The 57,671-nt window shown below is 55.2% G+C and carries 50 protein-coding genes, 1 pseudogene and 1 other annotated feature (2 of these 52 only partly in view); of the genes and pseudogenes, 40 read left to right on the top strand and 11 right to left on the bottom strand.

Annotated elements, in window-relative coordinates; all coding sequences use genetic code 11:
• On the top strand, positions 1-1,680 hold the 3' portion of the coding sequence (acsA, locus tag GHH_RS14210; RefSeq protein ID WP_011232280.1) for an acetate--CoA ligase. The gene continues 36 nt to the left of window position 1, outside the view; 1,680 of the gene's 1,716 nt are visible here — the last part of the coding sequence; its start codon lies off the left edge, out of view; its stop codon occupies positions 1,678-1,680.
• Between the two features lie 355 nt (positions 1,681-2,035).
• Here the strand turns inward: acsA and GHH_RS14205 are convergent, their stop codons facing one another.
• Positions 2,036-4,786 carry a transglycosylase domain-containing protein gene (locus GHH_RS14205; protein WP_015375639.1) on the bottom strand — a complete coding sequence of 917 codons (2,751 nt, stop codon included), beginning with the start codon at positions 4,784-4,786 and terminating at the stop codon, positions 2,036-2,038.
• A 155-nt stretch (positions 4,787-4,941) separates the two neighbouring features.
• Positions 4,942-5,166 (top strand) — a binding site (T-box leader).
• Between the two features lie 50 nt (positions 5,167-5,216).
• On the opposite strand from GHH_RS14205, the gene tyrS reads away from it, so the two are divergent.
• The gene (gene tyrS / locus GHH_RS14200) at positions 5,217-6,476 is read left to right on the top strand and encodes a tyrosine--tRNA ligase (RefSeq protein WP_015375638.1); all 1,260 of its coding nucleotides are present in this window, start codon (positions 5,217-5,219) and stop codon (positions 6,474-6,476) included.
• A gap of 46 nt (positions 6,477-6,522) precedes the next feature.
• On the opposite strand, the gene rpsD is transcribed toward tyrS, so the two are convergent.
• Positions 6,523-7,125 carry a 30S ribosomal protein S4 gene (rpsD, locus tag GHH_RS14195; RefSeq protein ID WP_011232276.1) on the bottom strand — a complete coding sequence of 201 codons (603 nt, stop codon included), beginning with the start codon at positions 7,123-7,125 and terminating at the stop codon, positions 6,523-6,525.
• A gap of 310 nt (positions 7,126-7,435) precedes the next feature.
• On the opposite strand from rpsD, the gene GHH_RS14190 reads away from it, so the two are divergent.
• Positions 7,436-9,295, top strand: coding sequence for a sensor domain-containing diguanylate cyclase (locus GHH_RS14190; RefSeq protein ID WP_015375637.1), 1,860 nt, complete (start codon positions 7,436-7,438; stop codon positions 9,293-9,295).
• A 55-nt stretch (positions 9,296-9,350) separates the two neighbouring features.
• Here GHH_RS14190 and GHH_RS14185 read toward each other — a convergent pair whose 3' ends face one another.
• Together GHH_RS14185 and hisJ are read right to left on the bottom strand one after the other, a co-directional pair.
• Positions 9,351-9,827 carry a GAF domain-containing protein gene (locus tag GHH_RS14185; RefSeq protein ID WP_015375636.1) on the bottom strand — a complete coding sequence of 159 codons (477 nt, stop codon included), beginning with the start codon at positions 9,825-9,827 and terminating at the stop codon, positions 9,351-9,353.
• Between the two features lie 92 nt (positions 9,828-9,919).
• Complete coding sequence (gene hisJ, locus GHH_RS14180; protein WP_015375635.1) at positions 9,920-10,744, bottom strand: histidinol-phosphatase HisJ; 825 nt, start codon at positions 10,742-10,744, stop codon at positions 9,920-9,922.
• A 195-nt stretch (positions 10,745-10,939) separates the two neighbouring features.
• Between hisJ and ezrA the strand changes: the two genes are divergently transcribed.
• From ezrA to mbcS, 5 genes are all read left to right on the top strand, one after another.
• Positions 10,940-12,643: a septation ring formation regulator EzrA gene (ezrA, locus tag GHH_RS14175; protein ID WP_015375634.1), complete on the top strand. Its 1,704-nt coding sequence runs from the start codon at positions 10,940-10,942 to the stop codon at positions 12,641-12,643.
• Positions 12,644-13,006: 363 nt separating this feature from the next.
• On the top strand, positions 13,007-14,152 hold the full coding sequence (locus GHH_RS14170) for a cysteine desulfurase family protein (protein ID WP_015375633.1): 1,146 nt from the start codon (positions 13,007-13,009) through the stop codon (positions 14,150-14,152).
• A gap of 4 nt (positions 14,153-14,156) precedes the next feature.
• Complete coding sequence (gene thiI / locus GHH_RS14165) at positions 14,157-15,362, top strand: tRNA uracil 4-sulfurtransferase ThiI (protein ID WP_041470738.1); 1,206 nt, start codon at positions 14,157-14,159, stop codon at positions 15,360-15,362.
• 81 nt (positions 15,363-15,443) lie between these two features.
• Positions 15,444-15,647: an alpha/beta-type small acid-soluble spore protein gene (locus tag GHH_RS14160; RefSeq protein ID WP_011232268.1), complete on the top strand. Its 204-nt coding sequence runs from the start codon at positions 15,444-15,446 to the stop codon at positions 15,645-15,647.
• A 137-nt stretch (positions 15,648-15,784) separates the two neighbouring features.
• Positions 15,785-17,377, top strand: coding sequence for an acyl-CoA synthetase MbcS (mbcS, locus tag GHH_RS14155; RefSeq protein ID WP_013144468.1), 1,593 nt, complete (start codon positions 15,785-15,787; stop codon positions 17,375-17,377).
• 167 nt (positions 17,378-17,544) lie between these two features.
• On the opposite strand, the gene GHH_RS14150 is transcribed toward mbcS, so the two are convergent.
• A complete protein-coding gene (locus tag GHH_RS14150; RefSeq protein ID WP_011232266.1) occupies positions 17,545-18,348 on the bottom strand; it encodes an NAD kinase in 804 nt (267 codons plus the stop codon).
• Positions 18,349-18,455: 107 nt separating this feature from the next.
• On the opposite strand from GHH_RS14150, the gene sppA reads away from it, so the two are divergent.
• The 24 genes from sppA (at position 18,456) to GHH_RS14025 (ending at position 42,861) form a co-directional block, all read left to right on the top strand.
• Positions 18,456-19,463, top strand: a complete 1,008-nt coding sequence (gene sppA, locus GHH_RS14145) for a signal peptide peptidase SppA (protein WP_015375631.1) — start codon at positions 18,456-18,458, stop codon at positions 19,461-19,463.
• A 12-nt stretch (positions 19,464-19,475) separates the two neighbouring features.
• Positions 19,476-19,946: an RDD family protein gene (locus tag GHH_RS14140; protein ID WP_013524344.1), complete on the top strand. Its 471-nt coding sequence runs from the start codon at positions 19,476-19,478 to the stop codon at positions 19,944-19,946.
• A gap of 109 nt (positions 19,947-20,055) precedes the next feature.
• Complete coding sequence (locus GHH_RS14135) at positions 20,056-20,745, top strand: DUF2953 domain-containing protein (protein WP_015375630.1); 690 nt, start codon at positions 20,056-20,058, stop codon at positions 20,743-20,745.
• Positions 20,746-20,756: 11 nt separating this feature from the next.
• Positions 20,757-21,221, top strand: coding sequence for a GerW family sporulation protein (gene ytfJ / locus GHH_RS14130; protein WP_015375629.1), 465 nt, complete (start codon positions 20,757-20,759; stop codon positions 21,219-21,221).
• Between the two features lie 124 nt (positions 21,222-21,345).
• The gene (tpx, locus tag GHH_RS14125; protein WP_015375628.1) at positions 21,346-21,846 is read left to right on the top strand and encodes a thiol peroxidase; all 501 of its coding nucleotides are present in this window, start codon (positions 21,346-21,348) and stop codon (positions 21,844-21,846) included.
• A 120-nt stretch (positions 21,847-21,966) separates the two neighbouring features.
• Positions 21,967-22,956 (top strand): class I SAM-dependent methyltransferase, encoded by a 990-nt coding sequence (locus tag GHH_RS14120; RefSeq protein WP_015375627.1) that lies wholly within the window; start codon positions 21,967-21,969, stop codon positions 22,954-22,956.
• A gap of 377 nt (positions 22,957-23,333) precedes the next feature.
• Entirely contained in the window at positions 23,334-24,524 is a 1,191-nt protein-coding gene (locus GHH_RS14115) for an acetate kinase (RefSeq protein ID WP_015375626.1), read from the top strand.
• A gap of 392 nt (positions 24,525-24,916) precedes the next feature.
• Complete coding sequence (locus GHH_RS14110; protein WP_015375625.1) at positions 24,917-25,423, top strand: hypothetical protein; 507 nt, start codon at positions 24,917-24,919, stop codon at positions 25,421-25,423.
• Positions 25,424-25,647: 224 nt separating this feature from the next.
• Positions 25,648-25,995 (top strand): SCP2 sterol-binding domain-containing protein, encoded by a 348-nt coding sequence (locus GHH_RS14105; RefSeq protein WP_015375624.1) that lies wholly within the window; start codon positions 25,648-25,650, stop codon positions 25,993-25,995.
• A 66-nt stretch (positions 25,996-26,061) separates the two neighbouring features.
• Positions 26,062-27,597, top strand: a complete 1,536-nt coding sequence (locus tag GHH_RS14100) for a class I adenylate-forming enzyme family protein (protein ID WP_015375623.1) — start codon at positions 26,062-26,064, stop codon at positions 27,595-27,597.
• A gap of 20 nt (positions 27,598-27,617) precedes the next feature.
• On the top strand, positions 27,618-28,760 hold the full coding sequence (locus GHH_RS14095; protein WP_015375622.1) for an acyl-CoA dehydrogenase family protein: 1,143 nt from the start codon (positions 27,618-27,620) through the stop codon (positions 28,758-28,760).
• A complete protein-coding gene (locus tag GHH_RS14090) occupies positions 28,757-29,971 on the top strand; it encodes an acyl-CoA dehydrogenase family protein (protein WP_015375621.1) in 1,215 nt (404 codons plus the stop codon). Before GHH_RS14095 ends, GHH_RS14090 begins: the two co-directional genes overlap by 4 nt.
• Positions 29,972-30,067: 96 nt before the next feature.
• A complete protein-coding gene (locus GHH_RS14085) occupies positions 30,068-30,859 on the top strand; it encodes an enoyl-CoA hydratase/isomerase family protein (protein WP_015375620.1) in 792 nt (263 codons plus the stop codon).
• Between the two features lie 15 nt (positions 30,860-30,874).
• Entirely contained in the window at positions 30,875-31,717 is an 843-nt protein-coding gene (locus tag GHH_RS14080) for an SDR family NAD(P)-dependent oxidoreductase (protein WP_011232252.1), read from the top strand.
• A gap of 69 nt (positions 31,718-31,786) precedes the next feature.
• On the top strand, positions 31,787-32,929 hold the full coding sequence (locus GHH_RS14075; protein ID WP_015375619.1) for a thiolase family protein: 1,143 nt from the start codon (positions 31,787-31,789) through the stop codon (positions 32,927-32,929).
• A gap of 21 nt (positions 32,930-32,950) precedes the next feature.
• Positions 32,951-34,696: an AarF/ABC1/UbiB kinase family protein gene (locus GHH_RS14070; protein ID WP_015375618.1), complete on the top strand. Its 1,746-nt coding sequence runs from the start codon at positions 32,951-32,953 to the stop codon at positions 34,694-34,696.
• A gap of 16 nt (positions 34,697-34,712) precedes the next feature.
• Positions 34,713-35,039: a hypothetical protein gene (locus tag GHH_RS14065; RefSeq protein ID WP_015375617.1), complete on the top strand. Its 327-nt coding sequence runs from the start codon at positions 34,713-34,715 to the stop codon at positions 35,037-35,039.
• Positions 35,040-35,066: 27 nt separating this feature from the next.
• Entirely contained in the window at positions 35,067-36,173 is a 1,107-nt protein-coding gene (locus GHH_RS14060; protein WP_015375616.1) for a Zn-dependent alcohol dehydrogenase, read from the top strand.
• Positions 36,174-36,344: 171 nt separating this feature from the next.
• Complete coding sequence (locus GHH_RS14055; RefSeq protein ID WP_015375615.1) at positions 36,345-36,773, top strand: hypothetical protein; 429 nt, start codon at positions 36,345-36,347, stop codon at positions 36,771-36,773.
• Between the two features lie 117 nt (positions 36,774-36,890).
• Positions 36,891-38,381 carry an aldehyde dehydrogenase gene (locus GHH_RS14050; protein ID WP_015375614.1) on the top strand — a complete coding sequence of 497 codons (1,491 nt, stop codon included), beginning with the start codon at positions 36,891-36,893 and terminating at the stop codon, positions 38,379-38,381.
• Positions 38,382-38,477: 96 nt separating this feature from the next.
• Positions 38,478-39,386, top strand: a complete 909-nt coding sequence (locus GHH_RS14045; RefSeq protein WP_015375613.1) for a R2-like ligand-binding oxidase — start codon at positions 38,478-38,480, stop codon at positions 39,384-39,386.
• Between the two features lie 355 nt (positions 39,387-39,741).
• Entirely contained in the window at positions 39,742-40,347 is a 606-nt protein-coding gene (locus tag GHH_RS14035; protein WP_015375612.1) for a DUF6230 family protein, read from the top strand.
• A 210-nt stretch (positions 40,348-40,557) separates the two neighbouring features.
• Positions 40,558-41,700, top strand: coding sequence for a DUF6114 domain-containing protein (locus tag GHH_RS14030; protein ID WP_015375611.1), 1,143 nt, complete (start codon positions 40,558-40,560; stop codon positions 41,698-41,700).
• Positions 41,701-41,712: 12 nt separating this feature from the next.
• Positions 41,713-42,861 carry a hypothetical protein gene (locus GHH_RS14025; protein WP_015375610.1) on the top strand — a complete coding sequence of 383 codons (1,149 nt, stop codon included), beginning with the start codon at positions 41,713-41,715 and terminating at the stop codon, positions 42,859-42,861.
• A 427-nt stretch (positions 42,862-43,288) separates the two neighbouring features.
• On the opposite strand, the gene GHH_RS14020 is transcribed toward GHH_RS14025, so the two are convergent.
• Entirely contained in the window at positions 43,289-44,791 is a 1,503-nt protein-coding gene (locus tag GHH_RS14020; protein WP_015375609.1) for a response regulator transcription factor, read from the bottom strand.
• A gap of 307 nt (positions 44,792-45,098) precedes the next feature.
• On the opposite strand from GHH_RS14020, the gene GHH_RS14015 reads away from it, so the two are divergent.
• The gene (locus GHH_RS14015; RefSeq protein ID WP_015375608.1) at positions 45,099-45,620 is read left to right on the top strand and encodes a molybdenum cofactor biosynthesis protein B; all 522 of its coding nucleotides are present in this window, start codon (positions 45,099-45,101) and stop codon (positions 45,618-45,620) included.
• 58 nt (positions 45,621-45,678) lie between these two features.
• Here GHH_RS14015 and GHH_RS14010 read toward each other — a convergent pair.
• Together GHH_RS14010 and GHH_RS14000 are read right to left on the bottom strand one after the other, a co-directional pair.
• Positions 45,679-47,337: pseudogene (locus GHH_RS14010) on the bottom strand (acyl-CoA synthetase).
• A gap of 317 nt (positions 47,338-47,654) precedes the next feature.
• A complete protein-coding gene (locus tag GHH_RS14000; RefSeq protein ID WP_015375605.1) occupies positions 47,655-47,987 on the bottom strand; it encodes a hypothetical protein in 333 nt (110 codons plus the stop codon).
• A 181-nt stretch (positions 47,988-48,168) separates the two neighbouring features.
• Here GHH_RS14000 and GHH_RS13995 point away from each other — a divergent pair, with 181 nt between their 5' ends.
• Entirely contained in the window at positions 48,169-49,389 is a 1,221-nt protein-coding gene (locus tag GHH_RS13995) for an argininosuccinate synthase (RefSeq protein ID WP_015375604.1), read from the top strand.
• A gap of 62 nt (positions 49,390-49,451) precedes the next feature.
• Positions 49,452-50,831 (top strand): argininosuccinate lyase, encoded by a 1,380-nt coding sequence (gene argH / locus GHH_RS13990; RefSeq protein WP_033006568.1) that lies wholly within the window; start codon positions 49,452-49,454, stop codon positions 50,829-50,831.
• A gap of 69 nt (positions 50,832-50,900) precedes the next feature.
• On the opposite strand, the gene GHH_RS13985 is transcribed toward argH, so the two are convergent.
• A complete protein-coding gene (locus GHH_RS13985; RefSeq protein WP_015375602.1) occupies positions 50,901-51,347 on the bottom strand; it encodes a universal stress protein in 447 nt (148 codons plus the stop codon).
• Between the two features lie 110 nt (positions 51,348-51,457).
• On the opposite strand from GHH_RS13985, the gene GHH_RS19225 reads away from it, so the two are divergent.
• The 3 genes from GHH_RS19225 (at position 51,458) to ald (ending at position 53,666) form a co-directional block, all read left to right on the top strand.
• Positions 51,458-51,598, top strand: coding sequence for a hypothetical protein (locus GHH_RS19225; RefSeq protein WP_015375601.1), 141 nt, complete (start codon positions 51,458-51,460; stop codon positions 51,596-51,598).
• A 96-nt stretch (positions 51,599-51,694) separates the two neighbouring features.
• Positions 51,695-52,459 carry an SDR family oxidoreductase gene (locus GHH_RS13980; RefSeq protein ID WP_015375600.1) on the top strand — a complete coding sequence of 255 codons (765 nt, stop codon included), beginning with the start codon at positions 51,695-51,697 and terminating at the stop codon, positions 52,457-52,459.
• An 88-nt stretch (positions 52,460-52,547) separates the two neighbouring features.
• Entirely contained in the window at positions 52,548-53,666 is a 1,119-nt protein-coding gene (ald, locus tag GHH_RS13975) for an alanine dehydrogenase (RefSeq protein WP_015375599.1), read from the top strand.
• A gap of 325 nt (positions 53,667-53,991) precedes the next feature.
• On the opposite strand, the gene GHH_RS13965 is transcribed toward ald, so the two are convergent.
• Positions 53,992-55,086: a Xaa-Pro peptidase family protein gene (locus tag GHH_RS13965; RefSeq protein WP_015375597.1), complete on the bottom strand. Its 1,095-nt coding sequence runs from the start codon at positions 55,084-55,086 to the stop codon at positions 53,992-53,994.
• A 138-nt stretch (positions 55,087-55,224) separates the two neighbouring features.
• Between GHH_RS13965 and GHH_RS13960 the strand changes: the two genes are divergently transcribed.
• Positions 55,225-55,905, top strand: coding sequence for a metal-dependent hydrolase (locus GHH_RS13960; protein WP_015375596.1), 681 nt, complete (start codon positions 55,225-55,227; stop codon positions 55,903-55,905).
• A 115-nt stretch (positions 55,906-56,020) separates the two neighbouring features.
• On the top strand, positions 56,021-57,328 hold the full coding sequence (locus GHH_RS13955) for a CBS domain-containing protein (protein WP_015375595.1): 1,308 nt from the start codon (positions 56,021-56,023) through the stop codon (positions 57,326-57,328).
• Between the two features lie 84 nt (positions 57,329-57,412).
• Here the strand turns inward: GHH_RS13955 and GHH_RS13950 are convergent, their stop codons facing one another.
• Positions 57,413-57,671, bottom strand: the 3' portion of a protein-coding gene (locus GHH_RS13950) for a YtpI family protein (protein WP_013144507.1). It continues 50 nt past the right edge of the window; the window shows 259 of its 309 coding nt (coding positions 51-309); its start codon lies beyond the right edge, outside the window; its stop codon occupies positions 57,413-57,415.

The following is a 57,671-nucleotide window of genomic DNA, read 5'->3' as shown; positions in this document are numbered from 1 at the left end:
TACAATTTGAAAAACTACGAAGAAACATATAAACAGTTTCAATGGTCGGAAGTGGAGAAAGAGTTTTCTTGGCATGAAACGGGCCGAGTCAACATGGCGTATGAGGCGATCGACCGCCATGCTGAGTCGTTCCGTAAAAATAAAGTGGCGCTCTATTACCGCGACGCGGTGCGGAACGAGAAATATACGTTCAAAGAAATGAAAGAGATGTCCAATAAGGTGGCGAACGTCTTAAAACAGGCGGCGGACATTCAGAAGGGCGACCGTGTGTTCGTGTTCATGCCGCGTTCTCCGGAACTGTACTTTGCGGTGCTTGGGATCATTAAAACCGGCGCCATCGTCGGGCCGTTGTTTGAGGCGTTCATGGAAGGAGCGGTGCGCGACCGTCTTGAAGACAGCGGGGCGAAGGCGATCATTACGACGCCGGAGCTTCTGCCGCGCGTGCCGGTCGGCGATTTGCCGGAGTTGAAGTACGTCTTTTTGGTCGGCGACGGCATTGTCGAGGAAGGGCCGTACATCGATTTGAAAAAGCGGATGAATGAGGCAAGCAAGCATTTCGACATCGAATGGGTCGACCGCCAAGACGGCTTGATTTTGCATTACACATCCGGTTCGACCGGCAAGCCGAAAGGCGTTTTGCACGTCCATAACGCGATGATTCAGCACTATCAAACGGCGAAATGGGTGCTCGACTTAAAAGAAGACGACATTTACTGGTGCACGGCTGACCCGGGGTGGGTGACCGGGACGTCGTACGGCATCTTCGGCCCGTGGCTGTGCGGAGCGTCAAGCGTCATCGTCGGCGGCCGCTTCAGCCCGGATGCTTGGTATCAAACGATCCAAGATTTCGGCGTCACCGTCTGGTACAGCGCGCCGACGGCGTTCCGCATGCTGATGGGCGCCGGCGATGAAGTCGTGAAAAAATATGATTTAAGCTCGCTCCGCCACATTTTGAGCGTCGGCGAGCCGCTCAACCCGGAAGTCATCCGCTGGGGGATGAAAGTGTTCGGCCGCCGCATCCATGATACGTGGTGGATGACGGAAACAGGCGGGCATCTCATTTGCAACTACCCGTGCATGGAAATCAAGCCGGGATCGATGGGGAAACCGATTCCGGGCGTTGAGGCGGCGATCATTGATGACCAAGGAAACGTCTTGCCGCCGTACCGGATGGGCAACTTGGCCATCAAAAAAGGCTGGCCGTCGATGATGAAAACGATTTGGAACAACCCGCAAAAATATGAATCATACTTTATCGGCGACTGGTACGTATCCGGCGATTCGGCCTACATGGATGAAGACGGCTACTTCTGGTTCCAAGGCCGTGTTGACGATGTCATCAACACATCCGGCGAACGCGTTGGGCCGTTTGAAGTCGAAAGCAAGCTCGTCGAGCATCCGGCCGTTGCCGAAGCCGGCGTCATCGGAAAGCCGGATCCGGTGCGCGGGGAAATCATCAAAGCGTTCATCGCGCTTCGCGAAGGGTACGAGCCGTCCGAGGAGCTGAAAGAAGACATCCGCCAATTTGTGAAAAAAGGGCTTGCCGCTCATGCCGCGCCGCGTGAGATCGAGTTCCGCGACAAACTGCCGAAAACGCGGAGCGGGAAAATCATGCGCCGCGTCCTAAAGGCGTGGGAGCTCAACTTGCCGACCGGCGATTTGTCGACGATGGAAGACTGATGAGCGAAAAGCGTCTGGAACATCCGCTGTTCCAGGCGCTGTTGTTCTTTTCAGGCTGGGGCCGAAGCGGGGCGGCTGCAAAGACGGTGATGGAACGGAAAACGCGGCCAACAGCGTGATTTCTCCATTTGAAAAACTTGATACATGCCCGTTTCCTCTTCGCTTAAGAACCATCCATTTGGCGAAAATCGTTGTGCTTTCCCCATCTTCACCAAACAAGAAGGGGTGTCCCAACAAGGATCGGGACACCCTCTTTTCGATCACCATATATACGCGCCAACTCTTTATTCAAAACGAATGGCATCTTCTAAAGAAAGCCAATCAAAGAAAGACAATCTTTTGGGTCAGCTCCTTGTCACTCTACGTCACCCGACGGCGGGGGAGAAGACGGCTCGCCGCTCTTTTGACGACCGGAATTGGGCGGCGAGGCGGACGGCAGCGAAACGAGGTTCGACGGCGCCGATTCCTGTCCGGCGATGTCCACAGCAGTGACGCAGTACGCGGCGCCCGGCTGCAGCGGCGAAAACGAGGCTGCCTCGTCCGCTTTAACAGCGGCGGCGAGGCGTCGTTCCCCCGTTTCGTTCACTAGATAGACGCGGTAGCCGATGACATCCGGCTCGTTATGGCGATTCCAGACGAGCTTGCCCCCTGCAAGCCGAGCGGCGGGTGGAGCCGGTGGACGGCCGTTTTCCTTTAATGTGGAGACGAGCGATGCATCGCCCGCCTGCCCTTCGCCGTTGATCCCCCAATCGGCGAGAAGCTTCGGATTCACGATCACTTCGCGAGTGACAAACTCTTCCGGCGTCGTCTCAAGCGCCACATAGCGGCGTCCGCCGATGACGACGACCCGGCTTTCCATCACTTCCTCGCCGCTTCCTTCCCGCGGTGCAAACTTCGTATTGTACAGATCGTAGCGGACGAGCCCGGCTTTTTCGCACGCGGCCGACGGGCTGAAGCCGCTCGCGGCGCAGTAAGCGCGGCGGACGATGCCGCCTGGCATGAGAAACCGCTTCGGCGGAGCGATGAGCTTCGGGTTTTCTTGATAGGCAGCATTGATCAACCGCGCCCATAACAGCTGGGTGCGCTGGCTGTAGGAAAGCCCTTTGTAGCGGGACTCAAGCGGCGCCGGCCGGTCATAGCCGATCCAAACGCCGAACGTGACGTTCGGATTGACGGCGATAAACCACGAATCGCGCTTGTCTTGCGATGTGCCGGTTTTTCCCGCCCAATCGGCGGAAAAGGTCAAGTAGCGCGGCACCGACGAGGCCGTTCCGCCGTGAAGCACATCGCGCATCATATCGATCATCAAGTACGACGTTTGCGGCGAAAACACCGGGACGGGTTTGCTTTGATGTTTGTAAACGATCTTTCCGTTTTTGTCCACAATCTTCTCAATCATGTAAGCGTCCACGAACGATCCGTAATTGGCGAACGTCGCATAGGCGTTGACGTTTTCCTCGACCGTGACGCCAATGTGCGTCCCGCCGATCGCCAAAGCTGGATTGGCCTCTTCTTGTTTGGCGACGCTCGTGACCCCCATTTTATGCAAATAGTCGATCGGATGGCGGGATCGAATTCTCATATACGTCCGAACAGCCGGAATGTTGAACGATTGCTGCAAGGCATAGCGCGCCGTGACGAGCCCGTGCGTTTTTCCGTCCGCGTTTTTCGGTGTATACGAACCGATCGAAAGCGGCAAGTCGGGAATGATCGTCGCCGGCTGGATGACGCCCATCTCCATCGCCGGCGCGTATACTAAGAGCGGTTTCATCGTTGACCCGTTGGACCGGTGCGCCTGGGTGGCGTGGTTCAACTGCTCGCGCCCATAATCGCGGCCGCCGACGAAGCTGATGATTTTTCCCGTTTTGTTTTCGATGAGCATCGCCCCGACTTCGACCGGTTGGCGATGGGGGATCATTTTTCCTGTTTTCTTGTCTTTGGTGTAATACACATTGTCGCTTCCGTAATACGGGTAGCGGGCGGCGATGCGCTGCATTTGTTCATAAATCTTTTTGTCGATCGTCGTATAAATCCGATATCCGCCTTGGCGCAACGCTTTTTCCGCCTCGCCGAGGTAGCGGCGGAAACGAGCGGGGTCGCGCTTCACCTCTTCCGGCTTATAGCCGTCGCGCTTGGCGAACGTCTCGGCGAGCACCTCTTTCGCCCGCCGCTCAATCTCCATCGTCAAAAACGGATATTGTTCAAACGGCGACGGCTTCGGGGCGGCCAAATGCTTCGCCACATCATAGGAAAGCGCTTCCTTATACTGTTTTTCCGAGATGTAGCCGGCCCGTTTCATCCGGTACAGCACCGTTTTCATCCGTTTCAATCCCGCCGAGAGATCCGATTTGACGCTGCCGTCAGCGGCAAACGGGGTGTAGACGAACGGGTTTTGCGGCAGTCCGGCCAAAAACGCCGCTTGAGCGAGATTCAACTCTTTGGCGTTGACGCCAAAGACGCCTTGGGCCGCGGCTTGGATGCCGGCGATGTTGCGCCCTGAAGAATTGCGGCCGAACGGAACGACGTTTAAATACGCCTCTAAAATGTCTTCTTTGGAAAAAAATTTCTCCAGACGAAGTGAAAGCAGCATTTCTTTCGCCTTCCGCTCAAACGACACCTCGTTCGTCAACATCTGGTTTTTGACGAGCTGCTGCGTAAGCGTGCTCCCGCCGCTTTTGACCGGCGAGTTGGTCAGCTCTTGAAACACGGCGCGGATGACGGCCTTCGGAACGACGCCGTCGTGTTCATAAAAATGTTCGTCTTCGGTCGCGATGATCGCCTGCACGACGTATGGCGACACCTCGGAAAGAGGCACCGCCTCGCGGTCAAGGTCGGACCGGAACCGGCCTAAATATACGCCGTTGGCAAAGTACATGTGGCTCGTTTCGCCGTAATGGTAAATCTCCTTTTTCATCTCGTCGGGCGAGGGAACGGGCATATCTTTGACCAAAAAGGCAAAATAGCCGGCGCCGGCGCCGATGGCAAAGCAGACAAGGCAGAGTGCGGCGACGAGCAAAATGAAGATGACGTTCCAAACCACATCGTATGTAAGGGAAAAATAATGCCACGCTTTTTCAAGAGAAATGGAAAGTTGGTTTCGCTTCATGCCAGCCCCCCTATGCGGCAAGTCATTATATATCAGTATACCATAGGAAGGGGAGGCATTGTGGAATTTTGCTGATTTTTCGCCGTTTGTGCGAAAAGCGTTAGGGTTGACAGCGAGCGCATCGCTATGGTAATAAGAATGTATATATTTCATATGAGAAAGCGATGATGGGAACAAGTAGCGGCTGCCTCCCTGGTGCAGAGAGCTGGCGGACGGTGCGAGCCAGTCCACAGGCAGGCGTGAATTACCTCCCTGAGCAGCGATGGCGAACGTTTTTGGCACCTAGTAGCCATCCGCCGGCCGGCGCCGTTATCCAAATGAGTGAGAAAGCACCATGCTTTCTAAGTAGGGTGGTACCGCGACGAACACTCGCCCCTTCATCACGGGCGGGTGTTTTCTTTTGCATGACATTTATAGAGAGGTGAAGGACATGGATTTGCTTGCGGAATTGCAATGGCGCGGGCTCGTCAACCAAACGACGGATGAAGACGGGTTGCGCAAGCTGTTGAATGAGGAGCGGGTGACGCTCTACTGCGGGTTTGACCCGACGGCGGACAGTTTGCATATCGGCAACTTGGCCGCCATTTTGACGCTGCGCCGCTTCCAGCAGGCGGGGCACCGGCCGATCGCCCTAGTCGGCGGAGCGACGGGGTTGATCGGTGACCCGAGCGGGAAAAAAAGCGAGCGCACGCTCAATGCGAAAGAAACCGTCGAGGCATGGAGCGCGCGTATTAAAGAACAGCTCGGCCGTTTTTTAGATTTTGAAGCGGACGGCAATCCGGCGAAAATCAAAAACAACTACGACTGGATCGGGCCGCTGGATGTCATTACGTTTTTGCGCGATGTGGGCAAGCATTTCAGCGTCAACTACATGATGGCGAAAGAGTCGGTGCAATCGCGCATCGAGACGGGCATTTCATTTACCGAGTTCAGCTATATGATGCTGCAGGCATACGATTTTCTCCGCCTGTACGAGACGGAAGGCTGCCGCCTGCAAATCGGCGGGAGCGACCAATGGGGCAACATCACGGCAGGGCTTGAGCTTATTCGCAAAACGAAAGGCGAGGCGCGGGCGTTTGGCTTGACGATCCCGCTTGTGACGAAAGCGGACGGCACGAAATTCGGGAAAACGGAAAGCGGCACGATTTGGCTCGATAAAGAGAAAACATCGCCGTACGAGTTTTACCAGTTTTGGATCAACACCGACGACCGCGATGTGATCCGCTACTTGAAGTACTTTACGTTCCTGTCAAAAGAGGAAATCGAAGCGCTTGAACAAGAGCTTCGTGAAGCCCCAGAGAAGCGGGCGGCCCAAAAGGCGCTTGCTGAGGAAGTGACAAAGCTCGTGCACGGCGAAGAGGCGCTCAGGCAAGCGATTCGCATTTCTGAAGCGCTCTTTAGCGGCGACATTGCCAATTTGACAGCGGCGGAAATTGAGCAAGGGTTCAAAGATGTGCCGTCATTCGTTCATGAAGGAGGCGACGTTCCGCTTGTCGAGCTGCTCGTTTCTGCCGGCATTTCGCCATCGAAGCGGCAAGCGCGCGAAGACATCCAAAACGGCGCCATTTACGTCAACGGCGAGCGCCTTCAAGACGTCGGAGCCATATTAACGGCTGAACACCGCCTTGAGGGGCGGTTTACGGTCATCCGCCGCGGGAAGAAAAAGTATTATTTGATTCGCTACGCCTAAGAAAAAAGATCCGAAATGCATCGGCATTTCGGATCTTTTTTGCGCCTTAACGCGAGTAGAACTCGACGATGAGCGCTTCGTTGATTTCCGCCGGCAGTTCGGAACGCTCCGGCAAGCGGGTGTACGTCCCTTCCATTTTTTCCGGATTGAACGTCAAGTAATCCGGAATGTAGTTGTTCGCTTCGAGCGCTTCTTTAATCACTTGCAAGTTGCGCGATTTTTCGCGAACGGCGATCGTTTGTCCCGGTTTGACGCGGTACGACGGGATGTTGACACGGCTGCCGTCGACCAAAATGTGGCCGTGCGTCACGAGCTGGCGGGCTTGACGGCGCGTGCGGGCCAACCCTAAGCGATAGACGAGGTTGTCTAGGCGCGATTCTAACAAAATCATGAAGTTTTCGCCGTGTTTGCCCGGCATTTTGCCTGCTTCTTCAAACGTTTTGCGGAATTGGCGTTCGTTCACGCCGTACATATGGCGCAGCTTTTGTTTTTCTTGCAGCTGCAAGCCATATTCCGACAATTTCCGCCGTTGCCCCGGACCATGTTGGCCAGGCGGATACGGACGTTTTTGCAATTCTTTCCCCGTGCCGCTCAACGAGATGCCAAGGCGGCGGGAAATTTTCCACATTGGGCCAGTATAACGAGCCATTCGTTGCTCCTCCTTACGCTTTTATTCCCGTAAAATAAAAGCAGATGTGCGCCAACAATTACGGCCATTTTGTTTTCATGCATCCTCGCTCTCGCAGCTAAGAGTTACACGATGCACCTCGGCGGGTCGAGGAACAAAATGAACCATAAAAGTGGGCACAAAGGCTGCTATATTTTACACAAAGGCTATTATATGATTTTTAGAGGATAAAGTCAACATTTTGTTTCCCTTCTTCTCTATTTGTATGATATAATAAAAGATGCAATTTTTAGAAAAAATTTGTCATCCCATTCTCTCATTTGGAATGATGATGCCGGTTTGGGTGGAAAAGGCGATGAACAAGGAAGAAATGAAGCGGTATGAATCATTTAAACAAAAATTTTTCCACTGGTTTTTAGCGTTTCAGGACGATGGGCCGTTTTCGGCGGCGGCGGGCGAGTTGCTCGCGCTGCTAAAAGAAGAGCTGGCGCTCGAGCAAGCCGTTTTTTATTTGTACGACCCGGTGCGGGCTGCCTTTTATCCGGAAGCGGCCGCGGTTGGGACGCCGGACGCTGGGCCGATCGCGGCTGATGGAGAGCGGAAAGTCGCTGTTGTCGATGCCGGTGGGCCGCATATGGCGGCCCGGCTCTTTTTCATGCTTTCCGATGAGACGCCGGCGATGGTCGAGCTGATGTATCGAAAAGATGGCGGTTTTGACGAGCGGTTGTTGTGGGAGATCCGGACGGATTTGGCGCGATTGTTTCGGAAACTTAGCGCGGTGCTGCAAGGAGAGGGCGAAGAGAAACGGTATGGACAGCTGCATCACTTTGCCGCAAAAATTCATTCCTCGATGCATATCGATGTTGTGCTTGAAGAAATTATCCGCACGCTGCAAAACGTCTATCCATCATTCACCTACCACCTTCTGTTGTCGCATGACAACCATCTGCGCGGAAATTTGCCGATTAAAACGCTTGTATTGGATGAAAGGGAAAAACAGACGGCGGCGTTGCGGGCGTTTTTGACTGGACAAGTGCAATGCGAGGAGATGGAGGCGCCGCCGCGCTCGGTGCTGTACGCCCCGATTAAAGGGGTGCAGGCGGTGTATGGGGTGATTGAAATTATCGCCCCATACGCTGCGCCATTTCCAAAACGAGAGATTCATTTTATTTCGCTGCTGGCGAGCACGGCTGGAAGCGCGCTTGAGAACGCCAAGTTGTATGAACAGTCGCGCCGGCTTGTCGCCGATTTGCAGCTGATCAACGACACAATGCGCCAATTGAACGCCCGGCCGCGGCTTCATGAAGCCATTGAGTACATGGTATCGCAAATCCAACAATCGTTCGGCGCGGATGAAGTCGGTTTTTTCTTGTTTGCCGATGGCAAGTGGGAGCTTTTTCCAGGCAGCACGCCGTTTTTTTTCGACCATCGGTCCGAGCCCTATATCGAATGGGTGGAAAAGCGGCGCCAAAGCGGAAATGACATTTTATTTGCCGGCGATGTATGCGTGTCCGCTTTCGGTCCATTTCGCTCCATCATGGCGGCGCCGATGCAGCAAAACAAAGAAACGAAGGGACTGTGCATTGCGCTCGCCAGCGAGCCGTACCGCTTTACGTTTGAGATGTTCAAGCTCTTGGAATCCCTCGTTCAACATTCAACGCTGGCGTTTATGAACGCGATGCTGCGCGAAGAGCTCGAGAAGATGGTGGTCACCGATTATTTGACAAAGCTGCATACGCGCCGCTACTTGGACGAGCGGATCCAACAGTCGATGGGAACCGATGCGTCGGGAGCGTTCATGTTGCTTGACATTGACAACTTTAAGCAAATCAACGATGTGTACGGCCATCAAACAGGCGATGAAGTGCTTGTTCAAGTGGCAGAGACGATGCGCGCCAACATTCGCGACAGCGATGTGGCGGCGCGTTGGGGCGGGGAAGAGCTGGCGGTGTATTTGCCGAACGTGCCGCTGTCCGACGCCGTTGCCGTCGCCCGGCGCATCATGGAAAAAGTGCGGGAGCAAACGATCCCGGCGGTGACCGTGTCGTGCGGCATATCATGGTGGGGGCATGGCGGCTTTCAAGATGCAGAGCAGCTGTTCAAACGAGCCGACGCCGCGCTTTATATGGCAAAAGAGACGGGAAAAAACTGCATTTTTGTGCACGATGACTGTCATTTGTATAAGGTGTAAAAAAAAGGAATCCGGGCAAGCGGATTCCTTCTTCGCGCTTGGTGCGCTTTTTTCGTCAGGCGGACATGAGCACGCTGGCAAACTGCTCCAAGTAGCGGCGGTCGATGTCATCGAAGCGGTTTTTCACCGGGCTGTCGATGTCAAGAACGCCGATGACGCGTCCGTCTTTGATGAGCGGCACGACGATTTCCGATTGAGACGCTGCATCGCAGGCGATATGGCCCGGGAATTGGTGAACGTCCGGAACGACCACCGTCCGCCGCTCGGCGGCCGCCGTGCCGCACACCCCCTTGCCGAACGGAATGCGCACGCATGCCGGCAAGCCTTGGAACGGGCCAAGCACAAGCTCCTCGCCGTCTGCGAGATAAAACCCGACCCAATTGATGTCGGTGAAAAACTGGTTGAGCAAGGCGGCTGCGTTCGCCAAGTTGGCGATGAAGTTGGGTTCCCCGGAAATGAGCGATTTCAGCTGTTCGATGACGAGCGCGTAATTTTCTTCGCGTGTTCCGTTGTAAGCCATGGGACGAAACATAGAACTAGCCTCCTTTTTCATCATGGTTGGAGCAGGACTCTGGCCTCAACATCCAGCAGGATGCAAGCAGGGAAATGGCTGATTCGCCTATTTTATGACGGCTGCGGGCGGTTGTCAACCGAAAGCGCCTCGCGGTCCATCCTCTCCCGTCCTTGGTGCAAGTCGGCGGCGCGATGGGCGTCGGATCCGTAGACGATCGGGATGCCCCGCCGCCGCGCCTCGGCGATCACGCCGCCCGGCGGATACGGCTCAAGGCAGAGCGGTTTGGCGGCGCCGGCGCCGTTGTAGTCCAATTCATAGCCGAACTGCTTGATGTCATCGAGAATGGCAACAATCCACTCATCCATTGGTTCCAAGCATGGGAAACGGCGTTGGAACTTGCGCACAAGCGTCATATGGCCGATGCGTCTCGGTTTGTAGCGGCCAAGCTCCGTGCGGATCGATTGCCGCACCGTTTCGTAGTAGGCGCGGTGGACGCGTTCGACCGATCCGAACAAGCGGACGATGTCGGCGAACATATCTTCGCTGTAATCAAGGCATACATATTGCCCTTCGTGGGCCAAAAAGTGAACCGATAAAATGCTGTCGTCAAGCAGCGGGCCGACCTCGTCGAGCAGGCGGGTTGTTTCTTCCTCAAAGCCAGGAATAAAATCGACTTCGAGCCCGACACGGATGGCAATGTCGTTTCGGTAGCGGGCTTTCACCTCAGCGACGGCGTGCAAATAGCGCTCAAGCTGGCTAAGCTTCATCGAACAGTCCTGGTTGGGCGTTGGATCGATAAACCGCTCAGGAAGCGGGGCGTGCTCCGTAAAGGAAATGTCGGTATAGCCCAGTTCGATCGCGCGCTCTACATAGGCCTCAAGCGGATCTTGGCTTCCGTGCGGACAAAACGGCGTATGAATATGCCCGTCGCGCATGATCGATTTTCCTCCTTTCTCCCTTATGTATCATAGCAAAAATAGTGAAGATTCTTGTAAAAAAAATAAAAATTTTGGTCAAAAAATGTCGTTAACATGGTATCATAAAAACATTGAAAAACATATATTTTTGCCTTCTCCGCTATTTTCGTTTGTTCGATAGAAGTAGCTTGAATGCAAGGAGGGCATCAGCGGATGGGAATGGCATGGATCGTTCTGCTCCTCGGAGCGGGGGCAATCATATATAATCATGTGTACCGGAAGCGGATGTACCGGGAAATCGATCGGCTCGAGGAATGGAAAATCAACTTGATGAACCGGCCGGTGCCGGATGAGCTGGCGAAAGTGAAACAGCTGAATATGACAGGGGAGACGGAGCAGCTGTTTGAACGATGGCGCCAGCAATGGGACGACATTGTGGCAGTGAAGCTGCCGAATGTGGAAGAACAGCTGTTTGACGCGGAGCGGCTGCTCGACAAATACCGCTACCGGCAGGCGCGCCGGCTGCTTGGGCAGATCGCCGACGGATTGCGTCGTCTTGAGGAAGAAGTGCATGAAATCATTCATGAAGTGAATGAGTTGATCGGCAGCGAGGCACAAAGCCGGGCGGAGATCGAGGAGCTGCGTGCGGCTCACCGGGAAGCGAAAAAGGCGCTGCTTGCTTACCGTTATACGTTCGGTTCGGCTGCCGACTTGCTTGACGTCCGTTTAACGGAAGCGGAAAAGCAGTTTCAGCGGTTTGCCGAATTGACGGAAGCCGGCAACTATTTGGCGGCGCGCGATGTGGTTCTGACGTTGAAGGAAGAGCTCGGCCGGCTCACATCCATGATGGAAGAAATTCCTAAAATTCTTGGCGAATGCCAAACGTCGTTGCCAGCTCAGCTCGCTGAGTTGGCTGATGGCTATCGAGAGATGGAAGAGCGCGGATACATCCTTGACCATTTGCACATGGAGCGCACGCTTCAGGAAAAACGGGAAAAAATCGAGCAATGTCTGGCCATGATCCATGAGCTGCGCATCGAAGAAGCGAAGCAGATTGTCGCTGAGCTGAAAGAAGAGATCGACGCGCTCTACGATTTGCTCGAAAACGAAGTGCTCGCGCATCAATATGTGCAAACGGAAATGCCGCGCCTCAGCGGCATGCTTCAGGAGCTTGCCGCCGAGGCGAAGGAAACCGAGGCCGAGGCGCTGTTCGTCCAGCAAAGCTACCATTTGGCGCCAAGCGACCTCGAAAAGTACCGGAGCATCGAAAAGCAGCTGCACCAGTTGCAAAAGCGGTTTTTTCTCATTCAAGACCGCGTTGCCGAGGCGAAAACAGCGTATTCGCTCCTGAAAGAGGAGCTTGAGCAGCTTGTGTCCCAAATCGACCTCATGAAGGAAGAGCATGAACAGTTTCGAACGATGCTGCAGACGCTGCGCAAAGACGAATTGATCGCCCGCGAAAAGCTTGACGGCATGAGAAAAACATTGGCCGAGGCGCTCCGCCTTGTGCAAAAAAGCCGGCTGCCGGGGCTGCCTGAACCGTATGCGCTTGAATTGGCGGAAGCGAGACGCAGCTTGCAAGCCGTTGCCGCGCGTCTTGAAGAAAAGCCGCTTGACATGCCGGCGGTCGACCAAGCGTTGGAGGAGGCGAAAGCGGCTGTGGAACGGTTGTATGAGCGGACGGTGGAAATGATTGAACAGGCGACGCTGGCGGAGCGGACGATTCAATACGGCAACCGCTACCGACGCCGCTATCCAGCGGTCCGCAAAGGGCTGGAAGAAGCCGAATTTTTATTTCGCCATTATGATTATGAGGAGGCGCTCCGGCAAGCGGTGGCGGCCGTTGAAGAAGTCGAGCCGGGCGCGTTTGACCGTGTGCAGAAATTATGGCAGGAGGATAACAGCCGGGAACAGTGATAAACCACCCGATCACGAGTATTGATTATCCATTATTTTACTAAAAAACACAGCACAAGCTTTTCTGCCTCTTCTCTCGAACAGGAACGAAGCCCGGAATATTTTGAATGAGGGGGCTTCGTTTGCTGTCTTCGTAAGGCAGCCAAACCGTGGGACGCACGGGGATGGCTTGGCTGACAGCCTGCCGTGGGGCGGGTGTTCCCAAGAATCTCCCACCTCTAAGCGCAGGTGGGAGATTGTTCAATGGGTTTTTGGTGAATAATGTAAATGACTGTGTGTTTTCGTTGCCGATTGGCGCCTGTTTTGGTTAAGATGGACGATGTACAGCGATATTTTGCCGACAATGAGCGGAGGATGGAAGCGATGATTTATCTTGACAACAGTGCGACGACCAAACCATTTCCCGAGGTGGTCGATTCGTTCGTCGCCGTCGCAACGAACTATTTTGCCAATCCGTCGTCGCTCCATGGGCTGGGCATGAAGGCGGAGCGGCTTTTGGCGCAGGCGCGTGAACAAATCGCCGCCATGCTGCGCGTTAAGCCGAATGAAATCGTTTTTACCTCCGGCGGAACGGAGGCGAACAATTTCGCCATCAAAGGGGTCGCCTGGCAATATCAGCGGCGCGGCCGACATATCATTACGACGAAAATCGAGCATCCGTCTGTTGCTGAACCGTGCCGCCAGCTTGAGGAGCTTGGTTTTGAGGTGACGTACTTGCCGGTCGACCGCGAAGGAAGGGTATCGGTTGAGCAAGTGGAACGCGCGCTGCGCGACGATACGATTCTCGTGTCGGTCATGCACGTCAATAACGAAGTTGGCACGGTGCAGCCGATCGAAGAAATCGGCGCGCTTTTAGCCCGCTATCCGAAAACATTGTTTCACGTCGATCGGGTGCAAGGGATCAGCAAAGTGCCGCTCGACTTGAAGCAAGCCGGTGTTGATTTATGCACGATATCGGCGCATAAATTTCACGGATTGCGCGGCGCCGGCTTGCTTTACGTCCGTGAAGGCGTCCGCTTGGCGCCGTTGATTGCCGGCGGCGGGCAGGAGCGGCAGCTTCGGTCCGGAACGGAGAACGTCGCCGCCATCGTGGCGATGGCAAAGGCGCTTCGCTTGGCCATGGAGCGGTATGAGCGGGACATCGGCCGGCTTCAGGCGCTAAAAGACGAGTGGCTTGAAGCGCTCTCGGCGATTCCGGACATCGAGATCAACACGCCGCGCGATGGCGCCGCTCCTCACATCATCAATTTTTCGCTGAAAAGCGGCATCAAGCCGGAAGTGTTTGTTCACGAACTGGAGAAAAGCGGAATCTACGTCTCCACGACGTCGGCCTGTTCATCAAAAAAAAAGGCGCCGAGCAAGACGCTTTTGGCTATGGGGCTTGGTGAAGACCGAGCCGAGCGCGGCATTCGCATCAGCTTGTCGTTTGACAACAGCCGGGAAGAAATCGCGCCGGCGGTGGCAGCGATCAAGCAGGCGATCAAAACATTAAGCGAGGTAACGGAATAAGATGATGAACTATGACCGCATTTTGATTCGCTACGGAGAAATGACGACGAAAGGAAAAAATCGGAACATCTTCGTCCGGCGTCTTAAAAACAACATTGCCCGCAAACTGCAGGCGTTCGAGCGGATTCAGATTGAATATATGCGCGACCGAATGTACATTTTATTAAACGGCGAGCCGCATGAACCGATCATCGAAAAGCTGAAAACCGTTTTTGGCATTCATTCGTTCAGCCTGGCGATGAAGTGCGAAAACGATCTGGACGCCATTAAGGAAACGGCGCTCGCCGCCGTCCGCCAGCTCCCATACAAAGGAAAAACGTTTAAAGTGAGCGCCCGCCGCGTCGACAAGCAGTTTCCGTATCGAAGCGACGAGCTGAACTACGAGGTGGGGGCGCACATTTTGCGGCATACGGATGGACTTACGGTCAACGTGCGCGAGCCGGATATTGACGTGCGCATTGAAGTGCGCCAAGACGGGACGTATATCACGTGCCGCGACATTTTCGGCGCCGGCGGCCTGCCGGTCGGGACGAGCGGCAAGGCGATGCTCATGCTCTCCGGCGGCATCGACAGCCCGGTCGCGGGATATTTGTCGATGAAGCGCGGCTTGGAAATCGAGGCCGTCCACTTTTTCAGCCCTCCGTTTACAAGCGAACGGGCGAAGCAAAAAGTGATTGACCTTGTGCGCAAGTTGACGACATACGGCGGGAGAATCAAGCTTCACATCGTGCCGTTTACGGAAGTGCAACAAGCCATTTATCAAGGAGTTCCGAACGAGTACTCGCTCATTTCCACTCGGCGGGCGATGCTTAGGATCACCGATGCGTTGCGCCGCCGCCAGCGGGCGTTGGCGATCGTCACGGGCGAAAGCCTCGGCCAAGTCGCGAGCCAGACGCTAGAAAGCATGTACGTGATCAATGAGGTGACAAATACCCCGATTTTGCGCCCGCTTGTTTCGATGGATAAACTTGAAATTATCGAGCTGGCGAAGCAAATCGGCACACATGATATTTCCATTCTTCCGTATGAAGACTGTTGCACCATTTTTACGCCAAGAGCGCCGAAAACGAAGCCGAAAAAAGAAAAAGTGCTCCATTATGAGAGCCAGCTCGACCTCGCTCCGCTTCTGGAAAAGGCAGTCAATGACACAGAAACGCTCGTCATTGATGAAGAAACAGGGCAGGGCGATGAGTTTGCCGAGCTGTTTTGAATCTCAAAATTTACCAAAAAGCATCGCTGCATATCGCCATCTGTTTTCACACATTCTATAGGTACAAGGAGGTGAAAACAGATGGCACGCAACAACAGCAATCAACTGCTCGTTCCGGGTGCGCAACAAGCGCTGGAGCAAATGAAATATGAGATCGCTCAAGAATTTGGCGTGAACTTAGGCGCTGACACGACTTCGCGCGCCAACGGTTCGGTCGGCGGCGAGATCACGAAACGTCTCGTAGCCATGGCGCAGCAACAATTGGGCGGCGCACGCCAATTCTAATTTCATAATGATGGCTTACGCGGCGGGGGCATTCCCCGCCGCTTTCATATGAGAAAAACGGTATTCAAAATAGAACGACTATTTTGTATAATAAAGATGCCGACCAAGGCGAAACAAGACAGAGGGGGAGAGGAACGATGAGGCGGGAAGACTTGATTGCTCCCGAGCGCTACAATTTAACATCGGAAATGGAACGGCATGCGGCCGCCGGCCCGGATCGGATCGCGTTGAAATGGGAGAGCGAGCAAGGCGAAACGAAAGAGATTACATACGGCCGCTTGATGGCGCGCGCCAACCAAATTGGAAACGCTTTCTTATCGCATGGGCTCGAAAAAGGCGATAAAGTGCTCGTCATGATGCCGCGCCTCATTGAAACATACGAAGTGTATATAGGGGCGCTCAAAGCCGGGCTTGTCGTCATCCCAAGCTCGGAGATGCTGCGGACAAAGGATTTGCAATATCGGCTCGTCCATAGCGAAGCGAAAGCGGTTGTCGCTTATGCGCCGTATACGGACGAATTTGCGCCGATTGACGGCATCGAACGTTTGACGAAGTTCGTCATCGGGGAACCCCGGGACGGATGGATTCCGCTTGAAGACGCCATGGCCAAAGAGAGCGAAACGCTTGAGGCGGCGGATACCTCGCGCGATGATATGGCGTTTTTGTCGTACACATCCGGCACGACCGGCAATCCGAAAGGGGTCGTCCATTGCCATGGTTGGGCGTACGCCCACTTGCGCACGGCTGCGAAAAACTGGCTGTGCATTGAAGAAGGCGACCTCGTTTGGGCGACGGCTGGACCGGGATGGCAAAAATGGATTTGGAGCCCGTTTTTATCGGTGCTCGGCTCGGGGGCGACCGGTTTCGTCTACTACGGCCGTTTTGAGCCGGAAAAATATTTGCAGCTATTGGAAAAATACAACATCAATGTGCTGTGCTGCACGCCGACCGAGTATCGTTTGATGGCGAAAGTGCCGGACATCGGCCGCTATCATCTATCTCATTTGCACAGCGCCGTGTCCGCCGGAGAGCCGCTCAACCGCGAAGTGATCGACACGTTTGCCAAGCATTTCGGCGTCGAAGTGCGCGACGGCTACGGCCAGACAGAAAACACGCTGCTTGTCGGCGTCATGAAAGGAATGCCCATCAAGCCGGGTTCGATGGGGAAACCGACGCCAGGCAACCGCGTCGAAATTATCGATGAAAACGGCGAGCCGTGCCCGCCCGGACAAGTCGGCGACATCGCCGTCCATATCGAGACGCCGGCGCTGTTTAAGTATTATTACAAAGATCCGGAGCGGACAGCGATGCAGTTCCGCGGCGACTACTACATTACGGGAGACAAAGCGCGCAAAGACGAAGACGGCTATTTCTGGTTTGAAGGCCGCGGGGATGACATCATCATCAGCGCCGGCTATACGATCGGCCCGTTTGAAGTCGAAGACGCGCTTGTCAAGCACCCAGCCGTAAAAGAGTGCGCCGTCGTCGCCAGTCCGGATGAAGTGCGCGGCCATGTTGTCAAAGCGTTTGTCGTGCTGCGCGACGGGGTCGACAAAGACGATCCGTCTCTGATTCCGGCCCTGCAAGAACATGTGAAACAGTTGACGGCGCCGTACAAATACCCGCGCAAAATCGAGTTTGTCGACGATTTGCCGAAAACGGCGTCCGGAAAAATCCGCCGCGTCGAGCTGCGCGAGCGGGAAGCCCGCCTTGCCGGCCGGTCGTCGTAAGCAGAAAGAGCCGGTTGAGCTGGCCGTTGCCAGAAGCGGAGCGATGTCCGCGCGGCGACCAAACAAGAGGGTGTCTCAAAAGCAACGAGACACCCTCTTGCCGCATGCGCGTCGAACGGATTCGCCATTTTAGATCCGGTGTTTCGCCGGGAGAACAGACACACGCTTCACAAAAAGACGCGTTTCACTTTATCCCAGAACGAATTGTCTTTCAAGCGCACCGTTTTGACCACCCGGTCGCTTAAACGAATGTCAATCCGCTCAATATGCTGGATGCTGAGCGCTTCATTGTCGAGGCCGATGATCGGAAAATGGCTTGTTTCTTCCGACATTTTCAGCGTCAACGTCCGCGAGCCGCTCAAAATGAACGGCGAGCCGAGCGTCCGATAGCGGTTGCTGTTGAGCGAGGCGAGTTCGCTCACTTGAAAGCACGGCAAGAGCGGATCGACGACCGCTCCGTGCACCGATTTATTGTAGCCGGTGCTGCCGGTCGGCGTCGAAACGATGATGCCGTCGCCGCGGAACGTCTCGAAATGCAAGTCGTCGATGAAAACGTCGATCGCCATCGTTTTAATGATTTGCGAGCGGATCGAACATTCGTTTAAGCAGAAAAACGAAGCCGCGCCGTCGATCGTCACTTCGATGATTGGGTAGCGCCGCACTTCGAGTTTCCAATTTTTCGCCGCTTCCACCATATGATCGATGTCGTCAATATGGAAATCGCAGTAAAACCCGCGCGCCGGCAAGACGGACACGCCGACGTACAAACGGTCAGGAAGAAATCCCGTCTGCCGCACCGCCTGCAAAAACGCGCCGTCATCCCCGATGCTGACGATGATGTTCGCTTCCCGATAGTCGTCGACGACAACAAACGGACCGCGCTCTGCCAGCTCAATGAGCGGCTTCACCCGTTCGATGAGCTTGTCGTCGCGCTTATAAAAAAAATAAAGACGGTTGCGTTCCATATCCATGTTTTGCCCTCCTGCTGGCATCATCTAATCAATCGATGTACAATGAATATTGTACCACGTTTGCCAGGATTCTAAAAATATGGGCAGCCGATGCAGGGGGGAAGACGATGAATCGAAAACGATGGACCGCGTTGGCCATCGCCGCCGCCTTGTTTGTGATCTCGGTGCTTGTTCAAGCGGTTGGCGTTCTTTTGTCCGACAAGGCCGGCGGCTGGTCGGAAAGCTGGCTGGCGCTCATGGAGTCGCCATTTAGCGAAGAAGTCATCGCCGAGGGCGACCCGTTGAAAAAAATCGCTGTGTTGGAAGTGAACGGAGTTATTCAAGATGCGGGGGAAGCGGAGTCGTTTCTTTCCTCATCACAGTACAACCACCAAACGTTTTTGCAAATGATCAAACAGGCGAAAGAGGATCAAGACGTCAAAGCGATCATCTTGCGCATCAATTCGCCGGGCGGCGGTGTCGCGGAAAGCGCGGAAATTTACGATCAGCTGATGAAGCTGAAAAAGAAGACGAACAAGCCGATTTACGTATCGATGGGGGCCATGGCCGCCTCGGGCGGTTACTATATCGCGGCGGCCGGCGATAAAATTTTCGCCAGCCCGGAGACGATCACCGGCTCCATCGGCGTCATCATGCAAAGCGTCAACTATGAAGGGCTGGCAAAGAAGTACGGCGTGGAGCTTGTCACGATCAAAAGCGGGCCGTACAAAGACATCATGAATCCGGCGCGCAAAATGACCGAAGCGGAACGGGAGATTTTGCAGCAGCTGATCAATGATTCGTATGATGCGTTTGTTGATGTGGTAGCCAAAGGGAGAAAGCTGCCGGAAGACACGGTGCGCAAGCTGGCGGACGGCCGCATTTATGACGGGCGACAGGCGAAGGCGCTCCGCCTTGTCGACGAGTTCGGCTACTTGGATGACGCGATCGCTGCGCTCAAAAAAGAGCATCATTTAACCGGCGCTCAAGTCGTAAAATACGTGAACGATGCGCCGTGGAGCTCTCTCTTTGAGATGGTGTCGAACCGGATGAAGCCGGACAGCGAGGCGGCCGGGCTCATCCGCCTGTTGTCGCGCCCATCCTCGCCGCGGCTTATGTATTTATACGCCGAATAAAGGAGTGGAAACATGACGGACATGCAAATAACGGCGACGCTGGCGGATCATCTCCCGCCGGCAGAGCGCCCCCTCTGCTACGGCGGCTTTTGGCTTCGTTTTTGGGCGTATTGCCTTGATGTCATTGTTGTCTCGAGCCTCAACCGGCTCATCGTTTGGCCGCTTTTTCGCCTGTTCGATTGGCCGCTTGCGCAGGACGGTTTGTTCGCGCCAGCGGCGGTCGCGGCCGCCGTCGTCTTTTACGCCTATTTCGTGTTGATGACGAAAGCGTTTGGGCAGACGCTTGGCAAAATGGTGTTCGGCTTAAAAGTGGTCGATGAGCGCGGCGAGCCGCTCACCTGGCTGACCGTGTTGTTTCGCGAAGTCGTCGGCAAATTCATCGCGAAAAAATTGCTGTTCATCGGTTTTTTGTTTGTTGCGTTTTCCGAAAAGAAAAAAGGGATGCATGACCAGTTCGCGGATACGATCGTCGTCCGCGAGTAACAATCCGCCTGCATCAAGAACAGACCGTCAACCAATGTCCGCCTGCCGAAACGGCAGGTTTATTTTTTTTCTAGATGGCGACAATGGATGATGAAAGGGAGGGCGGACATTGAAAGCAGTCATCGCGGTCATCGCAACGGTTGTTCTTTTGCTTCTTCTCGTCGCCTGGATGAAAGTATCGGTGACGGTCGTGTTTCGCCATATGAAAGACGACGATGAATGCAAAATCGTGGTGCGCACGCTGTTTGGCCTCCTCCGCTATACCGTCCGCATTCCGCTCATCAAGCTGGACATGGATCCGGATGCGCCGGGAGTGGCGTTTCTCCATAAAAAAGGAGTGGAGGGAACGCGCGGGAAGGAGGAAAAGAAAGGGAAATTGACCCTAAAAAAAATCGCCGACCTGTTTCGGCAGCTGAAACGGTTTCTCGAGCAAGTCGTCGACTTGCATGAAATTATGAAACAATTTTACCGCCACGTGACGATTACGAAATGGGAGTGGAAAACGAGAATCGGCACCGGCGACGCCGCGTCAACGGGCTTGCTCGTGGGGCTTGGCTGGTCGCTGAAATACATGATCATCGGCGCTGCGAGCCGCTATATGAACATGAAAACAACTCCGGCTGTCGCCATCGTTCCGGCCTACGATCGGGCCGCTTCGGAAACGGTGTTTTTATGTATGATTCAGTTTCGAATCGGGCATGCTATGGTAGCAGGATTGCGAGTGGTCAAACATTGGCGCGGATGGCGGCTGCCAAAGCGAAACCCATTGGCGGCCAAGCAGGCAAATGAAGGCTACTAGGAGGAATGACGATGACGAACCATCCGATTCAAGGGCTGATGACAACAGCGATGGAAAACTTAAAACAAATGATCGACGTCAATACCATTATCGGCGACCCGGTGGAGACGCCTGACGGGAGTGTCATTTTGACCGTCTCGAAAGTCGGGTTTGGCTTTGCCGCCGGCGGCAGCGAGTTTATGCTTGACGGCCAGCAAAACGGCCACCAAGGGGCGCAAGCCGGCGGGAACGGGCAGGCCCAAGGGAACGGACATCCGTTTGGCGGCGGCAGCGGCGGCGGCGTCTCGATTACGCCGATTGCGTTTCTCGTCGTCAACTCGTCCGGGGTGAAGCTGCTCCATTTGGATGAAAGCACGCACTTATACGAAAAAATTCTCGATGTCGCGCCGCAGGCGTTTGAGAAGATTCAGGCGATGCTGAAGAAAAACAAGAAAGACGGCGCCGCAGGCCAAAAAGCAGACGACTTTGACATTTAGCCGGACCGTTGGCGTCCGGCCTTTTGTTTGTCCGCTGTCATGAACGGACAAAATCGTTGAAAAATTCCGTTCCGCGTTTTAGTATGGAAGTAGTACATATTTTTTCTAAAGGGGGAGAGAACCCATGGCCTATGTGACGTTTAAAGGGCAGCCGGTGACGCTTGTCGGCAACGAAGTGAAAGTCGGCGACAAAGCGCCGGATTTCACCGTGCTTGATCAAAACTTGCAGGAAGTGACGCTCGCGGATACGAAAGGACACGTCCGCCTGATCAGCGTTGTTCCGTCGCTCGACACCGGGGTTTGCGACGCGCAAACGCGCCGGTTTAACGAGGAAGCGGCAAAGCTCGACAATGTGAAAGTGTTGACGATCAGCGTCGATTTGCCGTTTGCGCAAAAGCGGTGGTGCGGCGCCGCCGGCATTGAGAACGTTCAAGTGTTGTCCGACCATCGCGATGTTTCGTTCGGACAAGCATACGGCGTCTTGATCAAAGAACTGCGCCTGCTTGCCCGCGCCGTGTTTGTCATCGACAGCCATGACACAGTGACGTATGTCGAATACGTGCCGGAAGTGACGAACCATCCGAACTACGAAGCGGCGATTGAAGCGGCGAAAGCGGCGAAATAATGAAAAGGCCCCGACCCGTTCGGGGCCTTTTCCGTTCCTATCGGCGCTTTTCTTGCGGCGCGAGGCGGACGGCCGTACAATATACAGAAGGGACGTTGGCAGAAAGGTGGGGACGTACAGATGATGACGCCAGTCGAACGGTTGTTCACGGTATTCGATGAAACGGCCCAACTTTTGCAAGAAGAATTGCAATGCACGTATTTAGAAGCCGTCGCGGAGACGGGGGAGAATTTGTTCCACGGCGACGTGCTGCAAGATGAGGTGAGCGAGCTGAACGCGAAACGGCTGAAAAAGCAGTATCGCGAACTGATGCTGGAACGGTTTCAAAACGAAGAAATCCGCAAGGCGTTTCAGCTTGCGGTGTTAAAAGGGATGCGCAAGCATGTTCAGCCGCACCACCAAATGACTCCGGATGCGGTCAGTTTGTTTTTGGCGTATTTGGTCCGCGAGTTTACGCGCTCGCATTTGGCGCTTAAGATCCTCGACCCGGCCGTCGGCACGGCGAATTTATTGACGGCGGTGTTAAACGGCCTTCGGGGAAAACAGGCGGCGAGCTACGGCAGCGATGTCGATGATCTGCTTGTCAAATTGGCGTACGTCAACGCGAACTTGCAAAAGCATCCGGTGCAGCTGTTTAACCAAGACAGCCTAAGGCCGCTGTTTGTTGAGCCGGTTGACGTCGTCGTCTGCGATCTGCCGGTCGGCTATTACCCGGATGACGACAATGCCGCCCGCTTCGCCTTAAAAGCGAAGGAAGGCCGGTCGTATGCCCATCATTTGTTCATCGAGCAAAGCTTGCGCTATACGAAAGAGGGCGGCTACTTGTTTTTCCTCATCCCGAATATGTTGTTCTCGAGCCCGCAGGCGGGGCAGCTGAACGAATTTTTAAAAGAGGCGGCCATTGTCCAAGGAGTCTTGCAGCTGCCGCTGTCGATGTTTAAAAACGATCAGGCGGCAAAAAGCGTGTTGATTTTGCAAAAGAAAGGGCCGAACGTCAAAAAGCCAAAACACGTGCTGCTTGTCGAGCTGCCGCGGTTTTCCAACAAATCGGCGATGCAGGCGATGATGGCGAAAATCGACGCCTGGATCACCGAGGAAAAAGAATGTTGACGAAAGGGTGTCCCAAACGCAGCAGGACGCCCTTTTTGATCACCGTATAGGCCGTCAAGCCCCTTCACAAAACGAGAGGTTGCATCTTCCTCCCCTTGCGCTCACGCGTGGAAGTGGGGTCTTCTCGGCTCAAGATGATAAATGCTGCTCTTTTCTTCATCGAAGAATCGCTGTTTTTCACCGACCTTTTCGGTCAGCTCCGTTTTCATTTTTCACAACATAAAAACTTTTTCTTGCAACCGGTTGCGAAACAAAGCGGCGCTTGAAACGCGAAAACGGGAGGCATACAATGAAAAAGGCATAGTGAAACGGCGCCCAATCGCGCACACTAACGGTAAGCGCGAGCGGATTTTGGCAAAAAAGGAGCTGTGTTTTCGATGGCGAAAGTGCTAGCCATTAATGCGGGAAGTTCCTCGTTGAAATTCCAGCTGTTTGAGATGCCGGCAGAAACGGTGTTGACCAAAGGGGTCGTCGAACGGATTGGCTTTGACGACGCGATTTTCACCATTGTCGTAAACGGTGAAAAACATCAAGAAGTGACGGCGATTCCGGATCATGCCGCGGCCGTTAAAATGCTGCTTGATAAGCTCATTCGCTACGGCATTATCCGTTCGTTTGACGAAATTGACGGCATCGGGCACCGCGTCGTCCACGGCGGGGAGAAGTTCAGTGATTCGGTGCTCATCACCGAGGACGTCATCAAGCAAATTGAAGAAGTGTCCGAGCTCGCTCCGCTCCATAACCCGGCCAACCTCGTCGGCATTCGGGCGTTTCAGGAAGTGCTGCCGGACGTGCCGGCCGTGGCGGTGTTTGACACGGCGTTCCACCAGACGATGCCGGAACAGTCGTTTTTATACAGCTTGCCATATGAGTATTACACGAAATTCGGCATCCGCAAGTACGGATTCCACGGCACGTCGCACAAATACGTCACCCAGCGGGCGGCGGAGCTTCTCGGCCGGCCGATCGAACAGCTGCGCCTCATCTCGTGCCATTTAGGCAACGGGGCGAGCATCGCGGCGGTTGAAGGCGGCAAGTCGATCGACACGTCCATGGGCTTTACGCCATTAGCCGGCGTGGCGATGGGAACGCGCTCCGGCAACATCGACCCGGCGCTCATCCCGTACATTATGGAAAAAACGGGAATGACGGCCGATGAAGTGATTGACGTGCTGAACAAAAAGAGCGGCATGCTCGGCATATCCGGCATCTCGAGCGATTTGCGCGACTTGGAAAAAGCGGCCGCCGAAGGAAATGAGCGCGCAGAACTGGCACTTGAAGTGTTTGCGAACCGCATTCATAAGTACATCGGCTCATATGCGGCGCGCATGTGCGGGGTCGATGCCATCATCTTCACCGCCGGCATCGGCGAAAACAGCGAAGTCGTGCGGGCGAAAGTGTTGCGCGGCCTCGAGTTCATGGGGGTGTACTGGGATCCCATCCTAAACAAAGTGCGCGGCAAAGAAGCGTTCATCAGCTATCCGCACTCGCCGGTCAAAGTGCTCGTCATCCCGACGAATGAAGAGGTCATGATCGCCCGCGACGTCATGCGGCTGGCGAATTTGTAGGGGTTGACGAGATTTACAAACAAAAACGTAATTTGTAACTAGCAAAAACATGCTAAAGCAACCTTTTTCATATTCGATTACGAATGTGGGAGGAGGTTGCTTTTTTCTTTGTCGATAAAAAAACGAGCATGCGTTAACAAAAAGAGAGTTTACACCATTAATGATGCGCTGAAGATTGTCCTAAAAAGAATCGTTGCAGCCATGTTGGCCAAAACAGCTGCCTCAAACAAACGGGGCGGCTATTTTTTTGTTTCATCGCTTATACGCTTTGTTGAGTGTTCATGGGTTCCCTTCGTTTTGCCTGTTTCCTCCCGGCAATTGTCGGAATTGCTGGAGGGAGTCGTTTCGCGCCAAAATGAGAGTGCACACTCGATTGAAGGGAGTGAACGGATATGGCATTGTTTCGTGATGATGCTCATGTGTATCGGGTGATCGGCGAGTTTATGCAAATTCCGTCGCGCCCAAGGACGGAAATGGAGCTGCGCAGCTGGTGGGGACAGCATCCAGCGTATCAGGAATACGGCAACGAGGTGGAGCAAATCAATCGGATTGGAGAACAAATCCGCCGTTCCCGCGCCGCGTTCGTCTTTTATTTGACCGATCCGGAGGCGGTCATCAGCATCGATGCGAGGCGGCCGGAAACCGGTGAAAACTACGCCATTTATTTCGGGCAGGCAATCGATGCGCCTGATGTTGCCATCAAGACGACCGGCGATATCGCCCACCAATTTTGGGGCGGCAACATCAACGTTCCATTGGCGCTCATGACCGGAAAAATGAAGGCAAAAGGATCGAAAGCGAAGGCGCTGCAGCTTCTGCCGCGCATCGTGCCGGCGTTTCCGCTTTATCGGCGCTATTTGGAGCTGATCGGTGAGGATGGACTTCTTCATGCCTTGTGAGCTCGGCGCTGACAGGAAGGTGATGCCCCAAACGTCATTTAGATGTTTGGTTTGATGGAAATTTTTTGTAGCCCGCTTTCATGGCCGGACAAATGTCGGGTGAAAACGCAAAAGCAAAAGGAAAAATCCGAGCATCATCGGGATGGATGAATGATTGAAAGCGGTTTATAGTAAAAGTGGGCCAAAAAATTTCTGATAGTTCAAAATATTAAGGAGGTACTGATATGCCCAGTGTGAAAGAAGTGTTTCAGATGATCGATCAACAATTGAAAGAAGACATTTCACGAGCGGAAGGAATTGTCGCCGTGTATCAATTCAATTTGAGCGGCGATGAAGCCGGCGTCTACCAAGTCGTGCTCCGGCCGGATGCAGGATTTGTCATTGAAGGGGAGCAAGAGCCTTCTGATTGCACGTTAAGCATGGACAGTGAAGATTTTAAAAAAATGGCGGAAGGGGAATTGAACGGAACGGAGGCGTTTATGAGCGGGCGGCTTCGCATTGACGGAGATATGGGGCTGGCGCTTCGCCTTCAAGAAGTGCTCGCCGCATACAACAGTGCAAAGCAGGCTTAACGGAGGAAAAGAGGGCGGTCGACAAATCGGCTGTCCTCTGACAAACCGATAGGGGAGAAGCGGACGATGCGTTTGACGGATATTTGGAAACGAAACATAGAGGAATATGGACCGTATCCGTTGCTGGTATTCGAAGGAAAAGAATATACGAACATTGAATGCGATACCCGTTCGTCTCAGCTGGCTCATGCATTGATTGAACTTGGGGTCAAGCCGGGCGACCGCGTTGTTGTAACGATGCCGAACAGCCCGGAAGTCATCATCGCCTTTAGCGGCGTCTTGAAAGCAGGAGCGGTTGTCGTGCCGGTGTTGCCGCTGTTGCAGACGCAGGAGCTCCATTACATTTTTAAAGACTGCCAACCGAAAGTGGTGCTGACGGCGGAAATGCTGTGGGCGAAAGCGAAAGAGGCCGCCAATGGCTTGCCGGCGCCTCCGATGATCGTCACGCTGGACGCTCCGGATTCTCCTCACTCTTTGCGAACGAGAATGGAACAAGCTCCTGCCAGCCTGACGACGTCGGAAGTCAATGAAAACGATCCTGCGGCTTTGCTTTACACGTCGGGAACGACCGGCCAGCCGAAAGGGGTTGTGTTGACGCACCGCAATTTGTCCACGAATGCGGAAGCGGCCGCTGAGATGGCGAAGCGGCTGCCGACCGAATTTGCACGCGTCGGCCTTGGGGTATTGCCCATCTCCCATGCGTTCGGATTTACGATGATGAACGTCGCGCTCCTTTTGGGGGATCAAGTCGTCCTTCTGCCGTATTTTGAGCCGAAAAAAGCGCTCGAAGCGATCGAGCGGCATCGGGTGACGCATACGGCGATGGTGCCGGCGATGTTTCATGCTTTATGCCATTATGCCGAGGCCGACCGGTACGACACTTCCAGCTTGGTGGCTTGCATATCCGGTTCTGCGGCGCTGCCGCCCGAACTTGCTGAGCAGTTTCAGCGCAAGTTCAACTGTCTTATTTTGGAGGGATACGGTCTGTCCGAGGCGGCGCCGATTGTGACGGCGACGGATCCGACGAAACCGATCAAGCTTGGATCAGTCGGCTTGCCGCTTCCCGGGGTTCGGGTGGCGGTCGTCGATGAATACGGAAATCCCCTGCCGCCAAACGAAGTCGGAGAACTGATTGTGTCGGGTCCAAACGTTTTTCAAGGCTACTATGGAAAAGACGAGGAGACCCGCCAGGCGCTGCGCGACGGCTGGTTGTATACCGGCGATATGGCGCGCATCGATGAGGACGGGTATGTGTTTATCGTCGATCGGAAAAAAGATGTCATCATTCGCGGTGGATTCAATATTTACCCGCGCGATATCGAGGAGCTGCTGATGTCCCATCCGGACGTGCTGGAAGCCGGCGTCGTCGGCGTCCCTTCACCGAAAATGGGCGAAGAAGTCGCCGCGTATGTCGTCGTTCGGCGCGGGGCCCAAGTGACGGAAGCGGAGCTGATCGAGTTTTGCCAAAAGCGGTTGGCGAAATACAAAACCCCGCGCTTTTTGAAAAAGGTCGGCTATTTGCCGAAAACGATGATCGGCAAAATCGACAAAAAGAAGCTGCGCGAATGGGCGAGCGAGTTCATTCCCGCTGTTCAATCGTAATGGAAAAGGAGAGGGGCAAGGTGATATCCTTTCAACCGTCGAAAGAAGAACAGGCGTTTTTTCAAGTTGCCCGCAGCCTAGCCGTTGAGAAAATTCGGCCGGTCGCAAGAGAGTGTGAAAAACATCGAACGGTTTCAGTTGATGTGAGCGAACGGGTGGATGAGCTCGGCTTGTCAACGCTCGAGCTTCCGGAATCGGGGGGAGGCTTGGAACTGCCGCTTCTGTCGCAATCGATCATCTGGCAAGCGCTCAGCTATGGCGATTTAGGCGTCATTCAAGGGCTTCCGGGGGCCGGGGAGGCGTCTTCCCTCTTTCGTCTGTCTCCCGAGCACCGCGTGTGGCACCGGTACCGGGAGATGGCGAAAGGCGGATGGCCGACTGTCGCCTGGATCGACGAAGCGGAACAAAAAGAACCGCTGAAGGAAGCGATTCGCGTGCGCCGGCGCGGCAGCGGATATATTGTGGACGGGGTGTCGTCTCCAGTCCGCTTGGCGTCGAAAGCCGACTGGGCGGTCATCGCCGCTAGGGACGAAGAAGAGGAAACGGTATTGCTCGCCTTTGATGAGCGAGTATGGGAGATCGAAGAAGGAGACATCAGGCTTGGGCTGCTGGCTGCCGGCATCGCTCGCCTTCGATTCGCAGAAGTGTACGCCGGTCCGGAACAACTCGTGGCCCGCGGCCCGGAAGCGGATGCATTGCTCAACCGCATGCGCGCCCGAAACCAAGTCATCGAAGCGGCGAAGGAAGTCGGCTTGATGGAGGCGGCGCTTGATTACACCATTGAATACACTGCGGGAAGAAAGGCGTTCGGACAGGAGATCGCCAAGTTCCAAGGGGTGTCATTTACGATCGCCGAAATGGCGTTCGAATGCCGCGGGGCGAAACTGCTTGTATGGCAAGCGGCCGCTGCAGTTGACCGAGGGGATGAACAGGCGGGCGGCTACGCCTGGAGCGCGTTGTCGCGAGCTCATCGTTCCCTGCGCTATGTCACCGATCAGGCCGTGCAAATGCTCGGCGGGCACGGGTACGTGCAAGAATACCCGGCTGAAAAATGGATGCGCGACGCCCAGGCGCAAGTGATGCTGTACGGCCGGGAAACGGATTGGCTCATCCGCCGCGGCGAACAGCTGCTGGGCAAACGGAAAGAGAGGGTGGCGCCATGATTTCCTTTGAATTCTCACCGCAGCAAAAACAAATCAAAGAACTCGTCCATTGGTTTGCTAAACATGAAGTGCGCCCGATCGCGCTGGAGGCCGACCGGCTCGGGCGGGTGCCGGACGAATGGCTGCAAAAAGTCAACAAAATGGGCATCCAGCTGAATGCGTCTTCGTTTGGCGGAGGGCGTGCTTCGGCTGATTCGGAAAAGAAAAAGGAGAAAAAAGAGCGCGAAGGCAACCGCGTGGCCGTCATCGCCGCTGAGGAGCTCGCGTGGGGATGCCCAGGCATCGCCCTTTCCCTTCCCGGCCCTGGCTTAGGCGGTCCGCCGATTCAATCGAGCGGCACGCCCGAGCAAAAGCAGCGGTTTTTGTCCATTTTCACGAAGGAGGAGCCGCGCTGGGGAGCTTACGCCTTGACGGAACCGGAAGCCGGCTCGGACGCGTCCGGCATCCGCACGACGGCGAAAAAAGTGGACGGCGGCTATCTCTTAAACGGGCAAAAAATTTTCATCACCAACGGCGCCCGCGCTTCTTGGGTCGTCGTGTTCGCCACGGTTGATCCGAAGTTGGGCCGCGCCGGGCACCGGGCGTTTGTCGTCGAAAAAGGGACGCCGGGATTTGTCGCGACCCGCACCGTCCATAAGATGGGTTTGCGCGCCAATGAAACGGCGGAGCTCTTGTTTGAAGACTGCTTTGTTCCTGATGAAAATTTGCTTGGCGGTGAAGAGCTGTACAGCGCAAACGAAAATCGCCCGTCCGGCTTCCAAGTGGCGATGAAAACGTTTGACAGCACGAGGCCGATCGTCGCGGCCATGGCCGTCGGCATCGCCCGCGCCGCCTATGAATATACGCTTGACATCGTTCGCAGCGAGTACCCGAAACAAGGACGGTTGTACTATGAAGCAGCCGCCCTGCTTGCCGAGGCGGAGCAAGAGATTGACGTTGCTCGCCTGTTGACGTGGGAAGCGGCGTGGAAAGCCGACATTGGCGAGCCGAATGCGATGGAAGCGGCTATCTGCAAGGCAGTGGCCGGGAAAATGGCGCTTCATGTATGCGCTATGTGCCTTGAACTGCTCGGGCCCGTCGGCCTTGACGGACATTTGGTCGAGAAATTGTACCGCGATGTGAAAGTGTTCGATATTTTCGAAGGCACGCAACAAATCCAGCGCCTTGTCACCGCAAGGCGGTTGTATGCGCCATACGGGGTGCACGTATAGAAGAGCGAGGCGGCGACCCAAACATCTCCGCTCGCGGTGGAGAGCGATGATCATTTATGAAGTTGCCGGTTCGATCGAACGAAAGGGGGAATTCCGATGCCTTACGAAACGCTGCGCATCGAGCGGCGAAACAAAGGAGTCGCTTGGGTGATGATCGACAACCCGCCGGCGAACGCCATTAGCGAGCGGTTAATGGAAGAATTGGAGAAAGCGGCCGATGAATTGGAAGCCGACCGCGGGGTGCGCGTTGTCGTCATCGCGTCGGCCCATCCGAAAACGTTTCTCGCCGGCGCTGATTTAAAGGATATGATTCAGCGAGGAACCCAGTTTGCCGGCAATGAAGCGGGCATCGCCGAACAAAGCGCCCGCATGCAGCGCTGCTTCGACCGATTCGCGACGATGCCGAAGCCGGTCATCGCGGCCATCAACGGCTACGCGCTCGGTGGCGGCTGCGAATTGGCGTTGGCTTGCGATTTCCGCATCATGGGCGGCGGCAAAATCGGCTTGACGGAAGTCTCGCTCGGCCTGATCCCTGGCGCGGGTGGCACGCAGCGGCTGACGCGCCTCGTCGGGCGGGCGAAAGCGACGGAACTCATTTTTCTCGCCAGACGGCTTGAACCGCAAGAAGCGCTCGAACTCGGCCTCATTCATCGCATCACGCCCCCGGAGCGGTTGGAAGAAGAGGCGGCGGCGTTTGCCGAGCAACTGTCAGAAGGGGCCGTACGGGCGATGGGGCTTGCCAAGCGGGCCATCTATGCGGCCGAAGGGCTTCCAGAAGACGGATTTGGCATCGAAGCGGCGTCATTTGCAGCAACGTTTAAGACAGGAGAGCCGGCGATTGGGCTGGCGGCGTTTTTCCAAAAGAAACAACCGCAATTTTTACGTTAAACGGAGGGATCACCGATGTCGTCATGGGCGGAACTGCTGAAAGGAAAAGTGGCGGTCGTCACCGGCGCCTCACGCGGCCTCGGGCGCGCGGATGCCTTGGCGCTTGCCGAAGCGGGAGCGGATGTCGTCATTACCGATATTTTGCTCGAATCGGATGAAGAAAGCAAACAGACGGCGCAAAAATATGGACCGCTCTCACAAGTGATGCAGAGTACAAAAGTGGTGTACGCCGAAAAGACAGCGGAAGACATTCGCGCCATGGGGCGGCGGGCGCTGGCTCTCAAAATGGACGTCACCGACCGTGAGCAAGTGAAAGAAGTGTTTGCCCGCGTCAAAGAAGAGTTTGGTTCCATTGATATTTTGGTCAACAACGCCGGCACGCTCGACCACGTTTCGCAAATCGAAAAGCAAAACGATGAGTTTTGGGAGCGCGATTTGCGGGTGAACCTGACCGGCACGTACAACTGTACAAAAGCGGTATGGCCGTATATGAAAGAGCAAGGATGGGGGCGGATCATCAACATGTCGTCTGTCGCCGGGACGCTTGGCGGCTTCGGCCAGGCGAGCTATTCGGCGACGAAAGGAGCGGTGCTGAGCTTTACGAAAAGCATGGCGCTTGAAGGGGCGCGCTACGGCATTACGGTGAACGCCATCGTCCCGGGCATCATCAACACGGAAGCGTTTCGCATGGGCAACCCGAAAATGAATGAGCGCATGATCCAGCGCACCGCGTTCCGCCGTCCGGGCGAGCCGGAAGACGTCGCCAATGCCATCGTGTTCCTTTGTTCCGATAAAGCGAAGTACATTACGGGGATTGGGTTGAATGTTTCAGGCGGCATCGAATTGTTTACGTTTTGACGAAACGGACGCCGCGCTTCGGGGCGTGCTGAAGGAAGTTCGATGTTCAGACAGAAAAGGAGGAGCGGCATGAGGGAAGTGGTGATTGTTGACGCCGTGCGCACGGCGATCGGCAAGAAAAAAGGGGCGCTCTCAAGCGTCCATCCGGTCGATTTGCTTGTTCCGGTGCTGCGGGCGCTTGTCGACCGAAATGGGCTGGATGCCGGCCTGGTGGAAGATGTCATCGTCGGCTGTGTGACAATGACCGGAGAGCAAGGGGGCAACATCGCCCGCCAAGCGGTGCTCGCCGCCGGATTTCCGGTCGGAGTGCCGGCGTTTTCCTTAAACCGGATGTGCGGCTCGAGCCAACAGGCGATTCATAGCGCGGCGCAGGCGATTTTGGCCGGCGACATCGACATCGCCATCGCCGCCGGGGTCGAAAGCATGACGCGCGTTCCGATGGGAAGCGACATGGGGCGGTTCAGCCGCCAGCTGACAAGTCGGTACAACATCGTGCCGCAAGGGATTTCTGCGGAGATGATCGCGAAAAAATGGGGGGTGTCTCGGGAAGAGCTTGATGCGTTTTCCTTGCAAAGCCATGAAAAAGCGGCGGCGGCAACCGACCGTGGGATGTTTGAGCGGGAAATCATTCCGCTTGACGTGCCGGGCGAGGAGGGGACGGTGTCCTTCACCCGCGACGAAGGGATTCGGCGCGACACGTCGCTTGAAAAGCTGGCGGCGCTCAAGCCGTCGTTCCAGCCGAAAGATGGCGTCATTACGGCCGGCAACTCGAGTCAAGTGAGCGACGGCGCGGCCGGCGTGCTGCTCATGTCGGCAGAAAAGGCGGCAGCGCTTGGCTTGCGGCCTAGAGCCCGCATCGTCGCCCGCACGGTCGTCGGCGAAGATCCGATTTTGATGTTGACCGGCGTCATTCCCGCGACGCGCCGCGTGCTCGACAAAGCCGGGCTGCGTTTGGATGACATCGATGTGATCGAAATCAATGAAGCGTTCGCTTCCGTCGTCAAGGCGTGGGAGCGGGAGCTCGAGCCGGATATGGCAAAAGTCAATCCGCGCGGCGGGGCGATTGCCCTCGGCCATCCGCTCGGCGCGAGCGGCGCCCGGCTGATGACAACGCTGCTCCATGAGCTTGAGGACATGGACGGGAAATACGGATTGCAAGTGATGTGCATCGGCTTTGGCATGGCGACCGCCACCATTATTGAACGGCTGTAAAGCAGAGAGGAGGGAAGCCGTTTGCACGCGTCGATCGAAACGGCCAAACCAAAACCGGCCCGCGACTGGGCGGCGATTGGCGCGGCCATTGAAGAGGAGCTAGCCGCCATTACGGCGGGAAAACGACGGCGGAAAATCATCGCTGTGCTTGTCAAAAACGGGCTCGGCATGGTGCTGGGCGACGCCATCGCCCATAGGCTGCGGGGAAAGGGAGGGGACAACGACTATTGGCGCCATGTCGGCCGAAGGCTGCGCCTGGCGTTTGAGGAGCTCGGCCCGACGTTCATCAAGCTCGGGCAAGTGCTCGTCACCAGGCAAGATTTACTGCCGGAGCCGGTGACACTCGAGCTTGAGAAGCTGCTCGACCGGGTGCCGCCGATCGAGTTTGCCAAAATTCAATACATTCTCGAACGCGAGCTGTCCGACGGCCTCGAGACGTTTGAGTGGATCGACGAAACGCCCCTCGGTTCAGCGTCGCTCGCCCAAGTATACAAAGCGAAGCTGAAAGACGGTCCGGTCGTCGCCGTGAAAGTGGTGCGCCCGACGGTCGAAAAGCTGTTTCAAACCGATATCGCCATTATCAAAAAAATGGCCGCCCGCCTGCAAAAGCGGCTGCCGCCCGAGCTGCAGGCCGCCCTCGATCTTGGGGGGCTCGTGCAAGATTATTACAGCAGCGCCATGGATGAGCTCGACATGACGGAAGAAGCAAGAAAAATGCAAGAAATGAAGCAAAAGTACGAAAGGAGGGCTGAACATGTCACGGTTCCGCACGTGTATGAAGCGACGAAAAGCGTCTTAATTATGGAATATATCGACGGCTGGCTCATCAAAGATTTCCCTGTTGACTTTCTCACTTTCGAAGAGCGGGTCAACATTATGATTGACCTCGTCCACCATTACGTGCAGACGATGCTTGACGGCCATTACCATGCCGATGCCCACGGTTCCAACATTATGATTGACAAACGGACGAAAAAAGCGGTCATCATCGACTGGGGGATGACCGGGCGGATGGACAGCGTGATGGCGCAAATTTTAATGCGCGTCATTTTGCACATCCAGCTCAACCAGGCGGAAGACGCCGCCGAAGTGTTTATGGAACTGATGTCGCCCACCATTTACACCGATGTTGTCAAATTGAAAGATGAACTGCGGACGTTGACGTTAAACTATGTGTCCGCCCATCAAGGCAGCAGCCGCTACAACTACGGCCGCCTCGTCCTTGAAGCGACGGCGATCGGGCTCCGCAACTACTGCAAAGTCCCGAACGGCTTGGCGCTTTGGGCGAAAGGATTTTCCGCCACCGAAGGGACGGCGCGCTGGATTTGCCCGGAAATTTCGTACGGCGAAGTCGTGGAGGCGTATGAAATTCCGATTTTAAAAAGCATCCTCGGAAAGCGCTTTAATTTTCGCGCCAACGCGAGTCTTGTCGCTGAAACGGCGGAAATGATCGCCACCTTCCCGCGCCGGTTCAACAAAGTGTTGGAGACGATGGCCGAAAACAAATGGCGCATGACCGTGCAAGTCCAAACCGACCCGGTGACGCGCAATACGCTCAACCAAATCGCCAACCGTTTGGCGCTTTCCCTCATCGCGTTTGCCATCATTATGGCCACCGGGTTTATTGTCGCCAGCATCCCGGGCGGAACGTTTCTCGGCATGGAGAAAACGACGATCGCCAACATCGGGTTGGCCGTTTCTGTCATCTTGGTCGTTTTCCTTGGCTGGCGGCTGTTCCGGACGCGCAAACAGCGGCCGCGATTTTAAAGAGGGAGGAAGGAACATGCGCGAGGAACAAGAAGAGCTGACGATGTCAAAGCGCATCGAAGCGTTTTACCGGCAAAGCGGCGGGCCGGGAAGCCCGACGATCCGGCGGTTGCTCGATAAGCATTTGCTGTATGGGAAAGACCACGGCCTGCCGGGGAAAAAGGAAGAGTTTGAGGATGTCATCCGCGATGTGTTTTTGCAAGACCATTCGACCCGGCCGCTCGTCATCGGCCTTTTCAAGCTGAAAGAAACGCTCAAGCAGGAATGGGACGCCTATTTGGATGCATTGCGGGGCCGCGGCATCCGTGAAGAGGAAGCGGATATGGCCGGCAAGCGGGTGTAATGGGCGGATGGAAAAGGAGGGAACGACATGGCAAAAGCCGCAGTATTGCACCGCTACGGGGAGCCGCTTTTCATCGAGGAAGTGGAAGTGGCAGCCCCGAAGCGCGGGGAAGTGAAAGTGAAACTGAAAGCAGCCGGCCTATGCCATAGCGATTGGCACGTCATCGACGGAACGCTCCCGCTGCCGCTGCCGATCGTGCTTGGTCATGAAGGGGCGGGCATCGTCGAAGAGGTCGGGGAAGGGGTGACAAGTGTCAAACAAGGCGACCATGTGGTGCTCAATTGGGTGCCGTCATGCGGGACGTGCAGCTATTGCCGCACCGGGCGGCCCGATCTATGCGAGGAGGCGGCAAGGCTGACGGCGACCGGGACCATGCCCGACGGGACGACGCGCTTTTCTTGGCAAGGGAAGCCAGTGTATCAGTTTTTAACAACCGGCGCGTTCAGTGAATATACCGTTGTGCCTGAGCAGGCCGTCATTCCGATTCGCCGCGACGTGCCGTTTGAAGTGGCCGCCTTGATCGGCTGCAGCGTCATCACCGGCGTCGGCGCCGCCATTCACACGGCCAAGGTGAGCCCGGGCAGCACGGTCGCGGTGATCGGCGCCGGCGGCGTCGGATTCAATATCATTCAAGGAGCCGCGTTAGCGGGGGCGAAACAAATTATAGCCATTGATGTCGTCGATGAAAAATTGGCGATGACGAAAACGTTCGGGGCGACGCACACCGTCAACGCCCGCGAGGACGATGCCGTCAGCGCCGTGCTCGACTTGACCGACGGCATCGGCGTCGACTATGCGTTTGAAGCGATCGGCCGCCCGGAGACGATGGCCGACGCATACAACATGACGCGAAAAGCGGGAACGACGGTCATCGTCGGCATCGCCGCGCCGCATGAAACGGTGGAGATCAACGCCTTTTCGCTGCCGTCCCAATCCAAAACGTTGACCGGTTCGTGGCTTGGCCAAGGCAATCCGCCGGTTGACTACCCGAAGCTGCTTGATTTGTACGCGGCGGGCAAGCTGAAGCTCGAACCGCTCATCAGCGCCGTCTATTCGCTCGACCAAATCAACGACGGATTCGCCGCCTTAAAGAGCGGGCAAAACATTCGCGGCATCATTCGCTTTGAAGAATGAGACGACAAGCCGCCCCGCGTGCGTTTGGGTGAACAAACAAGAGAAGCTGTTGGGCGGTCGGAAAGAGGGCGTTCCATCCGCCCTTGGACGAAAACGGGAAGGCCGGTGTTTGGACGGGCAAACAAGGGGATCGAAAAAACGTGGAACGATCGAGACGAGAGGGGGATTGACATGCCGGTGTTTCAAAGCGAGCAGGAAGTATACGACGTTCTCGGCCGCTTTTTTGAACGCGTGGCCGAAACGGAAGAGTCAAAAGAATTGATTGCGGCGACGGAGCTCGGGCCCGGATATGACGCGTTTGTCCAATACATTTTCCATAAGCCGGAAGCGAAAATTACATGGGCGCAGGAAAACGGGAAATTGAAAATTGTCTGCGGCGAAACAGCGCTGCGCCCGGAGCTCATTTTTGAGCAGACGGCGGATGTCGGGCATAAATTTTGGCTCGGGAAGCTCGATTTGCAGCAGGCGCTCGCCCGCCAGCAAATCAAAGTGCAAGGGCCGCTTGTGAACGCCTTGAAAGTATTGCCGCAGCTTGACGCCATTTACCCGGCGTACCGCGAATATTTGCAGGAAATCGGACGGAGCGACTTGTTGCTATAGCAGGCGAGCTTGGGAATGCATGGCGGGATGTCGCCAGGGGGCGCTGTAAGCACTTGAAAACGCGCTGTCTCCATCGGCTTTGCGCCCGATATAGCGGTTGGGAAAGGAGAAACGACGATGATTTCTATGAAAACAACAGAAGCTGGTTTATGGATTGGAGGAGAATGGCGGCCGGCGGCGGATGGCGCGATGTTTGACGTCATCGACCCGGCGACAGGCCAAGTGACGGCCCGTGTGGCCAACGCCGGGGAAAAAGATGTCGACGCAGCGGTCGCCATCGCCGAAGAGGCGTTTTCGGACCGGCGTTGGCTGTCGATTCCCCCCCTTGAACGCGGGCGCATCTTGCGGCGCATCGCCGAACTGATCCGCCAGCACCACTACGAACTGGCGCAACTCATGACGCGGGAAAACGGCATGCCGATCAATCTAGCGTTGTTTGTTGAAATTCCGCTTGCCGCCGACTGCTTCGACTTTTTCGCCTCGCTCGTCGTCAAGCCGCAAGGGGAGGTGCTGCCGTTTTCCGTCGCCGGCTCGGCGCCGGATTATATGGCGTGGACGATGAAGGAGCCGATCGGGGTGGCTGGGCTCATCACCCCGTGGAACTTTCCGCTTTTGATGCCGACGTGGAAAATCGCCCCAGCGCTCGCTGCCGGCTGTACGATGGTGTTAAAACCGGCGCCGGAAACGCCGCTGACGGCGTTGAAGCTTGCTGAGATTTGCCATGAGGCCGGCGTGCCGGAAGGCGTCATCAACGTCCTGCCTGGACTCGATGAGGCCGGAAAAGCGCTCGTCAGCCACCCTGGCGTGCCGAAAATCGCGTTTACCGGCGAGACGGCGACCGGCCGCCATATTTTGCAAGCGGCCGCGCCGCACATCAAACGGGTGACGCTCGAGCTCGGCGGCAAGTCGCCGAACATCATCTTTGCCGACGCCGACTTGGAACAGGCGGCGAAAAGCGCGCTGTTTGGCGTGTTCTACAACTCCGGGCAAGTGTGCCAAGCGGGAAGCCGCATTTTAGTCGAACGGTCGGTTTACGAAACGTTTGTCGAGCTGTTGGCCAGCAAAGCGAAAAAGCTGAAAGTCGGGCCTGGCGTGGATGCGCGCAGCGACCTTGGCCCCGTCATCAGCCGGGAGCAATACGAGAAAGTGTTGCGCTACATTGAGATCGGCAAGCAGGAAGGAGCACGGCTCGCGGCGGGCGGAAGAGCTTTGGAGGGGCTTGGCGGCGGCTATTTCATCGAACCGACGGTTTTTGCCGATGTATCGCCATCGATGCGCATCGCCTGTGAAGAAATTTTCGGGCCGGTCGCCGCTGTCATTCCGTTTCAAGATGAAGAGGAAGCCGCCTCCATTGCCAACGATACGATTTACGGCTTGGCGGCGGCGGTTTGGACGAATGACATCAAACGGGCGCTCCGCTTAGCGCGGCGGGTGAAAAGCGGAACCGTGTGGATCAACACGTACCAAGTGCTGTCGCCGACTGCGCCGTTTGGCGGGTACAAGCAAAGCGGCCTCGGGAGAGAGCTTGGCATGCAGGCGCTTGATGCCTATCTCGAGACGAAAACGGTTATTTGCGACTTGAATGACCGGCCGATGACGTTGTTTTAACAGCAGGGGAAAACCTTGTCGGAACGTTTTTACTTTCGAAGGACATTCGGACGGATCGATTTCATCAAAGCTGAACGATATAAGGAGGGAATAATGATGGTCCATCATGACGGCTTTCAAACTGTGAAAGCAACGATTGACTGGGAGCATCCGATGTATAAGTTGTATGAAAAAGCGAAGCGGAACGGCAAATGGAACCCAGCCGACATCGACTTCAGCCAAGATCAGAAGGATTTTGCCAGCTTGACGAGCGAAGAAAAAATTTCCGCGCTGCCGCTTGTTGCCGGTTTCTCGGCCGGCGAAGAGGCGGTGACGCTCGACATTTTGCCGATGGCCCACGCCCTCGCGCGCCAAGGGCGGCTGGAGGATGTCTTGTTTTTGACGACGTTTATGCATGATGAAGCGAAACATGTCGAGATGTTTTCCCGCTGGCAGCAGGCGGTCGGCATCGGGCAAATGGATTTGTCCGTCTTCCATAACGATGATTACAAACGCATCTTTTATGAAGCGCTGCCGGAAGCGATGAACCGTCTGTACACCGACGACTCGCCGGAAGCGGTCATCCGCGCCGCCACCGTCTACAACATGATCGTCGAAGGGACGCTTGCCGAATCAGGCTATTACACGTTCCGACAAATTTATAAAAAAGCCGGGCTGTTCCCTGGCCTTTTGCAAGGGATCGATTACTTGAACATGGATGAAGGCCGCCATATCCAATTCGGCCTTTATACGATCCAGCGGCTCGTCAATGAAAATGAGCGGTATTACGAGTTGTTTATCCAGTATATGGATGAATTATGGCCGCATGTCATCGGCTATGTCGCCTATTTGACCGAGCTCGGAAAGCGCCAGCAGCAGCTCGCCCGCACATATGCGCTCGAGATCGACTATGATTTGTTGAATCGATATGTGGTGAAACAGTTCAACCTCCGCAAAAAGCAAATCAGCCGCACGAAGCGCGTCGACGTCGTTGAGGAGATCGAAAAAACGGCTGCTGAGTCATGAGCGGACGGGCGGGTGGCCCCCTCCCCCCGCCCGCATCTAGAAAAGGTCGGTGATTTGGAGAAAATGCACCAGCAAGGAGCAGCTTGGTCAACAGCTCTTTCGTGCATTCGGGGACCCATCTTTTTGAAGAAAACGCGGCTTTTCACCAATCTTCTAAAAAAACAGGGGAGAAAGCGTCTCATCCAGTATTTTTCCAGCTTGGGCGCGAAATAGGTGCGAGGGAGGGCGCAGCCGGTTTGTGCGGCATGTGGGCAAGACCGCTGCTGCCTTCAAGGGGAGCAAGGTATTTATTTTGGGGGGAATAGGGATGAATCAAAGCTTGTCGGATGAAGGAACACAAAGGGGGCATGAAAAAATGGGGAGCTTGTTTGCGGTCAATCCAAAACGATTTGCCATTGCGGGTGGGACGGGATTTCTCGCCGTCATCGCTTTGGTTGCCATGTTGCTTCTGTCAGGGACGGCGTTTGCGGCGTTTCCGCTTTCAGGAGTTGGGGGATTTACGATCAGCGCTGATAAAATTACGGGAACCGGGTTTAAACTGTATCCCGCCATCGGTGAAACCGAACAAAGAGGGGCTTGGGGACAGGCCGCCGTTGACTTGGCGTCGGCGAACATCACCAATTTGGTGCTGACGAAAAACATCAACACCGAATCGGCTCTCGGCGCTTACGGCATTAAAAGCATCGATGTTGTCGTTACCGGCGGCAATGTGAGCGGGCAAAATTTAAAATTGCGCGTCACCGGCATTCAAGCGGACAGCACGTCATTTGCCGGCTTGGAGACGCAAGAGCATAAAACCGACAACCCGCTCAATGTTATCGATTTGAGCGCGCCGAGCTTGACTCTTGACAAACCGAGCTTGAACACGCATTACATGTCGGCTGGGTCGATCACGATTCCGAACATGAAGTTGAAAGTGATCGCCAACATGAAGGACGGAAGCCGTGTCGGCGACTTTTAATCCGGTCTGATCATCATTTGAATGAGAGCGGTTCATCTCCTATTCCTCCCAAAATGAATTGGATGATCTGTGATCTTGTTCCTTGTGTCGAAAGTTGCATCAACTGTGGATCAAAGGGGTGACGGAAAGAGGGACGGCGGAGTGTTCAGCTTGTCCGCTGCTGTCACTTGCCGAGAGAGAAGATGAAAACGGGTAAAGGGAGGCAAGACCATGGGAAAGATGTTCGAGATTGGGCAAATTGCGGTCATAGGGGCGCTGACGGGCGCGTTTATCGGCGGAATCGTGCTCCAAGGAGGGATTGAAGGAGCGCTGTGGGGTGGACTGGCGCTGGCCGCTGTTCTCGCGGCGGCCGTTTGGCCGCTTCTCGAACGCCCAACTGCTTTGATGCGAGCGAAATATGGAGCGGCGGCTTTTTTGCCCGGCATGCTTGTTGGCGGGAGTCAATGGCTGTCGATCGGGGTTGTTGGGGCAGCGGTGGGAGGGGCGGCGAGCAGCGCGCTGGCTGCTTTTGTTGCCTCTCGCCTCATCGTGCGCCAGGAAGAACAAGGCCGTTATATCCGCACGCGTTTTCATTACGTCTGGCTGTTTTTTGGTGGATCCCTCGTGACGTTTTTCGCTTTAAACGCCCTGTTTGTCGCTGAGAGGGCGGCGCCGTGGCAAACATGGGCGCGATCGATTCCGATGGCCGTTCAGTCCTCCATCGTTCTTGCCTTCGTGTTGCTTGGATATATGATTTGCATCGGCTGGCAAAAGAGAAAGACCGAGACATGGCGGCAAGCGCGGTCGGCTGCCCGCCGGGCGGGGGGAGCGCTGCTGGTTGGAGGGTTGCTGCTTATCGCCGCCGCTTCGATGTTCCATTATGGCCTTTGGTCTGTTCACGATGCAGCCCGCTTTGTCGGGCCGCTGTTGTCGTATGCCTTAGGTTGGATGCTGCCGTGCGCCGTCGGGCTTTTGCTTGCTAAAAACCGCTATCGTCCTGTGTTAGGATCGGTGCTCGGGATGATTGGCGCGATATTCGTCTTGATCGTTGGCATTAGCGTGTTTCCGATGTTGCTGCTTCCTGGAAGCGGGCTGATGTGGGCTGGGCTGGTCACGGGGCTGGTGATGATCGTTTTGTCCATTTTAAGCATGATCAAACCGCAAAGCCATGTCACCATCGGCAGCTTTCTTATTCTTGCTTCCATTCTGTCTTTCGTCGGTGCAGCAGGAGGTCTGATCATCGGAGGGGTGATCGGGCTTTTAGGAGGTGCGCTTGTGGTCGGATGGAGCGGGAAACAGGAAGAAAAAACAAGCAGTGATTCTTCTCCCCCCGCCTCTCCGATCCCGCCGCATTCGCCAACGATGACAGGATAAAGGAGGAACCCAATGAAATCCATCAAATGGCTCAAAATGTCGTTTCTTGCGTTGCTGCTTCTCCTCTGCTTGCCGCTTGGCGGTTCGCGTTCACTCGCTGCAGGGGAGGAACAAGGATTTGTCATTCATGCTGATAAAGTCGTCGGCATCCTCGATTTAGGGGGCATTATCCTTGGTTCGCCGAAAGTGATCGTCGGCAAGCTTCCGATTGCGTTCATCCAAGCAGACATCAGCGGATTGTCAATGGAACGGGCCATCGACACGCCGCAAGGAACCATCGTGCTGTCGATTCGCTCGGAAGGAACAGCGAGCGCCACTTGGATGAAGCTCGATGTGACGAAATTGAAGTTCGGGGGCCTTTGCTTGGATGGGTTTCCCATTAAGCAGTGCTTGAGAGACGTCACGTTGGTGGCGACGAAGATGACGGCCTCCCGTCTCTCCATCCCCGGCATGTCGCTGTCGGCCTCATTTTCTGGTGCAACTCTAGCGCAAGCGGAGCAAAGCGCACTCGAACAAACAGATCTCGCGCAAGAAGCGGAACGGCTCATCTGGCAGCTGGATGAACAAAAGCAAGGCGATAACAGCGCCGCCCGTATGGTTGAGACGCTGCAAGCAAACGTCCCAGCGTTGGAGAAGCGTGTCAAGGCGAGAACGGATGAATGGGGGACGCTCGCAGAAAAGCTGAACGCTGTTTCGGCTTCTCTCCAACAGCTTGAACGGGCCATGGCGGGCGGACAAACAGCTGGAAGCGAAGAAAGAGCGCAATATGAAGAAATCAAGGTTCGACTGCAGGAGTGGAACGAAATGATCGATCAACAAACGGCCGCCATCCGCCAAGATATCGAGAAATGGAAGGAACAAGACGCTCTATGGAAGAACGCAGTTTCGTATGCAACAGAAACGTTGAAGCTTGGAGAACAATCAAAAGCGATGAATCTTCTTTCGGCTTTGCGCTCGTCGCTTGATCGCGTCAAACAACAGCTTGACAAGCTGGAAACGGACGGAGCAGTTTGGCGCAAAACGGCGAACGAGCTTGAACAGCGGCTGAATGCAGTAGTTGAATGGTGGAAGTCCAAACCGGCTGCCGAAGCGAACAGCGCGGACGGACGTTCTCAGCCCCCGCTTCCTTCGCCGGGAGCAGATGAGGAAGGGAAACGGTAAAGACATAGAAGGTTGGTAATGATAGAAAAGAAATGCTCTTCTTGAACTGCGAAACTCTACAACGCTTTTTTCACTTGAAAGCGACAAGTTCGCGCAATGGTGGTTTTTTCACCAACCTTATAGAAAACAAGAGGGCAAGGCGTTTGGCTCCTTGCCCTGTTGGTGTGGACCGATTTCAGCAAGAAGCGCGCATGCCGACGCTACGGTGAACTACCCACCACCTACGCTTCGCTTAGAGATGGGGGCTTCAAGCGACTTGTGTGTGTTCGCCGAACGGTAAGCCACACACAAGAACCCTTTACGCTTCCCTTCGTTCCGAAGGTGTCCGTTCTAGCCATATTCTATCCTATTCGTTGGCTAACGCCAACCGACATTCATCTCCCACTTTCACTTCGTTTCAAAGCGGGAGACTTCTTTCGGAAAGATGTTAAATGATTCCGTCGCGAATCGCTTTGACAATGGCTTCAGTCCTGTTTTTGGCGTTCATTTTTTGCAAAATGGCAGACACATAATCGCGCACCGTGTATTCGCTCAAATGGAGACGCTTTGCCGCCTCGTACGTTGACGCCCCTTCGGCGACGAGCTTCAGCACTTCGATTTCCCGCGGCGATAAATGCGGCGTCGGCTGAACAAGATCGGAACGCCCTCCGCTGCATTTGGCCAAAATCTCCCCCGCGCTTTGTCCGAATTTCATCACCGCCGTGTAAAGATCATTGGACAATTGAAAGGACGTCTTCGGACCGCAATCCAAAATGGCGGCGCCGATAAGCCGATTTTCCGACGGCGCGTAAATGGGAGCGATGACAATCGATTCCAGTTGAAACTGCTTGACGTATTTCATCGGCAATCCTTGCGCGGCATGGCGGACATAAATGGGCGGCACGTTCGTCATCTGGCGGCCGAGCAGCTGCAGCCGCTGGATGTATTGCTTAATGAACGGAAGGCTGTCGATGTGTTCGTGAATGCTTTTGATGTCATGATTGTTCAGTTGATAACCGTACAATCCGAATCCGCTTTCATGAGTGCTTGAATAGGCGAACAGGGCACATCGTTCAAACGGCAAGTAAGCGACAAATCCGGTTGAAATGTACTCGATCGCTTCGTTCAGCGATTTGGCCCGCATAATCCATTGGTCAAACAACAAGACGGCGTCTTTCCAAAGATGTTGCTCTTTTGTGCGAATGACGGCCTTCTGGGCGGCATGAGACTGTTCGAGAGCGTGAAGAAGAAACGGGATGACGAGTTGTTCTTCCCCTTCTGCGCAAACGAGCAAAAGATCGCTCCCCCATGGGAGCGGAATCAATCGCATTCCGCCCGCGTCCATGCGGGAAAGAATGCGTTCACATAAAGCGAAAATCGTCTCTCCATACATCGCGCCTTCTGTGAGCACATCGGCCGCGCTTCCATGCCATTTGGCGACGATGAATCCACCGTCCGCTGTTCTTGCCAGCTGGGCGATCCAGGCGATCGGCAGCTGCTTGGATGAAACGATTTGCGAAAGAAACTGCTCCAAATCGAATTCGGGGCAGCCAGAAGCATTGACGGACTCATGAAGCTTCGAAAAAACGTACTGAATGGCTTGATGAACGCGAAATTCCACAATACCGTCCGATTGAATGGCTTCGTGAACCGCGTTTTCCATCATCGATAAAATGGCGGTGGACTGGTTGGGTGACAGCCCGCCGTTTCGCTTTTCCCACTCGCGGCGAAATGACGCCAGCCATTCATCGATATCATTCATGGGATCAAGCCATTGCGAAGAGAACACGTCAACGGCAAGCCGCAAAGGCTGGGCCGCGGCATGATGCTTGTCCTCCAGTTCGCGGCATTTGCCCAGCCAAGCGGATAAAATGTCGTCGCGGTGTTTCCGAATCATCTCCCATCCTTCTTTCAAAATGGCGTCCAATCGGATTGACAAGCGCAAGTCCATTCGTTTTCCCTCCTTAAGTTTTTTTCTTGTTTTTTGTCCAAACGATATCATTGCTTCCGTTTCGTGTATCGATCGTTCCATACAATTGGGCGTCATGGGCGTCGGATGTTGGTTGATGCCGGGAGAGAAAAACGAGTGCAAAGATGTTGGGAACAAGAGAAACCGGTTGCGGAAAGTCCTATGATCATCGTGGTGATATATATTAATAATATTATAACAATTCTGTCTATTATGATACAAATGGTTTGCGAACCGTATTTCCATTGTGTACGATAGAGATAAAGAAACGAAAGGGGATCATAAACGGATGAGCACGACCGAACATAAACAAGAAGCCCCCCAAACCGTCCGCTGCAAAGTCATCACCGTCAGCGACACGAGAACGGAGGAAACCGACCGAAGCGGCCGGCTGATGATCGAGCTGCTCACGGAAGCCGGGCATGAGGTCGTCGGCTATGAGATCGTCAAAGACGAAGCGGACGCCATTCGCGAGGCAGTGCTTGACGGCTGCCGCCGCGCCGATGTCGATGCCGTGCTCACGAACGGCGGCACCGGCATCGCCAAGCGCGACGTGACGATCGAAACGGTCGGTGCGCTGCTTGAGAAAGAACTCGTCGGCTTTGGCGAGCTGTTCCGCTTCTTGAGCTACACCGAAGACATCGGCCCGGCCGCCATGCTGTCGCGCGCCGTCGCCGGCGTGGCGATGGACACCGCCGTCTTTTGCACTCCCGGCTCCACCGGCGCTGTGCGCCTCGCGATGACGAAGCTCATTTTGCCGGAGCTTGGGCATGTCGTGAGGGAGATTCGGAAGGATAGGGCGCCGCGTTGACGAAAAGAGAACATAAGCGAAAAAGAGGATGCCCGCTGCGGGCATCCTCTTTCATTCATCAAGCCTTGATGCATTTTTCCCGCTCTTGATTGCGCAGGATGAACCGCTGGATTTTTCCGCTCGGCGTTTTCGGCAGTTCGACGACAAATTCGACTTCGCGCGGGTATTCATGCTTGGATAAGCGCGTTTTGACGAACAAGGACAGCTCGTCGGCCAGCTCGTCCGACGGCGCAAAGCCTTCTCTGAGCACGACAAACGCTTTGACGATTTCCCCTTTGACGGGATCCGGCTTCCCGACGGCGGCTGCTTCGACGACAGCCGGATGCTCAAGGAGGCAGCTTTCGATTTCAAACGGCCCGATGCGGTAGCCGGCGCTCGAGATGATGTCGTCCGCCCGTCCTTGGAACCAGAAATACCCGTCTTCGTCTTTTGTCGCCAAATCGCCGGTCAAAAACCACTTGCCGACGAGCCGCTCGGCGGTTTTTTCAGGGTCTTTCCAATACCCCTTAAAGACGTTCGGGATCGAGTCGGTGTTAAAGGCAATTTGTCCGACCTCGCCGTCGGCGACTGGGGTTCCATTCTCATCGAGCAGGGCCACGTCAAAGCCCGGCAGCGGCCATCCCATCGAGCCTGGCCGGATTTCCATCTCGGCGGCGTTGAAGTTTCCGATCAGCATCAACGTTTCCGACAAGCCATAATGGTCGTGGATCGTAACGCCCACGTGCTCTTGGAAAAAGCGGATGACTTCCGGATTGAGCGGTTCGCCCGCTGAGCTCATGGCGCGCACGTTCAGTTGATAGCGGCGAATGACGTCCGCGCCGGCCGCCGCCATCGCCCGATACGCGGTCGGGGCGTACGCGAAATTGGTCACCCGGTATTTTTCCATCAAGGAATAGCACGTCTCCGGCTTAAACGGCCCTTCGTAAAAGACGATCGGCACGCCAAAGGCCATCGGCGCAAAGGTGCAAAAGACGAGCCCGTACGCCCAGCCCGGATCCGCCCCGCCGAAAAAGACATCGTCATCGCGCAGGCCAATCGCATAGCGCATATACGGATAAATGTTGATGAGCACGTTGTGCGGCCACATGGCGCCTTTTGGCATCCCGGTCGAGCCGGACGTATACTGAATCGCGAGCAGATCGTCGACCGTCGTTTCTTCGATCGAGTGCTCAGTCGACTCTTTCGAAAGCGCTTCCCAAAATGGCTGGTCTTGATCATGAGACGGTCCGTCAATGACAAAAATGTATTCCAATGTCGGCATGTTGTCCCGCGGCGGCAGTTTGGCGCGCTGTTCCTTGTTCGTCAAGAGGACTTTCGCCTCGGAATGGTTGATGCGATATTCAATCGCCTGCGGGCCAAACGCGGTAAAGAGCGGCACATACACGGCGCCGACCTTCCAAGCCGCCAAAATGTAGACGACAAGGGCCGGGTTTTTCGGCATGAGCGCGCAGACGCGATCCCCTTTTTTCACGCCCAGCTTGCGGAACACGTTCGCCATTTGGTTCGACCAATCGCGCAATTGCCGATAGGTGATCGTTTTTTGCTCTCCTAAAGCGTTTTCATAAAACAGCGCAATGCGGTTCGGATCCTCGGCATACCGGTCGCATACTTCGTGGGCGGCGTTGAACCGGCTGCGGGGATCTCAGTCGTAATGAGCGAATGCCTGATCCCAAGAAAATGATTGAATGAGTGAGGCAGGTGATAGATGGTTGGCCATGTCTGATCCCTCCGTTGTGTGAAAAGGAGTCAAATCAATAATAATTGAAATAAAAATAAAATTCAATATATTTTTGAAGGATAATAAATGGAACCCATTGGAGAAAGGGGATAGAATGAAAAAAGAGGAGCTCCCCAGCTTGAGCGCTCCTCTCAATCGCCAAGAAAGCTTTCGTTTGCGGCAGCGTATCCTTCGTCATCACGGCGGAATCCGCCGCATCAATCCCCGATCTTCTGGTCAAAATCGTTGCAGCCGCATGGTTTGTCTGCCGTCTAAAAAGGGGACAAGCGGCATCAGCGCTCATTTGTTATGGGGTGTTATGGTTTTTCGACCCGCTTTTTTCCGTGTCGCGATGAAACGGATGGAGCAATGCGATACCAAATCCACAAATCGTTGACGATCGAAGCGAGTTCGGCGATGTCAGCATTGAGCTGGCACGAGCGTGCGAAATCCGCTTCTTGGCCGAGTTCGTCTTGTTTTTTGTTGATTTCCCGCTCCAGTTCGGCGATGCGGTCGGGGATCAAGCCGCGGATCGTTTCCCATTCCAGTAAAATCGCCTCTTGTTCGTTTGGGCTGTAGTCCTCCCAAGGCTTGTCCAGATGCGGCAGGCGGATGCCGAGCCGTTTGTCGTCGATGAAGATGCCGTTCATTCTTGCCGCCTCCTTTTTTTCTATTATACGAAACATTTCCGCATATCGGTGAGGAATTTTTATTCTTTCTTGTTGAATAAGTATTGAAAAATCACGGGAAAGCTGATAAAGTGATAATGTATTAAATTTGAATATTTATTTATATTTAAGTATATTTATGTGACAGGAGAGGAGAACGACCATGGCAAATCCGAAATTGGTGCTGGCATACTCTGGCGGTTTAGATACATCAGTCGCGATCAAGTGGCTCCAGGAGCGCGGATATGATGTGATCGCGTGCTGCTTGGACCTTGGGGAAGGGAAAGACCTCGATTTCGTGAAAGAAAAAGCGCTCAAAGTCGGGGCGATCAAATCGTATGTCATCGACGTCAAAGACGAATTTGCGAACGAGTATGCGCTCATCGCCTTGCAGGCGAACGCGTTGTACGAAGGGAAATATCCGCTCGTTTCGGCGCTGTCGCGTCCGCTCATCGCGAAAAAACTCGTTGAAATCGCCGAGCTCGAAGGCGCGGTGGCGGTGGCTCACGGCTGCACGGGGAAAGGGAACGACCAAGTGCGCTTTGAAGTGTCGATCAAAGCGCTCAATCCGGATTTGGACGTGATTGCCCCGGTGCGCGAGTGGAGCTGGTCGCGCGAGGAAGAAATCGAATACGCGAAACAGCACGGCATTCCGATTCCGGTTGACCTTGACAGCCCGTTTTCCATCGACCAAAACTTGTGGGGACGAAGCAACGAGTGCGGCATTTTGGAAGACCCGTGGGCGGCGCCGCCGGAAGAGGCGTATGAGCTGACGGCTTCGCTTGAGAACGCGCCGGATGTGCCGGATGTCATCGAGATCGGCTTTGAACAAGGTGTGCCGGTGACGTTAAACGGGAAGGCGTATCCGCTCGCGCAGCTCATTTTGGAGCTGAACGCGTTGGCCGGCAAGCACGGCGTCGGCCGTATCGACCACGTCGAAAACCGCCTTGTCGGCATCAAGTCGCGCGAAGTGTACGAATGCCCGGGGGCGATCACGCTCATCAAAGCGCATAAAGAGCTCGAAGACTTGACATTGGTGCGGGAAGTTGCGCACTTCAAACCGATCATCGAACAAAAAATCGCCGAAGTCATTTACAACGGTCTTTGGTTCTCACCGCTGAAAGACGCGTTGGTCGCGTTTTTGAAAGAAACGCAGAAAAACGTCACCGGCGTCGTGCGCGTGAAGCTGTTTAAAGGCCATGCGATCGTCGAAGGGCGCAAATCGCCGTTCTCGCTCTATGATGAAAAATTGGCAACATACACGTCCGAAGATGAATTTGACCATCAAGCGGCGGTCGGATTCATTTCGCTGTACGGCCTGCCGACGAAAGTCAACAGCATCGTGAACAAGCAAAACAAGGCGTCGGTGCCGACCGGCCAATGAAGGAAAATGAAGGGAACTTCATGAAAGGAAGGAGGAAGTCGCATTCCTCTGCGGCGAGATTCGTGAAAAAGCTTTGGGGCGGACGGTTTACGAAAACAGCGGAAGAATGGGTCGACGAGTTTGGCGCGTCGATCCCATTCGACCAAGAGCTCGTTGAAGAAGACATTGAAGGCAGCCTTGCCCATGTGACGATGCTTGGCGAATGCGGCATCCTGCCTGAAGACGATGTGGAGCAGATCAAAGGCGGGCTCATCCGCCTGTTGGAAAAGGCGAAGCAAGGGGAGCTCGAATTTTCCATTGCCTACGAGGACATTCATTTAAACATTGAAAAAATGTTGATCGACGACATCGGACCGGTCGGCGGCAAGCTGCACACTGGACGGAGCCGGAACGACCAAGTGGCGACCGATATGCATCTATACTTGCGCAAGCGGGTTGAAGAGATTCTCGGCCTCATCCGCGGGCTGCAGCGGGCGCTTGTCGCTCAAGCCGAAAAGCATGTCGAAACGATCATGCCTGGATATACGCATTTGCAGCGGGCGCAGCCGATTTCGTTCGCCCACCATCTGCTGGCTTATTTTTGGATGCTCGAGCGCGATTATGAGCGGTTTTCCGAGTCGCAAAAGCGCATCAACCGCTCGCCGCTCGGCGCCGGGGCGCTCGCCGGGACGACGTTTCCGATCGACCGGCATCGGACGGCGGAGCTTTTGGGCTTTGCCGATCTTTACGAAAACAGCCTTGATGCGGTGAGCGACCGCGATTTCATCATCGAATTTTTAAGCAACAGTTCGATGCTCATGATGCACCTGTCGCGGTTGGCCGAGGAGTTGATTCTTTGGTCAAGCCAAGAGTTCCAGTTCATTGAGCTGGATGATGCGTTTGCGACCGGCAGCAGCATCATGCCGCAAAAGAAAAACCCGGACATGGCCGAACTCATCCGCGGCAAAACCGGCCGCGTGTACGGCCACTTGATGGCGCTCCTCACGGTGATGAAAGGGCTGCCGCTCGCCTACAACAAAGATATGCAAGAAGATAAAGAAGGCATGTTTGATACAGTAAAGACGGTCATCGGGTCGCTGAAAATTTTCACCGGCATGATTGAAACGATGAACGTGCGCACGGACGTCATGGAGCGGGCGACGAAACAAGACTTTTCGAACGCGACCGAGCTTGCCGATTACTTGGCGGCAAAAGGCATGCCGTTCCGCGAGGCGCATGAGGTCGTCGGCAAGCTCGTGCTGCTTTGCATTGAGAAAGGCGTCTTTTTGGCCGACTTGCCGCTTGACGTGTATAAGGAGGCGTCGCCGCTCTTTGACGCAGACATTTATGACGCCTTGAACCCGCGCACGGCCGTCAACCGCCGCAACAGCGCCGGCGGCACCGGTTTTGCCGAAGTGCGGGCGGCGCTTGAAAAAGCGAAAGAAAAGCTAAACACCCCGTAACGGCGGGGTGTTCTTTTTTGGCATTTGCCGGCGGCACAGAGAATGGATGCATTCGTTGAGCGCGGAAGGCTATTCTTTCGGCGTCCGCACAACAAGCACATCGCATTTCGCATGGCGGACGATGTTTTCCGAGACACTGCCAATCAGAAACCGCTCGACCGCGTTCAACCCGGTCGCCCCGCAAATGATGAGGTCGGCTTTGTATTTCGGAGCGACGTCTTTGGCGATTTTCACTTTCGGCGAGCCGAATTCGACCGCGGTGTCCACATCGTCGAGTCCAGCGGCGACGGCTTGGTTTTTATACCGCTCAAGCAATTCGTTCGCATACTGTTCCGAACGTTCGGCGAGGGCATAATCGTGCGCTTCAACGGTCGTAAAGCCGCGCAAGTCGATGATGTGGGTCAAAATGAGTTTCGCCCCGTTTCGCTTGGCGATTTGAACCGCTTTTTTGAACGCCCATTCCGCTTCCTTCGAGCCATCGACGGCGACGACGATCGTTTTGTACGTCATCGTCATGTTCTCCACTCCCTTTGGATAAAAATGTTATCTCTATATAGTATACCCTCGCTGAACTGGCGGGAAACTAGACCATATATTGAGATTTTGTGAAAGAAGGAGGAAGGGCGATGGAAAAGCGGCATAACGACTGGCAGTACGAGGAGGAAGAAGTGAGGACGATCACCGAACAAATTACCGAATCGTACGAGAGCGGCATCATTGACGATGACGAATCGTATTACGACCCGCGCCGCGAAGTCGGCGAATAACCATGGCGCCCATGCGCTATGGTTATTTTTTTGTATTCCCCCTTGTTTGTAGTAAAGTAAAAATGAGACCGCAAATCGCGACGAGGAGGGAGAAGGGTGCGGCATGCGTTGATCACGGCCGGAGCGAAAGGATTGGGGAGAAAGGTGACGGAGCTGTTGCTTGATCAAGGCTACTCGGTGACGGTGAACTACCGGAGCGATGAGCAGGCGGTGCGCTCGCTTGCCGAGAAGCACCGCAGCGCCGCCGACCGCCTTCAGTTTGTGAAAGGGGATGTGACGAGAAAAGAGGATTTGGAGCGGTTAGTGGATGCAGCCATGGAGCGGTTCGGCCGCATTGACTGCCTTATTAACAACGCAGGCCCCTACATTTTCGAGCGGAAAAAGCTGGCCGATTATACGGAAGACGAATGGTACGAAATGATTGAAGGCAATTTGAGCTCGGTCTTCCATTTAGTGAGGCGGACGATCCCGATTATGCGAAAACAGCGGTTTGGCCGCATCATTACGTACGGATTTCAAGGAGCGGCGGACGCCCCGGGCTGGGTGCACCGCTCGGCGTTCGGCGCGGCGAAAGTCGGATTGGTGTCGCTGACGAAAACGATCGCCTTGGAAGAGGCAGAATATGGAATTACCGCCAATATGGTGTGCCCAGGCAACATTGTCGGCGATATGAAAGAAGCGGGGATCGCCGACGCCCGCGCGAGAAGGGATGCGGAAACGCCGGTCGGGCGCCCGGGCACAGGCGAAGATATCGCCCGCGTGATCGCGTTTTTATGCGAGGACGACTCGGATTTCATCACCGGCGCCGTCATTGACGTCACCGGCGGAGCAAACGTCATTTACCGCCATCTTTTCCGTTGAGACCAGCGCCTCCTCCTTTTTCGTTTGCTTTTGCGCGAAACGGGGCACAATAAAAGGAGAAGCGGGAAGGAAAAAGGAGGAAAATGTGATGAAGATCGGCATTCCAAAGGAGATCAAAAACAATGAAAACCGTGTCGCCATTACCCCGGCCGGCGTGATGACGCTCGTCAAAGCGGGGCATGACGTGTATGTGGAGACGGAAGCCGGCGCTGGGTCGGGGTTTTCTGACGCTGAATATGAAAAAGCCGGGGCAGTGATCGTGACAAAAGCGGAAGATGCCTGGGCGGCGGAGATGGTGTTGAAAGTGAAAGAACCGCTGCCTGAGGAGTTCCGATATTTCCGTCCAGGGCTCATTTTATTTACGTATTTGCATTTGGCCGCGGCCGAAGCGCTCACGAAAGCGCTCGTCGAACAAAAGGTGGTTGGCATCGCCTATGAGACGGTGCAGCTGGCGAACGGCTCGCTGCCGCTGTTGACGCCGATGAGTGAAGTCGCCGGCCGCATGTCCGTGCAAGTCGGCGCCCAGTTTCTTGAGAAGCCGCACGGCGGAAAAGGCATTTTGCTTGGCGGCGTGCCCGGAGTGCGGCGCGGCAAAGTGACGATCATCGGCGGCGGAACGGCGGGGACGAACGCGGCGAAAATCGCGGTCGGTCTCGGGGCAGACGTGACGATTTTGGACATTAACGCCGAGCGGCTGCGCGAGCTCGATGATTTGTTCGGCGACCACGTGACGACGCTCATGTCCAACTCGTACCATATCGCCGAGTGCGTGCGCGAATCGGATTTGGTCGTCGGCGCCGTCTTGATCCCGGGGGCGAAAGCGCCGAAGCTGGTGACGGAAGAGATGGTGCGCTCGATGACGCCGGGATCGGTGTTGGTCGACATCGCCATTGACCAAGGCGGCATTTTCGAAACGACCGACCGCGTCACGACGCATGACGATCCGACATACGTCAAGCACGGCGTCGTCCATTACGCCGTCGCCAACATGCCGGGTGCGGTGCCGCGTACGTCAACGTTTGCCTTGACGAATGTGACGATCCCATACGCCTTGCAAATCGCCAACAAAGGCTACCGCGCCGCGTGCTTGGATAACCCGGCGCTGTTAAAAGGGATCAACACGCTCGATGGGCACATCGTGTACGAAGCGGTCGCGGCGGCGCACAACATGCCGTATACGGATGTTCATTCGTTGTTGCACGGATGAAATCATGAAGATGGAGCCGCCTTGATGGCGATGAGAAAACAAAGCTGTCCGAATCGGCTTCGGGATCGATCCGGCGGACAGCTTTTGCCAATGGCCTCTCTCGGTGAACTACCCACCACCTACGCTTCGCTTAGAGATGGGGGCTTCAAGCGACTTGTGTGTGTTCGCCGAACGGTAAGCCACACACAAGAACCCTTTACGCTTCCCTTCGTTCCGAAGGTGTCCGTTCTAGCCATATTCTATCCTATTCGTTGGCTGACGCCAACCGAGATTCATCTCCCACTTTCACTTCGTTTCAAAGTGGGAGACTTCTTTCGGAAAGATGTTAAACAATGATCAACTCCTTCGAAAACGACGTCAATACCTCAACCCCATGATCCGTGACCGCGACGTCGTCTTCAATGCGCACGCCGCCGATGGATGGGACGTAAATGCCCGGTTCGATTGTAAACACCATGCCGGGGGCGAGCGGTTCGTTGTTGGCGCCATGAAGCGATGGGTATTCGTGGATCTCGATCCCTAAGCCGTGCCCGACGCGGTGGGTGAAATAGTCTCCGTAGCCGGCTTGTTCGATGACGTTTCGGGCGGCGCGGTCGATCTTCTTCATCGCGGTTTGCGGGCGGCAGGCGTCGATCGCCGCCTGCTGGGCGCGCCGAACGGTATCGTAAATGAGCCGCTGTTCGTCGCTTGCCGTCTGACAGACGACGGTGCGGGTAATGTCGGAGCAATACCCATCGACGATGACGCCTAAATCGAACAGCACGAAATCCCCCGGTGCGACCGCCGCCGTTCCCGGCACGCCGTGCGGATCGGCTGATTTTGCGCCCGTGAGCACGGTCGTGGGAAACGACATCCCTTCAACGCCGAGTTTTTTCAGCTCATATTCAATAACGGCGACAAGTTCGAGCTCCGTCACGCCCGGGCGGATGGCCGAGACGCCGATTTCGATCGCTTTGTCGGCAAGTTCCGCCGCCTGGCGCAACACCTTCATTTCCTGCTCATCCTTGATCAGGCGAAGCTGGCGCAGCTTTTCTTCGGCGTCGTGCCACTTGGCGTTTGGAAACAATGCCGAGAGACGCTCGAAACGGGCGAACGACAAATCGTTTTTCTCAACGGCAATCGAGACGGCCTTGATGCCGCGCGCTTCGAGATGGCGGCGGATCTCGTTCCACGGGTCAGTGCTGTCGTCGTAGCCGATCACCGTATGCCCAAAGCCGCTCCGGCGGGCGCGCGGGACTTCCATTTGCGGGCAGACGAGCGCGGGCTCGCCGTCAGGAAAGACCAAAAGCGCCAGCAACCGTTCGTGCGGGTCGCACCGAAATCCGCTCAAATAAAACACGTTCGCACTTGACGTGACGAAGGCGAATGAACTATGTTGTTGTTGAAGCCAAGAGGAAAATGCTTGCAACCGTTTGTTCATCGTCCCATTCCTTCCTTTTTTCACTGTTGTCCATTTTGAGCGTACCAAGAAACGGGCCGTTTGTAAATGGACAGGCAGGAAAAGAAGGAAATGGGCGAATGGCGGCGAATCATGGGAAGGGAAGGGGGAGATGTGACGATGAAAATCAGCTACCATGGCCATTCGGTTGTCCGCATTGAGACGAACGGAAAAACGATTTTGATCGACCCGTTCATCACCGGCAATGCGACGACCGATTTGAACGCGGCGGATGTGAAAGCGGATGTCATTTTGCTCACGCACGGACACGGGGATCATGTCGGCGATACGGTGGAGATCGCCAAGCGGAACAACGCCCTTGTCGTGGCCACATTTGAGCTGGCGACATATTTAAGCTGGCAAGGGGTTGAAACGTTCGGCATGAACATCGGCGGGGCGCGCGAATTTGACTTTGGCACGGTCAAGTTGACGCAGGCGTTCCACAGCTCCGGGTTTGTGACCGAGGACAAGCAAATCATTTATTTAGGCATGCCGACCGGCATTTTGTTCACGGCCGAAGGGAAAACGATCTACCATGCCGGCGACACCGGGCTGTTTTCCGACATGAAGCTGATCGGCGAGCGCCATAACATCGATGTCGCCTTTTTGCCGATTGGGGACAGCTTCACGATGGGGCCGGAAGACGCGGCCGTTGCCGCCGAGTGGCTCGGAGCGAAACTCGTCGTGCCGATCCATTACAACACGTTCCCGCCGATTGTCCAAGACCCCGAACGGTTCGTCTCGCTTCTACCGTCGGGTGTCGGCCGTGCTCTGAAGCCAGGCGAAAGCATCGAGCTGTAACAGCGGCGCCCTTCCCACTTTGGGAAGGGCGCTTTCTGATGGCCGGCGCGACCGTTGAATCCCCGCTGCTGAGCCCTGTATAATGAAAGTAACAATGCGTAAAGGGTGAAGACCGTTGGCGACCAAACATGAACAAATTTTAGAATACATCCACCGGCTGCCGATCGGCGAGAAAATTTCCGTCCGGCAGATCGCCAAGGAAATGGGCGTGAGCGAAGGAACGGCGTACCGAGCGATCAAAGATGCGGAGAACAAAGGATACGTAAGCACGATCGAGCGCGTCGGCACGATTCGGATCGAGAAAAAGCGGAAGGAAAACATTGAGAAGCTCACGTACGCTGAAGTCGTCAACATTGTCGACGGACAAGTGCTCGGCGGGCGGGAAGGGCTGCACAAGACGCTCAACCGCTTCGTCATTGGGGCGATGCAGCTGGAGGCGATGATGCGCTATACGGGTGCAGGGGATTTGCTTATCGTCGGCAACCGGACGAAGGCGCACGAACTGGCGCTTGAAGCCGGGGCGGCCGTGCTCATCACCGGCGGGTTTGACACGGCCGACCACGTGAAAAAGCTCGCCGATGAGCGGCAGCTGCCGATCATTTCGACGAGCTATGACACGTTTACGGTTGCGACGATGATCAACCGGGCGATTTATGACCAGCTGATCAAAAAGGAGATTGTGCTCGTTGAGGACATTGTCACCCCTGTCGAGAAAACAGCCTATTTATATACAGACGATCCCGTCGAGCGCTGGTATGCGCTAAATCGCGAGACGCGCCATACCCGGTTTCCGGTCGTCGACGACCAGTTGAAAGTGCAAGGCATTGTGACGGCAAAAGACGTGCTGGATGTCGACCGGCAGCTGCCGGTCGAAAAGGTGATGACGAAGCAGCCGATTACGGTGAACGGAAAAACATCGGTCGCATTTGCCTCGCACATCATGGTATGGGAAGGGATTGAACTGCTTCCGGTCGTTGATGACCATAACCGGCTGCAAGGGATCATCAGCCGCCAAGACGTGTTAAAAGCGCTGCAAATGGCGCAGCGTCAGCCGCAAGTCGGGGAGACGATCGATGATCTCATCACCGCCCAGTTTCGTGAGTCAGGCGACAAAGAAACGCTGTTTCGCTGCACGATTACGCCGCAGATGACGAACTATTTAGGGACGCTCTCGTACGGCGTGTTTACGACAATCGTCACCGAAGCAGCGGCGCGCATGCTTCGCGCGTACAAACGCGGCGATTTGGTGATGGAAAATATCACGATTTACTTCATCAAGCCGGTGCAAATCGACAGCACGGTCGACGTGCGGGCAAAGCTTTTAGAGCTCGGGCGCAAGTTCGGCAAAGTGGATGTCGAAGTGTATAACGAAGGCGATCTTGTCGGCAAAGCCATGATGATGTGCCAGCTGATCGACCGATAAACGGTAAAGGAAAAAAAGGATGTCCACTTCCTTATGGGAACATCCTTTTCCTTTATCGTTGGCCGGCGCATACGCCAAACGGCATTACCCTTGTTTTGCCGCTTCCTTTGCCTCTTCGACCGCCTGCGGCAGATAGCAGCGGTAGGCGCGGTAGCCGGCCCAAACGCTCCCGAAGCCTAAGGCGATAAAAATGGCGCAGATGATATAGGTCACGGTTGTCTGATACAAAAACAATTGGTTGATCCCGAACAAGGCAACGAACAGTCCAAGCGCCATGCTCGATTTCGCTGAGAGAAAGCGGCGTTCCATCGGACGATGGGAGCGGACGTAGCGGATTTTATAA

It is taken from the genome of Geobacillus sp. GHH01 (assembly GCF_000336445.1).
In the GTDB taxonomy this organism is placed as follows: Bacteria; Bacillota; Bacilli; order Bacillales; family Anoxybacillaceae; genus Geobacillus; species Geobacillus zalihae.
Note: the sequence above shows the minus strand (reverse complement) of the source record. Positions and strands in the feature narration are given on the sequence as shown.

Bases quoted from the DNA above. Each gene is read 5' to 3' on its own strand.
- GHH_RS14050 (WP_015375614.1), top strand. From the start codon at position 36,891: ATGATTTCTATGAAAACAACAGAAGCTGGTTTATGGATTGGAGGAGAA.
- GHH_RS13985 (WP_015375602.1), bottom strand. From the start codon at position 51,347: ATGACGATGACGTACAAAACGATCGTCGTCGCCGTCGATGGCTCGAAG.
- GHH_RS14015 (WP_015375608.1), top strand. From the start codon at position 45,099: ATGAGCACGACCGAACATAAACAAGAAGCCCCCCAAACCGTCCGCTGC.
- ald (WP_015375599.1), top strand. From the start codon at position 52,548: ATGAAGATCGGCATTCCAAAGGAGATCAAAAACAATGAAAACCGTGTC.
- GHH_RS14000 (WP_015375605.1), bottom strand. From the start codon at position 47,987: ATGAACGGCATCTTCATCGACGACAAACGGCTCGGCATCCGCCTGCCG.
- GHH_RS14055 (WP_015375615.1), top strand. From the start codon at position 36,345: ATGCCGGTGTTTCAAAGCGAGCAGGAAGTATACGACGTTCTCGGCCGC.
- ezrA (WP_015375634.1), top strand. From the start codon at position 10,940: ATGGGAATGGCATGGATCGTTCTGCTCCTCGGAGCGGGGGCAATCATA.
- tyrS (WP_015375638.1), top strand. From the start codon at position 5,217: ATGGATTTGCTTGCGGAATTGCAATGGCGCGGGCTCGTCAACCAAACG.
- GHH_RS14150 (WP_011232266.1), bottom strand. From the start codon at position 18,348: ATGGATATGGAACGCAACCGTCTTTATTTTTTTTATAAGCGCGACGAC.
- thiI (WP_041470738.1), top strand. From the start codon at position 14,157: ATGAACTATGACCGCATTTTGATTCGCTACGGAGAAATGACGACGAAA.
- ytfJ (WP_015375629.1), top strand. From the start codon at position 20,757: ATGACGAACCATCCGATTCAAGGGCTGATGACAACAGCGATGGAAAAC.
- GHH_RS13960 (WP_015375596.1), top strand. From the start codon at position 55,225: ATGAAAATCAGCTACCATGGCCATTCGGTTGTCCGCATTGAGACGAAC.
- GHH_RS14140 (WP_013524344.1), top strand. From the start codon at position 19,476: ATGACGGACATGCAAATAACGGCGACGCTGGCGGATCATCTCCCGCCG.
- GHH_RS14085 (WP_015375620.1), top strand. From the start codon at position 30,068: ATGCCTTACGAAACGCTGCGCATCGAGCGGCGAAACAAAGGAGTCGCT.
- mbcS (WP_013144468.1), top strand. From the start codon at position 15,785: ATGAGGCGGGAAGACTTGATTGCTCCCGAGCGCTACAATTTAACATCG.
- hisJ (WP_015375635.1), bottom strand. From the start codon at position 10,744: ATGCGCGACGGGCATATTCATACGCCGTTTTGTCCGCACGGAAGCCAA.
- GHH_RS13965 (WP_015375597.1), bottom strand. From the start codon at position 55,086: ATGAACAAACGGTTGCAAGCATTTTCCTCTTGGCTTCAACAACAACAT.
- rpsD (WP_011232276.1), bottom strand. From the start codon at position 7,125: ATGGCTCGTTATACTGGCCCAATGTGGAAAATTTCCCGCCGCCTTGGC.
- GHH_RS14205 (WP_015375639.1), bottom strand. From the start codon at position 4,786: ATGAAGCGAAACCAACTTTCCATTTCTCTTGAAAAAGCGTGGCATTAT.
- GHH_RS14060 (WP_015375616.1), top strand. From the start codon at position 35,067: ATGGCAAAAGCCGCAGTATTGCACCGCTACGGGGAGCCGCTTTTCATC.
- GHH_RS14170 (WP_015375633.1), top strand. From the start codon at position 13,007: ATGATTTATCTTGACAACAGTGCGACGACCAAACCATTTCCCGAGGTG.
- GHH_RS13995 (WP_015375604.1), top strand. From the start codon at position 48,169: ATGGCAAATCCGAAATTGGTGCTGGCATACTCTGGCGGTTTAGATACA.
- GHH_RS14090 (WP_015375621.1), top strand. From the start codon at position 28,757: ATGATTTCCTTTGAATTCTCACCGCAGCAAAAACAAATCAAAGAACTC.
- GHH_RS14035 (WP_015375612.1), top strand. From the start codon at position 39,742: ATGGGGAGCTTGTTTGCGGTCAATCCAAAACGATTTGCCATTGCGGGT.
- GHH_RS14190 (WP_015375637.1), top strand. From the start codon at position 7,436: ATGCCGGTTTGGGTGGAAAAGGCGATGAACAAGGAAGAAATGAAGCGG.
- tpx (WP_015375628.1), top strand. From the start codon at position 21,346: ATGGCCTATGTGACGTTTAAAGGGCAGCCGGTGACGCTTGTCGGCAAC.
- GHH_RS14025 (WP_015375610.1), top strand. From the start codon at position 41,713: ATGAAATCCATCAAATGGCTCAAAATGTCGTTTCTTGCGTTGCTGCTT.
- GHH_RS14080 (WP_011232252.1), top strand. From the start codon at position 30,875: ATGTCGTCATGGGCGGAACTGCTGAAAGGAAAAGTGGCGGTCGTCACC.
- GHH_RS14105 (WP_015375624.1), top strand. From the start codon at position 25,648: ATGCCCAGTGTGAAAGAAGTGTTTCAGATGATCGATCAACAATTGAAA.
- GHH_RS19225 (WP_015375601.1), top strand. From the start codon at position 51,458: ATGGAAAAGCGGCATAACGACTGGCAGTACGAGGAGGAAGAAGTGAGG.
- GHH_RS14110 (WP_015375625.1), top strand. From the start codon at position 24,917: ATGGCATTGTTTCGTGATGATGCTCATGTGTATCGGGTGATCGGCGAG.
- GHH_RS14045 (WP_015375613.1), top strand. From the start codon at position 38,478: ATGGTCCATCATGACGGCTTTCAAACTGTGAAAGCAACGATTGACTGG.
- GHH_RS14120 (WP_015375627.1), top strand. From the start codon at position 21,967: ATGATGACGCCAGTCGAACGGTTGTTCACGGTATTCGATGAAACGGCC.
- GHH_RS14160 (WP_011232268.1), top strand. From the start codon at position 15,444: ATGGCACGCAACAACAGCAATCAACTGCTCGTTCCGGGTGCGCAACAA.
- GHH_RS14185 (WP_015375636.1), bottom strand. From the start codon at position 9,827: ATGTTTCGTCCCATGGCTTACAACGGAACACGCGAAGAAAATTACGCG.
- GHH_RS14030 (WP_015375611.1), top strand. From the start codon at position 40,558: ATGGGAAAGATGTTCGAGATTGGGCAAATTGCGGTCATAGGGGCGCTG.
- GHH_RS14115 (WP_015375626.1), top strand. From the start codon at position 23,334: ATGGCGAAAGTGCTAGCCATTAATGCGGGAAGTTCCTCGTTGAAATTC.
- GHH_RS14100 (WP_015375623.1), top strand. From the start codon at position 26,062: ATGCGTTTGACGGATATTTGGAAACGAAACATAGAGGAATATGGACCG.
- sppA (WP_015375631.1), top strand. From the start codon at position 18,456: ATGAATCGAAAACGATGGACCGCGTTGGCCATCGCCGCCGCCTTGTTT.
- GHH_RS14065 (WP_015375617.1), top strand. From the start codon at position 34,713: ATGCGCGAGGAACAAGAAGAGCTGACGATGTCAAAGCGCATCGAAGCG.
- GHH_RS14075 (WP_015375619.1), top strand. From the start codon at position 31,787: ATGAGGGAAGTGGTGATTGTTGACGCCGTGCGCACGGCGATCGGCAAG.
- GHH_RS14020 (WP_015375609.1), bottom strand. From the start codon at position 44,791: ATGGACTTGCGCTTGTCAATCCGATTGGACGCCATTTTGAAAGAAGGA.